General features: G+C 71.5%; 46 protein-coding genes (2 of these 46 cut by a window edge). 20 read left to right on the plus strand and 26 right to left on the minus strand.

The window, feature by feature from the left end; genetic code table 11:
- The 3 genes from N6H00_RS23650 to N6H00_RS23660 all read left to right on the plus strand — a co-directional run.
- Positions 1–1870 carry the 3' portion of an outer membrane protein assembly factor BamB family protein gene (locus N6H00_RS23650; RefSeq protein ID WP_268973833.1) on the plus strand. Its footprint begins 839 nt before the window's first position, so 1870 of the gene's 2709 nt are visible here — the last part of the coding sequence; the start codon falls outside the window, past its left edge; its stop codon occupies positions 1868–1870.
- A gap of 171 nt (positions 1871–2041) precedes the next feature.
- Complete coding sequence (locus N6H00_RS23655) at positions 2042–2605, plus strand: hypothetical protein (protein WP_268973834.1); 564 nt, start codon at positions 2042–2044, stop codon at positions 2603–2605.
- Between the two features lie 143 nt (positions 2606–2748).
- Complete coding sequence (locus N6H00_RS23660) at positions 2749–3279, plus strand: hypothetical protein (RefSeq protein ID WP_268973835.1); 531 nt, start codon at positions 2749–2751, stop codon at positions 3277–3279.
- Between the two features lie 28 nt (positions 3280–3307).
- On the opposite strand, the gene N6H00_RS23665 is transcribed toward N6H00_RS23660, so the two are convergent.
- From N6H00_RS23665 to N6H00_RS23675, 3 genes are read right to left on the minus strand one after another with little or no spacing between them, the layout of a single operon-like run.
- Positions 3308–4075 carry an enoyl-CoA hydratase/isomerase family protein gene (locus tag N6H00_RS23665; protein WP_268973836.1) on the minus strand — a complete coding sequence of 256 codons (768 nt, stop codon included), beginning with the start codon at positions 4073–4075 and terminating at the stop codon, positions 3308–3310.
- Complete coding sequence (locus N6H00_RS23670; protein ID WP_268973837.1) at positions 4072–4548, minus strand: Zn-ribbon domain-containing OB-fold protein; 477 nt, start codon at positions 4546–4548, stop codon at positions 4072–4074. Before N6H00_RS23670 ends, N6H00_RS23665 begins: the two co-directional genes overlap by 4 nt.
- Before the next feature lie 48 nt (positions 4549–4596).
- Positions 4597–5748 carry a lipid-transfer protein gene (locus N6H00_RS23675; RefSeq protein WP_268977085.1) on the minus strand — a complete coding sequence of 384 codons (1152 nt, stop codon included), beginning with the start codon at positions 5746–5748 and terminating at the stop codon, positions 4597–4599.
- Between the two features lie 161 nt (positions 5749–5909).
- Here N6H00_RS23675 and N6H00_RS23680 point away from each other — a divergent pair, with 161 nt between their 5' ends.
- On the plus strand, positions 5910–7505 hold the full coding sequence (locus N6H00_RS23680; protein ID WP_268973838.1) for a FadD3 family acyl-CoA ligase: 1596 nt from the start codon (positions 5910–5912) through the stop codon (positions 7503–7505).
- A gap of 130 nt (positions 7506–7635) precedes the next feature.
- On the opposite strand, the gene N6H00_RS23685 is transcribed toward N6H00_RS23680, so the two are convergent.
- The 5 genes from N6H00_RS23685 to N6H00_RS23705 all read right to left on the minus strand — a co-directional run bounded on the left by N6H00_RS23685 (position 7636) and on the right by N6H00_RS23705 (position 15080).
- Entirely contained in the window at positions 7636–8445 is an 810-nt protein-coding gene (locus N6H00_RS23685) for a TIGR03619 family F420-dependent LLM class oxidoreductase (RefSeq protein WP_268973840.1), read from the minus strand.
- A gap of 198 nt (positions 8446–8643) precedes the next feature.
- Positions 8644–8832, minus strand: coding sequence for a hypothetical protein (locus N6H00_RS23690; protein WP_268973841.1), 189 nt, complete (start codon positions 8830–8832; stop codon positions 8644–8646).
- A gap of 217 nt (positions 8833–9049) precedes the next feature.
- The gene (locus N6H00_RS23695; protein WP_268973842.1) at positions 9050–9397 is read right to left on the minus strand and encodes a hypothetical protein; all 348 of its coding nucleotides are present in this window, start codon (positions 9395–9397) and stop codon (positions 9050–9052) included.
- Positions 9398–9606: 209 nt separating this feature from the next.
- A complete protein-coding gene (locus tag N6H00_RS23700; protein ID WP_268973843.1) occupies positions 9607–12531 on the minus strand; it encodes an AfsR/SARP family transcriptional regulator in 2925 nt (974 codons plus the stop codon).
- A 110-nt stretch (positions 12532–12641) separates the two neighbouring features.
- A complete protein-coding gene (locus tag N6H00_RS23705; RefSeq protein WP_268973844.1) occupies positions 12642–15080 on the minus strand; it encodes an ATP-binding protein in 2439 nt (812 codons plus the stop codon).
- Between the two features lie 145 nt (positions 15081–15225).
- On the opposite strand from N6H00_RS23705, the gene N6H00_RS23710 reads away from it, so the two are divergent.
- The 5 genes from N6H00_RS23710 to N6H00_RS23730 all read left to right on the plus strand — a co-directional run bounded on the left by N6H00_RS23710 (position 15226) and on the right by N6H00_RS23730 (position 21550).
- The gene (locus N6H00_RS23710) at positions 15226–16458 is read left to right on the plus strand and encodes an amidohydrolase family protein (protein WP_268973845.1); all 1233 of its coding nucleotides are present in this window, start codon (positions 15226–15228) and stop codon (positions 16456–16458) included.
- A 246-nt stretch (positions 16459–16704) separates the two neighbouring features.
- The gene (locus N6H00_RS23715) at positions 16705–17652 is read left to right on the plus strand and encodes an LLM class F420-dependent oxidoreductase (RefSeq protein WP_268973846.1); all 948 of its coding nucleotides are present in this window, start codon (positions 16705–16707) and stop codon (positions 17650–17652) included.
- A gap of 47 nt (positions 17653–17699) precedes the next feature.
- Positions 17700–18482 carry an SDR family NAD(P)-dependent oxidoreductase gene (locus N6H00_RS23720; RefSeq protein ID WP_268973847.1) on the plus strand — a complete coding sequence of 261 codons (783 nt, stop codon included), beginning with the start codon at positions 17700–17702 and terminating at the stop codon, positions 18480–18482.
- Positions 18483–18633: 151 nt separating this feature from the next.
- On the plus strand, positions 18634–19761 hold the full coding sequence (locus tag N6H00_RS23725) for an LLM class flavin-dependent oxidoreductase (protein ID WP_268973848.1): 1128 nt from the start codon (positions 18634–18636) through the stop codon (positions 19759–19761).
- Between the two features lie 46 nt (positions 19762–19807).
- Positions 19808–21550 carry an N-acyl-D-amino-acid deacylase family protein gene (locus tag N6H00_RS23730; protein ID WP_268973849.1) on the plus strand — a complete coding sequence of 581 codons (1743 nt, stop codon included), beginning with the start codon at positions 19808–19810 and terminating at the stop codon, positions 21548–21550.
- A 61-nt stretch (positions 21551–21611) separates the two neighbouring features.
- On the opposite strand, the gene N6H00_RS23735 is transcribed toward N6H00_RS23730, so the two are convergent.
- Positions 21612–21812 carry a DUF397 domain-containing protein gene (locus N6H00_RS23735; protein WP_268973850.1) on the minus strand — a complete coding sequence of 67 codons (201 nt, stop codon included), beginning with the start codon at positions 21810–21812 and terminating at the stop codon, positions 21612–21614.
- Positions 21809–22675, minus strand: a complete 867-nt coding sequence (locus N6H00_RS23740) for a helix-turn-helix domain-containing protein (protein WP_268973851.1) — start codon at positions 22673–22675, stop codon at positions 21809–21811. The genes N6H00_RS23735 and N6H00_RS23740 overlap by 4 nt, the downstream gene beginning before the upstream one ends.
- 188 nt (positions 22676–22863) lie before the next feature.
- Here N6H00_RS23740 and N6H00_RS23745 point away from each other — a divergent pair, with 188 nt between their 5' ends.
- From N6H00_RS23745 to N6H00_RS23765, 5 genes are all read left to right on the plus strand, one after another.
- On the plus strand, positions 22864–23274 hold the full coding sequence (locus N6H00_RS23745; RefSeq protein WP_268973852.1) for an ATP-binding protein: 411 nt from the start codon (positions 22864–22866) through the stop codon (positions 23272–23274).
- 154 nt (positions 23275–23428) lie between these two features.
- Entirely contained in the window at positions 23429–24283 is an 855-nt protein-coding gene (locus tag N6H00_RS23750; RefSeq protein ID WP_268973853.1) for a hypothetical protein, read from the plus strand.
- Positions 24237–25742 carry a B12-binding domain-containing radical SAM protein gene (locus N6H00_RS23755; protein ID WP_268973854.1) on the plus strand — a complete coding sequence of 502 codons (1506 nt, stop codon included), beginning with the start codon at positions 24237–24239 and terminating at the stop codon, positions 25740–25742. The genes N6H00_RS23750 and N6H00_RS23755 overlap by 47 nt, the downstream gene beginning before the upstream one ends.
- Positions 25739–26374 carry a dTMP kinase gene (locus N6H00_RS23760; RefSeq protein WP_268973855.1) on the plus strand — a complete coding sequence of 212 codons (636 nt, stop codon included), beginning with the start codon at positions 25739–25741 and terminating at the stop codon, positions 26372–26374. Before N6H00_RS23755 ends, N6H00_RS23760 begins: the two co-directional genes overlap by 4 nt.
- A gap of 4 nt (positions 26375–26378) precedes the next feature.
- Positions 26379–26813 (plus strand): NUDIX hydrolase, encoded by a 435-nt coding sequence (locus tag N6H00_RS23765; RefSeq protein ID WP_268973856.1) that lies wholly within the window; start codon positions 26379–26381, stop codon positions 26811–26813.
- 115 nt (positions 26814–26928) lie between these two features.
- Here N6H00_RS23765 and N6H00_RS23770 read toward each other — a convergent pair whose 3' ends face one another.
- From N6H00_RS23770 to N6H00_RS23785, 4 genes are all read right to left on the minus strand, one after another.
- A complete protein-coding gene (locus tag N6H00_RS23770; RefSeq protein ID WP_268973857.1) occupies positions 26929–27657 on the minus strand; it encodes an SDR family oxidoreductase in 729 nt (242 codons plus the stop codon).
- Positions 27658–27792: 135 nt separating this feature from the next.
- Positions 27793–28458, minus strand: a complete 666-nt coding sequence (locus N6H00_RS23775; protein WP_268977086.1) for a nitroreductase — start codon at positions 28456–28458, stop codon at positions 27793–27795.
- A gap of 166 nt (positions 28459–28624) precedes the next feature.
- Positions 28625–29110: a MarR family winged helix-turn-helix transcriptional regulator gene (locus N6H00_RS23780; RefSeq protein ID WP_268973858.1), complete on the minus strand. Its 486-nt coding sequence runs from the start codon at positions 29108–29110 to the stop codon at positions 28625–28627.
- 60 nt (positions 29111–29170) lie between these two features.
- On the minus strand, positions 29171–30691 hold the full coding sequence (locus N6H00_RS23785; RefSeq protein ID WP_268973859.1) for a CehA/McbA family metallohydrolase: 1521 nt from the start codon (positions 30689–30691) through the stop codon (positions 29171–29173).
- Between the two features lie 348 nt (positions 30692–31039).
- On the opposite strand from N6H00_RS23785, the gene N6H00_RS23790 reads away from it, so the two are divergent.
- Together N6H00_RS23790 and N6H00_RS23795 are read left to right on the plus strand one after the other, a co-directional pair.
- On the plus strand, positions 31040–33652 hold the full coding sequence (locus tag N6H00_RS23790; RefSeq protein ID WP_268973860.1) for a bifunctional FO biosynthesis protein CofGH: 2613 nt from the start codon (positions 31040–31042) through the stop codon (positions 33650–33652).
- Between the two features lie 215 nt (positions 33653–33867).
- Positions 33868–34992 carry an ADP-ribosylglycohydrolase family protein gene (locus tag N6H00_RS23795; RefSeq protein WP_268973861.1) on the plus strand — a complete coding sequence of 375 codons (1125 nt, stop codon included), beginning with the start codon at positions 33868–33870 and terminating at the stop codon, positions 34990–34992.
- A gap of 27 nt (positions 34993–35019) precedes the next feature.
- Here the strand turns inward: N6H00_RS23795 and N6H00_RS23800 are convergent, their stop codons facing one another.
- Complete coding sequence (locus N6H00_RS23800) at positions 35020–36432, minus strand: glycosyltransferase 87 family protein (protein WP_268973862.1); 1413 nt, start codon at positions 36430–36432, stop codon at positions 35020–35022.
- A gap of 205 nt (positions 36433–36637) precedes the next feature.
- Between N6H00_RS23800 and N6H00_RS23805 the strand changes: the two genes are divergently transcribed.
- On the plus strand, positions 36638–37171 hold the full coding sequence (locus tag N6H00_RS23805; RefSeq protein ID WP_268973863.1) for a GNAT family N-acetyltransferase: 534 nt from the start codon (positions 36638–36640) through the stop codon (positions 37169–37171).
- A gap of 128 nt (positions 37172–37299) precedes the next feature.
- On the opposite strand, the gene N6H00_RS23810 is transcribed toward N6H00_RS23805, so the two are convergent.
- The 3 genes from N6H00_RS23810 to N6H00_RS23820 all read right to left on the minus strand — a co-directional run bounded on the left by N6H00_RS23810 (position 37300) and on the right by N6H00_RS23820 (position 41388).
- Entirely contained in the window at positions 37300–38871 is a 1572-nt protein-coding gene (locus N6H00_RS23810; RefSeq protein WP_268973864.1) for a sodium:solute symporter family protein, read from the minus strand.
- 311 nt (positions 38872–39182) lie between these two features.
- Complete coding sequence (locus N6H00_RS23815; RefSeq protein ID WP_268973865.1) at positions 39183–39965, minus strand: SDR family oxidoreductase; 783 nt, start codon at positions 39963–39965, stop codon at positions 39183–39185.
- 241 nt (positions 39966–40206) lie between these two features.
- Positions 40207–41388 (minus strand): aminotransferase-like domain-containing protein, encoded by a 1182-nt coding sequence (locus N6H00_RS23820; protein WP_268973866.1) that lies wholly within the window; start codon positions 41386–41388, stop codon positions 40207–40209.
- A 205-nt stretch (positions 41389–41593) separates the two neighbouring features.
- Here N6H00_RS23820 and N6H00_RS23825 point away from each other — a divergent pair, with 205 nt between their 5' ends.
- On the plus strand, positions 41594–42421 hold the full coding sequence (locus N6H00_RS23825; protein WP_268973867.1) for a hypothetical protein: 828 nt from the start codon (positions 41594–41596) through the stop codon (positions 42419–42421).
- A 105-nt stretch (positions 42422–42526) separates the two neighbouring features.
- Here N6H00_RS23825 and N6H00_RS23830 read toward each other — a convergent pair whose 3' ends face one another.
- From N6H00_RS23830 to N6H00_RS23840, 3 genes are all read right to left on the minus strand, one after another.
- Positions 42527–42736 (minus strand): DUF397 domain-containing protein, encoded by a 210-nt coding sequence (locus tag N6H00_RS23830; protein WP_268973868.1) that lies wholly within the window; start codon positions 42734–42736, stop codon positions 42527–42529.
- Positions 42737–42955: 219 nt separating this feature from the next.
- A complete protein-coding gene (locus N6H00_RS23835; RefSeq protein WP_268973869.1) occupies positions 42956–43846 on the minus strand; it encodes a helix-turn-helix domain-containing protein in 891 nt (296 codons plus the stop codon).
- Positions 43847–44226: 380 nt separating this feature from the next.
- Positions 44227–44976: a GOLPH3/VPS74 family protein gene (locus tag N6H00_RS23840; protein ID WP_060949392.1), complete on the minus strand. Its 750-nt coding sequence runs from the start codon at positions 44974–44976 to the stop codon at positions 44227–44229.
- Between the two features lie 255 nt (positions 44977–45231).
- Here N6H00_RS23840 and N6H00_RS23845 point away from each other — a divergent pair, with 255 nt between their 5' ends.
- Positions 45232–47643 carry a D-alanyl-D-alanine carboxypeptidase family protein gene (locus N6H00_RS23845; protein ID WP_268973870.1) on the plus strand — a complete coding sequence of 804 codons (2412 nt, stop codon included), beginning with the start codon at positions 45232–45234 and terminating at the stop codon, positions 47641–47643.
- A 201-nt stretch (positions 47644–47844) separates the two neighbouring features.
- Positions 47845–49746, plus strand: coding sequence for an MFS transporter (locus tag N6H00_RS23850; protein ID WP_268973871.1), 1902 nt, complete (start codon positions 47845–47847; stop codon positions 49744–49746).
- 90 nt (positions 49747–49836) lie between these two features.
- On the opposite strand, the gene N6H00_RS23855 is transcribed toward N6H00_RS23850, so the two are convergent.
- The 5 genes in view from N6H00_RS23855 to N6H00_RS23875 are tightly spaced (at most 12 nt apart) and all read right to left on the minus strand, a layout consistent with a single transcriptional unit that may run on beyond the window.
- Complete coding sequence (locus N6H00_RS23855; RefSeq protein WP_268973872.1) at positions 49837–51120, minus strand: ABC transporter substrate-binding protein; 1284 nt, start codon at positions 51118–51120, stop codon at positions 49837–49839.
- Positions 51117–52049, minus strand: coding sequence for a hypothetical protein (locus tag N6H00_RS23860; RefSeq protein ID WP_268973873.1), 933 nt, complete (start codon positions 52047–52049; stop codon positions 51117–51119). Before N6H00_RS23860 ends, N6H00_RS23855 begins: the two co-directional genes overlap by 4 nt.
- On the minus strand, positions 52046–53527 hold the full coding sequence (locus N6H00_RS23865; RefSeq protein ID WP_268973874.1) for a VWA domain-containing protein: 1482 nt from the start codon (positions 53525–53527) through the stop codon (positions 52046–52048). The genes N6H00_RS23860 and N6H00_RS23865 overlap by 4 nt, the downstream gene beginning before the upstream one ends.
- 12 nt (positions 53528–53539) lie before the next feature.
- Entirely contained in the window at positions 53540–56020 is a 2481-nt protein-coding gene (locus tag N6H00_RS23870; RefSeq protein ID WP_268973875.1) for a serine/threonine-protein kinase, read from the minus strand.
- Positions 56017–57671: the 3' portion of a S1 family peptidase gene (locus tag N6H00_RS23875; RefSeq protein WP_268973876.1), read on the minus strand. The gene runs 49 nt beyond the window's last position; only the last 1655 of its 1704 coding nucleotides appear in the window; the start codon falls outside the window, past its right edge — the gene reads right to left on this strand; the stop codon is at positions 56017–56019. Before N6H00_RS23875 ends, N6H00_RS23870 begins: the two co-directional genes overlap by 4 nt.

The raw sequence follows: 57671 nt of genomic DNA on the forward strand, positions 1-57671 counted from the left end.
CTCGGCCTGGCTGCCGGGTGGCGCCGTCGCGCTCATCGAGCGCAAGCGCAGCGGTCGCAACCAGGTGCGCTCATCCCGGCCCGCGGCCGACGGCGGCCGTCCGGCCGGGCACGGCGGAAGCGCCGGGCACGGCGGAAGCGGTGGGCACGGCGGGAGCGGTGGCGGCCGGTCGTCCGCGCCGCTGCCCCCGGAGCGTCCGCCCGCACCGCCCTCGTACGCCCCCGCCGCGGGCGCCTCCGCAGGCGGGCGTGGCGGTCGGCACGGCGCGGGTGGGCCCGCCGGAGCGGGCGGCTGGGAGCCCGTGGGCACGGGCGACCCGCGCGGAGGCCTGCGGACGCCGGAGGCCGCGAGCCCGCCGGGCGCGCTGGGCGCCATCGGACCCGGGCGGCACGCCGCCCCCGCCGGACGTCCCTCCGCCGCCCCGGCCGCACCCGCCCCGCCTCCGTCCGCCGGGCCTCCGTCCGCCGTGCCCGCCCCGGTGCCCGCCGGGGCCGACGGGGCGGTGCGGCTGCCCGGATCGCCGGTGCCGATCGGCCCCGGGCTCCGGGCCGCCGACGCGCGGGAGCCGCAGCCGCAGCACGGCACCGGACCCGCGACCGGCTGGGTGCGTCCGCCGGCCGGGGTCACGAGCGGAGGGCTGAGCGGAGGCGACGGCACGGCCGCCGTCCCGCCGCCGCACTCCCCGCCGGCCGAGCCGTCCGAACCGCCGGCCCAGGGAGCCGGGCAGGGCCGCTGGCGCCCGTGGCGGTTCCGTATGTCGAACGACGTCTGGGGCACCCCGGCGGTCGCCGGCGACCTGCTGTACGTGACCTCGTTCGAGGTGCACGCGCTGGATGTGGCCACTGGCCGGCGCCAGTTCAAGACGCGTGACGTGGCGTGGGCGATGGCCGTGGCGAACGGCCGGATCCACGCCTCCGACGGCCCCACGCTGTACGCGCTGGACGCGGAGGACGGCGCCGAGCGCTGGCGTCTGTCGACCGACGGCTGGGTCTACTCCCTCAAGGTCGATCGCGGCACGGTCGTCACCGGCACGCGCGGCGGTGGCGTCCAGGCGTGGGAGGCGGCCAACGGCGAGCTGCTGTGGGAGAGGCAGGGCCTCCAGACCGACTTCGAGACGCCCGAGTCCGGCCCGGTGATCCACGACGGGACGGTCTATGTGTGGGCGGACGCGCGGCTGCGCGCCCTGGAGGCGCGCACCGGCGCGGAGCGCTGGTCGTACCCGGTGGGCGACGCGGCGTCCTGCGGCGGTGTGCCGCTGCGTCTGCTGCCGGCGCCCGACGGGGTGGTCTACGTCTCGGCGGGGACACGGGTGCTCGCGCTCGACATCGCCCGCGGGGATGTGCGGTGGCGTTTCGAGGCGCCCGCCGTCTTCCTGTGCGCCCCCGCGTACGCGCCGGGGCCCGCGGTGACCGGCGGTGGTATCTACATCGCCGACTATCTGGGCACGGTCTACGCGCTGGACGCGGCGAACGGCCGCGACCGCTGGCGGATCGCGACCGAGGCCCGGCAGTCGATCGAACCGGTGCTGGTGGCCGAGGGCTCGGTCCATCTGGGCAGCGGTGGCGCGCTCTACACGCTCGACGCGGTCACCGGCACGCCCAAGTGGCGGTTCGCGGCGGGTGGCGAGGTCATCGGTTCGCCGGTGGTCGCCGACGGCCGGGTCCACTTCGGCTCGGCCGACCACTGCCTCTACACGGTGGACGCGGCGGGCGGACAGCTGCGCTGGAAGCTGGCGACCGGCGGTGAGATCACCGGCTCGCCGGTGGCCGCCAAGGGCGTGGTGTACGCGTGCAGCAAGGACCGCTGCGTCTACGCGCTGGACGCGGTCAAGGGCACGGGCCAGTCCCGTCCGTCGGGCGGCCGGGCCTGACCGAGCCCGTCCGACGGGCGCCCGGAGGCGGCCGGGCCGTGAGCCGTGTCCCTGTCAATTCCTGCTACGGTGGCGGGCGTTCATCGACCTCCTGGGAGCCGGGAGGTCGATGGGTATCTCCGCGCGGTTTTCGTGCGGTCTTCGTGCGGTCGTCGGGGGACGGGGTCTGTCATGCGGCGTGGTCTACGGCTGGCTGCCGTGCTCACCGTGGTGCTCGTGGCGCTGACCGGGTTCAAGGGGCGCGGGCATGGCCACGGGGGTGGTGGAGGCGGCTGTTCCAGCTCCTCCTCGCACCACTCGGGGTCCAGCTCCGGTTCCGGCTCAGGTGGCTACTCGGACTCCGACGACGAGAGCTCGACCACCGGCGTAGGCACGGGTGGGTCCCGCTACCGCGACTACGACGATGACGACTACGGCGACAGCGCGTCCAGCGGTTCCTCGGGCGGCTCGGCGTCGTCCTCCGAGCCCGAGGCGACCGTCGTCAGCTGTGCGGGCAAGGACGCGAAGGACGAGAGCGGCCGCCCGGCGGCGACCGTGAAGGTGCGCAACCGCTCGGGCGTGGCCGAGACCTACTCCGTCGACATGAACTTCAAGGACCGGGACGGTGTGACCCTGACGTCCGGCCGGGCCGATGTACGGGTCCCCGCGGGGCGGTCGAGGACCGTACGGGTGCCGCTCGACGATCCGTCGCCCTCGGGAACCGTGGTGACGTGTGAGGTCGTCTCCGTCCTCTGAAAGCCGGAAACCGGAAACCGGTGAGCCGGGTCAGGCGCGTCTGAAGGTGACTTTGGGGTAGCGGAACCTGCCGCTATGGTGGCGCGCACATGTCAACTGGCCTGCGGTTGGCTCGAATGTGTCTTTTCAACGGGGGTAATACCATGCAACGCCGCTCTGTCCGTATCGTCGCCGTCGCCCTGATCGGGCTCATGGCGCTGACCGGCTGCGGAAAGAAGAAGGGCGGAAGCCACAGCAGCGGCCTCGGGGGGTTCACCTCCGGGGGGAGCGGCGGCGACAGCCCGCTGTCCGACCCCAGCGGCCTGCCCACCGGCCTGCCGTCGTACGACTCCAGCACCCCCACCCCGTCGTACTCCCCGTCCGTGCCGCCCACCTACAACTCGGACGGCACGATCGACATCTCCGCCAGCGGCTGCGACTACAACGAGTCGACCAGTTCGTTCGAGTACACCCTCACCATCAGGAACCCCGAGACGCAGTCCATGCACTACTCGATCACCATCGAGTGGGAGAACCAGGCCGGCGGCGCCCTGCTGGGCTCCGATTACAAGTCCGTCACCGTGGCGCCCGGCAGCAGCCAGACCCTCAGCGCCACCTCCTACCGCTACCTCACCGAGCAGACGTCCTTCACCTGTGATGTCACCTCGGCGCTCAAGTACCCGAGCTCCACCTGAGGTCCGAGCCGATCCGAGACCGGCGGCCTCACCGGGTACGGAAGCCGGGCGTGCGGGCCGCGAAAAGCGCGGCCTGGCGTCCCGGCGGCAGATTGCCCAGCGCGATCAACTGCGGCGCTCGCGCGAGCGCCTGAGCCAGCGTCGTCTCCTTCGCCGCCCACAGCGCCCTTACGGTGCCCTGCACCGCCTCCGTCGGATACGACGCGATGACCGAGGCGGCGCGGATGGCCGCCGTAAGGGCTTCACCGACCGGGGTCACCTCGCTGACCAGGCCCGTCTCATACGCGCGCCGGGCCGTGAGCCGCTCCGCCGTCCCCATCAGCGCCATCCGCGCGACTTCGCCCATCGGCATGCGCTGCGCCATGTAGACGGCCTCGTAGGCGCTGACCATCCCGTAGCTGGTGTGCGGGTCGAAGAAGGTCGCCGTCTCGTCCGCGACGATGAACTCGGTCTCGCCCAGCAGATAGAACGCCCCGCCGCACGCCATCCCGGCCACCGCCGCGATCACCGGCTTCCACAGGTCGTTCGCCTTCGGTCCGACGGTGCGCAGCGGATCGTCCATCGCGTACGGCGACGGCGGCTGCGGGACCTCCACCGAGCGGTCGACACCGGTGCTGAAGGCCCGGCCGCCCGCGCCGGTGAGGACCACGGCCCGGACCGACGCGTCCTGGCGCAGCCGCCGCCATACGGCCGTCAGTTCGCCGGCCGTCTCCAGGTCGATGGCGTTGTGCCGCTCGGGCCGGTCGAGGGTGACGACGGCGACGCCGCCCTCGTCGGCCCGCACACGGACCGTCATGGCCGCTCCAGCAGCCAGCGGACCACCGTGAGACCGTCGTCCGTCTCGTGGAAGGCGGCCTTCACGGGCGCGCCGATGCGGAGGCGCTCCGGCGGGACCGAGTTCAGCGCCGCGTCGGCGGAGGCGACCAGATTGCCCACCAGCCGGATGCGCGGGGCGTCCGCGAGCTCCACGAGGATCACGTTGTAGGGCGCCTGGGCCGCGTAGCCGGGCAACAGCGGCGGATGGGGCAGAACGTACGACCAGATCCGGCCGCGGCCGCTCATCTTTGTCCACAGGCTGTCGAAGGACTGGCAGTGGGGGCAGCAGGGCCGGGGCGGAAAGCGCGGTTCGCCGCAGCCGGCGCAGCTTTGGACGCGCAGTTCGCCGCGCGCCGCGTAGCGGAAGAAGGGCGCCCCGTCCTCGTCGGGCACGGGGGCCAGCAGCCCGTCGGCCCGGCCGCTTCCGGCCGTCGTCGTATCCGTCTGTGTCATGGCGTCGGTCAACTCCTCAACTCCTCAATCCCGCAGCTCGTCAGCTCCTCAGCTCCGCAGCAGCAGGGCCGATGTGGGAACCCCCTCACCTGCTGTGACCAGGCAGGTCGTGGCGCCGGGGACTTGGGCGGTGCTGGTGCCGCGCAGCTGTCTGACCCCCTCGGTGATGAGGTTGAAGCCATGGACGTACGCCTCGCTGAGGCCGCCCCCGCCGGTGTTGAGCGGCAGCCGTCCGCCGATCTCCAGCGCGCCCCCTTCGGTGAAGGCGGCGCCCTCGCCGCGGGCGCAGAAGCCGTAGCCCTCCAGGGAGAGCGGGATCAGTGGGGTGAACGCGTCGTAGATCTGCGCGACATCGATGTCCGCGGGTCCGAAGTCGGCGGTTTTCCACAGCCGGCGGGCAGCGGTCCAGGAGGGGCCGGTGAGCGGGTCGTCGTTCCAGTAGTTGACCATCCCGTGGGCTTGCGCGGGCAGCCCCTGGGCGGCGGAGTGGACGTACACGGGCCGGTGCCGGCAGTCGCGCGCCCGCTCGGCCGACACCACCACGCAGGCCAGCGCGCCGTCGGTCTCCAGGCAGTTGTCGAAGAGGCAGAGCGGTTCGCTGATCCAGCGCGCGGTCATGTACATCTCGCGGGTCAGCGGACGGTCGTACATGATCGCGGCGGGGTTCTGATTGGCCCGGTTGCGGCAGGCCAGCGCCACATTGAAGAAGTGATCGCGGGTCGCGCCGTACTCATGCATATAGCGCCGGGCCAGCAGCCCGATCTCATCGGCCGGGCGCAGCAGCCCGTAGGGCCGGGTCCACTGGGCCGGGGTGGGCAGCTGGACCCGGGTGTTGGTCCAGGGGCGCGGACCGCTGCCGCGTTTGCGTGACCGCCAGGCCACCCCGACGCTCGCCTGCCCGGTGGCGATCGCGGCCGCCAGATGCGCGACGGTCGCACAGGAGCCGCCGCCCCCGTAGCCGACCTTGCTGAAGAAGGTCACATCGCCCGCGCCGATGGCCTTGGCCACCTCGACCTCGTCGGTGTCCTCCATGGTGTACGAGGCGAAGGCGTCCACCTCGGACGGGGCGATACCGGCGTCGTCGAGTGCGGCGAGGATCGCCCGGCAGGCCAGGGTCTTCTCGGACTCGGGGAGGCGTTTGGCGAAGGGGGTCTGCCCGATGCCGGCTATCGCGGTCGCGTCCTTCAAGGGCGCCGCCATCGCCGTCGCGTCCTCATGTCCCGCCGTCGCCCTCGTCGCCCCCATGGCCGCCTCCGTGGTCGCGTTCACCGGTGCTGACAGCGGGGAAGGCTACCGCTAATCTGACGGTCAGTCAGCTACTAGGGTCGTCCGTCCCGGATTCCGGGGAGGGGAGCGGTCCGATGCGCAACACCATTCCGGCCCTGATCCGGGCGGCGGTCGAGCGGTACGGCCCGGCCGAGGCCGTCGTCGAGGGCCGCGCCCGGATCTCCTACGCGGAGCTCGGCGCCCGGATCGAACGCGCGGCGGCCGCGTGCGTCGCCTCGGGTCTCGAACCGGGCGACCGCGCCGCGGTCTGGGCGCCCAACACCACCGACTGGATCGTGGCGGCGCTCGGCGTGGTCACCGCGGGCGGGGTGCTGGTCCCGGTCAACACCCGTTTCAAGGGCGCGGAGGCCGCGTATGTGCTGCGCCGCACCCGGGCCACGCATCTGTTCATCACCGGCACCTTCCTGGGCACCTCGTACGTGGCCTCGCTGCGCCGGGCGGTGGGGGAGGGGCCGGGCCGCGGCCCCCTGCCGGGGCTGCCCTATCTGCGGGAGGTGGTCGTCCTCGCCGACGACGGCCCGGAGGACTTCCGTACCTGGCGCGACTTCCTGGCGTCGGGCGAGGCCGTGCCGCCGGAGGAGGTCCGGTGCCGGGCGGAGGCGGTGCGGCCCCTGGACCCCTCCGACATCACCTTCACCTCCGGCACCACCGGTCGGCCCAAGGGCGTGGTGACCACGCACTCCCAGACCGTGCGCGTCTTCGACACATGGAGCGAGATCACGGGCCTGGCGGCGGACGACCGCTACCTCATCGTGAACCCGTTCTTCCACACCTTCGGCTACAAGGCGGGCATCATCGCCTGTCTGAGCCGGGGGGCGACGATGGTGCCGCAGCCGGTCTTCGGGGTGGAGACCGCCCTGGCCAATATCGCCGCCGAGCGCATCACCGTCCTCCCCGGCCCGCCCACCCTCCACCAGTCCCTCCTCGACCACCCGTCCCGCGCCGCCCATGACCTGTCCACCCTGCGGCTGGTCGTCACCGGCGCCGCCGTCGTCCCGCTGGAGCTGGTGGAGCGCCTGCGCTCGGAGCTCGGGGTCGCCACCGTCCTGACGGCGTACGGACTGACGGAGGCGTCCGGCATCGTCACCATGTGCCGTCGCGGCGACCCGCCCGAGGTCATCGCGGGGACGGCGGGCCGCGCGATCCCGCACACCGAGGTCAAGGTCGTCCACTCCACCGGAGGGGAGCTCCCCCCGGGCCGGCCGGGCGAGGTCTGGGTGCGCGGCTACCACATCACCCCCGGCTACTTCGAGGACCCGATCGCCACCTCCCGCACCATCACCCCCGACGGCTGGCTACGGACGGGCGATGTCGGGGTGCTGGACGAACGCGGCAATCTGCGCATCACCGACCGCATCAAGGACATGTTCATCGTCGGGGGCTTCAACGCCTACCCGGCCGAGATCGAGCAGCTCATCGCCCGCCACCCCGATGTGGCCGACGTGGCCGTGATCGGCATTCCGGATCCGCGGCTGGGCGAGGTCGCCAAGGCGTACGCGGTCCGCCGCCCGGACTCGACGCTGACGGCGGACGACCTGATCGCCTGGTCGCGGCGGGAGATGGCCAACTACAAGGTGCCGCGGCAGGTGGAGTTCCTCCCCGCACTGCCGCGCAACGCCAGCGGCAAGATCCTCAAGGCCGCGCTCCGGGCCGGCCGCCCAGTGCCGTAGCTCCGGGCCGGCCGCCCAGTGCCGTAGCTCCGGGCCGACCGTCCAGTGCCGTAGCTCCGGGCCGGCCGCCCGTCCCCGCAGGGCCCTCGCTCACCTTCGCGGGCCCTTGCTCACCTTCGCGGGCCCTCGCTCACCCCCGCAGGGCCCTCATCCGCCGTCCGAAGCCCTCGGCGTCGCCGAACCACACCGCGAGGTGGTCCGCTCCGGCGGCGGCCCACGCGTCGATCTCGGCCCGTACGTCCCGCACGTCCCGGTCGTCGTCGTCCCAGCCGATCCGGGCTCCGGCGTGGACGCGCCGGCCGCCGCTCAGCTCGCGCAGCCGGGCGAGGTGCCCGGCGAACTCCCCGGGGTCGAGGCCGAACCCCTGCCACCAGTCGCCGATCTCCGCGGTCCGGCGCAGCGCGGCGGGGGAGTTGCCGCCGATGAGGAAGGGCACGGGCCGCTCGGGCACGGGCTGGAAGACCGCGCGGTCGTCGAAGGAGTGGAACGCGTCCTGGTACGGGCCGCCGCCGCTCTCGTGCAGATGCCGGATGAGCCGCAGGGCGCTGGTCGTCCGGGCGCCCCGTTCCGCGAAGTCGGCCCCCGCGGCGTCGAATTCGTACCGTTCCCACCCCGTGCCCGCCCCCAGGACGAACCGGCCTCCGCTCATCCTGGCCAGCGTCGCCGTCTGCCGGGCGAGGATCAGCGGGTCGCGCAGGGGCAGCACCAGGACGGAGGTGCCCAGGGTGATCCGCCGGGTGACCGCGGCGATGGAGGCGAGCGCGATGAGCGGCTCGTAGACCCCGCCGTAGCGGTCCGGGCCGTACGGGCCCGGGGGCAGCACATGGTCGGGGAGCCACACTCCCTCGTATCCGAGCGCCTCGGCCTCCTGGGCCAGTGCGGTCAGTTCCCGTGGACCCATCCGCGGGGACTCGTCGGGGAGGACGACATGCAGCTCCATCGGGGCTCCTCTCACGGCCGGGGCGGGCCCGGCGGCTTCGATGAGCCCTTTCTAGACCCTGACATCAGTGCGAAGGTCAACGCCGGCGCCGGGGAAGCCAACGCCGACGTCCGAGGAGGTCAATGCCGGGAAAGTCGATGCCCGGGGGGACGAACCGGGTCTGCCGGCCCGTCCCCCCGGGCGATGAACGATCACGTCCTAAAAAGGAATGGGTGCGGGAAGGTGTTCGTCCATGGGGATGGCGACGACGGCCGTGTCTGTGTCCTGACCGGCGGCAGCGGAGGGGCCCGTCTGATGGTGGGTGGCCGCCAAGGCCGGAGTCACGGCACCGAACGCGGCGGCCGCTGCGATCGCCAACGTGGCGAACGCCTTCTGCGTGCGAGTCATTGCAGCTCCTCAAGCAGGGGGAATTTATCCATTTTGTATTGCAAATATGTGAGTAGAGGGATAAGCGTTCGGCCGTCTGGCTCGAAGTGGTCGAATCTTGGCGCGAAGCAGTCAGAAACTGGCGCAACACCTGGGGCCGATGCCGACGGCTTCCCCTCCCCGCCGCCGACATCGGCCCCTTGCGGTGTTACCTGGTTGGATTCTGGTTCGCTGCCCGCTACTCGGAGTCCGCCGAGGTCGACGCCGCATCGGTGTCGTCGGCGGAGGTGAGCCTGGGCGGGGTGGGCATCTGCTCGTCCATCGTGCGGACCGTGCTGGAGTCGGTGCTCGGCTGCTGCTTCTTCTTCGCGGCGTCAGCCGTGAGCGCCGCGGGTGGCGCCGGCATCTGCTCGTCCAGCGTGGTGAGGTTCGGGGACGGTGCGGGCATCTGCTCGTCGAGCGTGGTGATGCTCGGGGACGGTGCGGGCATCTGCTCGTCCATGGTGATGGCGGCCCTGGACGGGGACGGCATCTGCTCGTCCATGGGCCTATAGGCGTCGGACTCCGGCTTCTTGTCGTCACTCATCACGATCAACTTCCTCAAGCTGTGGTTGGCAGAGTGCGACGCCCGCCCGGCGACTCCCCCGTGGATCGCCGGACGGACGTCTCAGGGCCGTTCACCCTAGTGATGGGACCTGACAACCGACCCGCCTGCCCCCCGCGGGGACGGATCGACCGAGTAACAGCATGCCGGGGGGCGATAAACGATTGATGAACGGGCCGACGGGGCCTGTGTTATGCGGTGGCCGCGGGCATCAGCAGGCTCTGGACCTCGGTTGCCTCGGTCGCTCCCAGCCGTTCGTGAATGGCCAGCGCCTCGCGCCAGCATGCCTCGGCCCGTTCGCTCTGCCCGAGCTCCGTCAGCGCCTTCCCGAGGACCGTGAGGACGATGGCGCGCCGCCACTCTCCCCCATGGCCCCGGAGGGCGAGCGCCTGCTCCGCGTGCGCGGCGGCCTGAGCCGGGCTGTGCATCGTGAGATGAGCCTCTGCCAGGCGCTGGTGTGCCATCCCCTCCCACAGGGGCTGGCGGCTCTGGCGGAAGAGGGCCAACGCCTCCGTCAGTTGCTCGAGCGCCTCAACCGCTTTGCCGGTGCCGGTCAGGGCGATGCCGAGGGTGTACTTTCCGTTGGCCAGCCGCAGGATGTGGCCGAGGCTCTGGAAGATGCCGAGTGCCTGCTGGGCCAGCTCGACCGCGCTCTGCATGCGGTGCATCTCGAGATGGACGCGGGAGAGGCTGCACAGCGCACTCGCCTCCCCCGGGCGGTTGCCGTCCTCGCGGAAGGCGTCGATCGCCTGGAGGAAGCACGCCTCCGCTTCCTCGGGAAGCTTCCGGTGCAGCGTGAAGATGATGCCGCGTTGGTTCGGGACGCGGCTGGTGGGCACCGGGTCCTTGGTGGCCAGGCCCAGTGCCATGGCGCTCTGGGCCTGCGCCTCGGCGTCGTCGTACCTCCCCGCCAGGCTGTAGGCATGGGCCAGGAAGGTTCTGGCGCGCCCCTCGGCGAGGAGGTCGCCGGCCTCGTGCGCGGCCTGGCTGATGGCCGCGGCGACCGCCTCGTAGCGGCGCGCGTTGGCGCCGGACTCGGCGAGGTCGGTCGCGGCCCCGATCAGGTCCGCGGCCTTGCCCATCGTGGCGCCGCGGGCGGATTGCCGGGCGCAGGCCAGCAGGCAGTCGGCCTCGCTGAACAGCCAGTCCAGGGCGGCGTTCTGGTTCGGGAAGGTGAGCCCGGGGTGATCGGTGGGCGCCAAGTGGTCGACCAGCCGGTCACCCGGCCGCTCCACCGCGTACACCTGCGCGGTGGTGGCGAGGTAGAAGTCCAGCAGCCGGGCCAGGGCGGCGTCACGCTCGGCGCTCCGCTGGTCGCGCTCCGCGCAGTCACGTGCGTAGAGCCGCACGAGGTCGTGATAGCGGTAACGGCCGGGGGCGGCGGACTCCAGCAGAGACGTGTCCACGAGGGACTCCAGCAACTCCTCGGCCGCGAAGGTTTCCATATCGAGCAGGACGGCCGCCGCCGCCAGGGAGATGTCCGGGCCGTCGGCGAGGCCCAGCAGCCGGAAGGCCCGAGCCTGCTGGGGCTCGAGTTGTCCGTATCCCAGCTCGAAGGTGGCCTTGACCGCCAGGTCGCCGGCGCGCAGCTCGTCCAGCCGGCGGCGCTCGTTGCCGAGCCTGTGCGCCAAGGCGGCCACGGTCCAGGTGCGGCGGGCGGCGAGGCGCGAGGCGGCGATGCGGATGGCCAGCGGCAGGAAGCCGCAGGCGGCCACCACGTCCATGGCCGCCTCCCGTTCGGCGTCGACCCTTTCCGCGCCGACTATGCGGGTGAAGAGAACGAGTGCCTCGTCGGGGCTCATCACATCGAGGTCGACCAACTGGGCGCTCTCCAGGTCGACCATGCGGGTACGGCTGGTGACCAGCGCGGCGCAGCCCTCCGTGCCAGGGAGCAGCGGCCGTACCTGGGCCGCGTCGCGGGCGTTGTCGAGAAGCGCCAGTACGCGACGGCCGTCCAGGGTCGAGCGGTAGAGGGCGGCGCGCTCGTCGACGCCGTCGGGGATCGACGAGTCCGGGATGCCCAAGGCGCGCAGGAAGGCGCCCAGGACCGCCTCCGGTTCGGCCGGGACCGGGCCCGCTCCCTGGAGGTCCACGTACAGTTGCCCGTCCGGGAAGTGATGGCGGGCGGCGTGTGCCACGTGGACCGCGAGCGTCGTCTTCCCCACGCCGCCGATCCCGGCGACGGCTGACACGGCCATGACACGCCCCTCGGCCGTGGCGAGCTGGTCGCTCAGCTCATGGACGAACGCGGTGCGCCCGGTGAAGTCCGAGACGGTGGCGGGGAGTTGGGCGGGGCGTACGAAGGTGGGGCCGGCGTCGGCGCGGAACTCCACCGGAAGAGCCAGGCCGGCGTCGGCCCGCAGTATGCGCTGGTGCAGTTCGGACAGTGCCGCGCAGGGGTCCACGCCGAGCTCGTCGGCCAGGAGCCGACGGGTGTCGTTGTACACCGCCAGGGCCTCGGCCTGCCGGCCACTGCGGTACAGAGCCAGCATCAGCAGCTCCCGCAGCCGTTCCCGCAGCGGGTGCAGGGCGGTCAGCGCGGTCAGCTCGGAGACCGCTTCGGTGTGGAGGCCGACGCTCAGGTCCAGGTCGAGCCGGTTCTCGATGAGCACCAGATGGCGCTCCGCGAGCCGGGCGCGCTGGGTTTCCGCGTACTGCCCCGGTACGCCGGCGAGGGGCTCGCCCTGCCACAGGTCCAGCGCCTGGTTGATCAACTCACGTGCCCGTGCGCGGTCGCCCGAGTGCTGGGCCTTCTCCGCCTCGGCGGCCAGCTGTTCGGCCACGTCGATGTCCAGTGACCCGACCCCGGAGCGGATCGCGTAGCCCCCGGACTCGCTGACCAGCACATCGGAGTCGACTCCGAAGGCTTTGCGGAGCCGTGAGGCGTAGGTGCGCAGCGCGGCGATGGCGGCGTCGGGCGGGTCGTCGCCCCACAGGCCGTCGACCAGCTCCGGGGCGGTCGCGGTGCGTCCACCGCGCAGCAGCAGTGCCGCGAGCAGGGCCTTCTGCTGCGGTGAGCCGGTATTGAGCTGCTCCTCGCCTCGCCAGGCGCGGACCGGTCCGAGCACGGTGAAGCGCAAATGCTGGCCTTGCACCTGCTCCTTCTCGCCGGCCATGGTCTCCCCCTGCCTGTGCATCTCAGTCGCACGGGCCAGTTTGCCCTGTCAGGGGCCCCTACGTCAGTAGGGGACGAGTCTCTCCACAAGCCCTTCAGAGTTGTCCGACATCACGTAGGCGACGAACCGTCAGGTCGGGGCAGAGCATTCGGCCATGGGTCCATTTCCGCGAAGGGCGTCTGATGGCCGATAGTCCGCTCCGGGGTGGGGCATGAGTCCGCAGCGCACGCCGACAGCAGTTCCTGTACTTCCCGGCACTCCGGTGCCTGCGCATGGCGGCAAATGGCGAGCGCCTCGCGCAGGCATTCCCGGGCCCGATCCGTCTGGCCTAGGGCGATCAGCGCTTTGCCCAGAATGGTGAGGAAGGAGCCGCGCCGCCGCTCGCCGCCGAGCCCGCCCAGGGCGATGGCTCGCTCGGCGTGTTCGGCCGCCTGATCCGGACGGTGCGCGGCGAGTAGAGTTTCGGCCAGCCGGAAATGGGTCATGCCCTCCCAGAGGGATTGACGATTCTCGCGGAAAATGCCGAGCGCCTGGGTGAGGAGATCCTGCGCCTCGTCCAGACTTCCGGTGCGCGTCAGCGCGATGCCCAGGACGTACATGCCATTGGCGAGCCGGAGCGAGGTGCCGAGCCTGCGGTAGATGGACACCGCCTGTTCGGCGAGTTCCACACCGCTTCGTACGCGGCCCGTGTCGAGGTGGAGGCGCGCGAGGTTGGACAGCGCGCTCGCCTCACCGGCCTCGTTGTCATCGGCGCGGAAGGCTTGGAGCGCCTGGCCGAGGTGTATCTCCGCCTCGTCGTTCCGGCCCTGCTGGAGGGCGATGAGGCTGCGCTGGTTGGGGACGCGGCAGGCGAGCATGGGATCGCGGATGTGTGTCCCCAGCTCCAGGGACCGCCGTAGTTCGGCATCGGCCTGGTCGAGTCGTCCCGTGAGCTGATAAAGGTGGCCCAGCGTCAGCCTCGCATGGCCTTCCGCGCGCACATCGCCGGATTGCCGGGCCGCCTCGCTTATCGCCCTGGCCGCCGCCTCGTACTGGCGCGACTTGGCGCCGGACTCGGCGAGATCCACTGTGGCCATCAGAAGGTCCGCGGCACGGCGGCGGGTGGTTTCGCCGACGCACTGGCGGGCGCATGCGATCAGGCAGTCGGCCTCCGCGAAAAGCCAGTCCAGCGCGGCTGCCGAGGAGGGGAAGGACAGCCCCGGGTGGTCGGTGGGCGCCAGGTGTTCCACCGTCCGGTCACCCGGTCGCTCCATGGCGTACACCCGGGCCCCGGTGGCCAGGTAGAAGTCCAACAGCCTGGACAACGCCGCGCCCCGCTCCGCCTCCGGATGCTCGTCGCTGTGCGCGCACTCCCAGGCGTAGAGGCGCACCAGGTCATGGAAGCGGTACCGGCCCGGTGTGGCGGATTCCATGAGGGAGATGTCCACGAGCGATCCGAGAAGTCTCTCGGTCTGCCCGATGTCCAGGTCGAGCACCGCGGCGGCGGCCTCCGCGGAGATGTCCGGCCCGGCGGCCAGTCCGAGCAGCCGGAAGCCGCGTGCCTGCTGTGGCTCCAGTTGTCCGTAGCCGAGCTCGAAGGTGGCCTTCACGGCCAGGTCTCCGGCCCGTAGCTCGTCCAGTCTCCGCCGCTCGTCGGCGAGCTTTTCGGCGAGTGCGGACACGGTCCAGGTGCGGCGGGCGGCGAGGCGTGAGCCGGCGATGCGAATGGCCAGCGGCAGGAAGCCGCAGGAGGTGACCACGTCCATCACCGCGTCGTGCTCGACGCCGGCCCGCTCCTCGCCGACGATGTGGGCGAAGAGGGCGAACGCTTCGGACGGGGTCATCACGGCGAGGTCGACGAGATGGGACTCCGGCAGGTCCGCCATCCGGGTGCGGCTGGTGACCAGGGCGGCACACGAGGGGGAACCGGGCAGGAGCTGCCGCACCTGGGCGGCGTCGCGGGCGTTGTCGAGCAGGACCAGCACCCGGCGCCGGGCCAGGAGCGAGCGGTAGAGCGTGGCGCGCTCCACGGTGCCGTCGGGAATGACCGAGTCCGGAGTCCCGAGGGCGCGCAGGAACGCGCCCAGCACGGCTTCCGGATCGGCGGGGGAGGCGCCCGCGCCCTGGAGGTCGACATAGAGCTGGCCATCGGGGAAGCGGCTGCGGGCCGTGTGCGAGACGTGGATGGCGAGAGCGGTCTTCCCGATGCCTCCGGTGCCCGATATGGCCAGGACGGGGGCGCGGTCACGATCGAGAACGGCGGCGAGCCGATCGCTCAGCTCATTGACGAAGACGGACCGGCCGGTGAAGTCGGCCACGGCCGCGGGCAGCTGCGCGGGGCGTACGACGGTGGTCCGGCCATGTGCGGAACGCGACGCCGCGGCCGCGGACAGCTCCGAGACGACATCGGAGGGGCGCCCGCGCTCCAACTCCAGTTCGATCCGCGTCCGGCCGAGTCCGAGGCCGGGACCCCCGCCAAGGGATACGTCCGCCTCCTCGCCATGCCGGGACCGGTTCGGTACGGACCCGGTGGAACCTTCCTGCCGCCCCAGCCGCTTGTCGCCGACCATGGTGCCCCCCGCACGTGCTCACTCGCTGTACGGCCAGTTTGCCGTGCCAGTGGCCCGTACGTCAGTAAAGAGTGCGATGTGTCTGGCGACGCGTCCCTCGCCGCCGTGAGCTGACGAACCGTCAGATCGGCGCTACCGTGCAGTCATGGAGAGCTTCCCGAAGATCATCTCGGTGGACGACCACACGGTTGAGCCCCCTCACGTCTGGCGGGACCGTCTCCCGTCGAAGTACCGCGACACCGGACCGCGTATCGTCCGGGCGCCGCTGAAGGAGATGACGTTCGTCGGCGGCCGGTTCGCCCCGAAGATGGGCGCTCCCGGGGACGACGGGCCCCTCGCGGACTGGTGGGTGTACGAGGAGCTGCACCGGCCGCTGACCCGGCTGGACACCGCCGTCGGATACGACCGGGACGAGGTGCGGCTGGAGGCCATCACCTACGAGCAGATGCGGCCCGGCTCCTTCTCGGTGCCGGACCGGCTCGCGGACATGGACGTCAACCACGTCCAGTCGGCGCTCTGCTTCCCCACCTTCCCCCGCTTCTGCGGGCAGACCTTCACCGAGGCCGCCGACCGCGAGCTGGGGCTGCTCGGGGTCCGGGCGTACAACGACTGGATGGTGGAGGAGTGGTGCGGCCCCGAGGCCCGGGGCAGGCTGATCCCGCTGATCATCGTCCCGCTGTGGGACGCCGAACTGGCCGCCGCCGAGGTGCGGCGGAACGCGGCGCGCGGGGTGCGTGCCGTCTGCTTCTCGGAGATCCCGCCGAACCTGGGGCTGCCGTCGATCCACACCGACGACTGGGACCCCTTCCTCGCCGCGTGCGACGAGACCGGCACGGTCGTCGCGATGCACATCGGCTCCTCCTCCCGGATGCCCTCGACCTCCGCCGACGCACCCCCGGCGGTCGGCTCCACGATCACCTTCGCCAACTGCTGCTTCTCGATGGTGGACTGGCTGATGAGCGGCAAGTTCGAGCGCTTCCCCCATCTGAAGGTGATGTACGCGGAGGGCCAGATCGGCTGGATTCCCTACATCCTCGAGCGCGCCGACGTGGTGTGGGAGGAGAACCGGGGCTGGGGCGGAGTGGCGGACAAGGTGCTGCGACCGCCGTCCGAGCTGTTCGCGGAGCATGTCTACGGATGCTTCTTCGACGACGCGTTCGGGCTGCGCAATCTCGACGCGATCGGGGTCGGCAACGTGCTGTACGAGACGGACTATCCGCACTCCGACTCCACCTGGCCCGCGTCCCGGGAGGTCGGCGAGGCGCAGATGGGGCATCTGGCGCCGGATGTCGTGGAGCGGATCGTCCGCGGCAACGCGATCGAGCTGCTGGGGCTCACGGCGGAGGGGCTCTGGGCGGGGGCGCCGGGGGTTGGCTGACGTGGGCGCGGCGGTACGGAGGGCCGGGTGTCCGGGTGTCCGGGCGTCCGGGTGTCCGCGTGTGCCGGGCGTTACGGGGGAGCGCCCGGCGCGCCGGACGCGAGTGCCCCGGACGCGGTCACGCCGACGGGGTGTTTCGCGGCCGGGACGAGACCCCGGCGCAGGCCCTTGTCTGATGGGCCGTCAGATACGACGATGGCCGACATCCGTCACGACGATGGCGGTTCACCGACGAGGAGGCCCGGCATGCGCGTCCTGCCCCGGGGCCGGTTGAGCTACGGCATGCAGCTGCCCGTCCAGTCGCAGTCCACCCTCTACGCCGAGGCGTGGGAGGCCGAGGCCGGTCCGGCCGAGCTCCTCGCGGTCGCCCGCGCCGCCGACCGGCTCGGCTTCGCGTACCTCGCCGTCTGCGACCACGTCGCGATCCCGCGGCGGCTGGCCGCCGCGATGGGCACCGTCTGGTACGACCCGGTGGCCACCCTGGGCTGGCTCGCCGCGGCCACCGAGCGGGTGCGGCTGCTCAGCCATGTGGCGGTCGCCGCGCTACGGCATCCGCTGCTGGCCGCCAAGCAGTACGCGACGCTGGACCACCTCTCCGGCGGCCGGCTGATCCTCGGGGTCGGGGCCGGGCATGTGCGGGAGGAGTTCGAGGCGCTCGGGGTGGACTTCGCCCGGCGCGGGGCGCTGCTGGACGAGACGGTCGACGCGCTGAAGGCGGCGCTGGGGCCGGAGGAGTTCCCCGGCTTCCGCGGGGAGCGGTTCGCGTTCAGCGGTCTGGGGCAGGCCCCGCGCCCCGTCCAGACGCCGCGGCCCCCGCTGTGGGTCGGCGGCTCCTCGCCCGCGGCGGTGCGCAGGGCGGCCGTCCGGGGTGACGGCTGGCTGCCGCAGGGCGACCCCCGGGACCGGCTGCCCGGCCAGATCGCCCGGCTGCGCGCGCTGCGGGAAGCGGCCGGGATCGACGAGCCCGCCGAGATCGGCGCGATCACCGAACCGCTGTACGTGGGGGAGCCCGGCTGGGACGTGGGGCGCCGGACCCTGACCGGCGCGCCGGAGCGGCTGGCCGACAGCCTGCGCGCGTACGCCGCGATGGGGGTGGACCAGATCCAGGTGCGGTTCCGCTGCCGGGACCACGCCGAGCTCACCGACCAGATGGCGGCCTTCGCCACCGATGTCGCCCCGCACCTCGATGACTAGCTCGATGACCTGGCTCGACGACTGGCTCGATGATGAGGGAGAACGCGATGGGCAAGCTGGACGGGCGGGTCGTCCTCATCACCGGGGCGGCGCGCGGGCAGGGGGAACAGGAAGCGCGGCTGTTCGCGGCGGAGGGCGCCCGGGTGGTCCTCGGCGACGTACTGGACGGGCCGGGCGAGGCGCTGGCCGAGGAGCTGGGGGAGCGTGCCCGCTTCGTGCACCTGGACGTGGGCCGGGAGGACGACTGGGCCGCCGCCGTCGCGGCCGCCAAGGACGCCTTCGGTGCGGTGGACGGCCTGGTCAACAACGCCGGCATCCTCCGCTTCAACGAGCTGACCAGCACCCCGCTGGCGGAGTACCTGGAGGTGGTCCAGGTCAACCAGGTCGGGACGTTCCTCGGGATGCGGACGGTGGCGCCGGAGCTGGCGGCGGCGGGCGGCGGGACGATCGTGAACACCGCCTCGTACGTCGCCCTGTCCGGCATGGCCTTCCTCACCTCCTACGCCGCGACGAAGGCGGCGGTGGTGGGGATGACGCGGGTGGCCGCGATGGAGCTCGCGGACAAGGGCATCCGGGTCAACGCGATGTGCCCGGGGGCGATCGACACCCCCATGACCAACCCGGCCCAGCTCGACCCCGCCGCCGACAGCGCGGAGGCGTCGGCGGCGGTCGACGAGCTCTACCGCAAGCTGGTGCCGCTGGGCCGGATCGGCCGCCCGGAGGAGGTGGCGCGGCTGGCGCTCTTCCTGTCCTCGGAGGACTCGTCGTACGTGACGGGCCAGCCGTTCGTCGTCGACGGCGGCTGGCTGACCGGCGTCTCGGTCTTCTAGCCGACCACGAGTCGGTCACCCGGCCGACCCCGAGAACTGCGACGGTCCCCCGGCTCCCCCGGCGGCCCTTGACGGTCCATGTCCGCGGTGCCAGAGTCAATCAAAATCTGACGAGGCGTCAGATAGACGTCGTCTGAGGCGGTGAACCTCCATGGAATTCGGACTCTTCGTGCAGGGCTACGTCCCCGAAAGCCGACGCCGAACCGACCCCGAGGCCGAGCACCACGCGCTTGTCGAGGAGACCGAGTACGTCATCCAGGCCGACCGGTCCGGCTTCAAGTACGCATGGGCCTCCGAGCACCACTTCCTGGACGAGTACTCCCACCTCTCCGCGAACGATGTCTTCCTCGGCTACCTCGCCCACGCCACCGAGCGCATCCACCTCGGCTCCGGCATCTTCAACCCGCTGCCGCAGGTCAACCACCCCGTCAAGGTCGCCGAGAAGGTCGCGATGCTGGACCACCTCTCGGGCGGCCGGATCGAGTTCGGCTCGGGCCGGGGCGCGGGCAGCCACGAGATCCTCGGTTTCCTCCCGGGCGTGACCGACATGAACGCCACCAAGGAGATCTGGGAGGAGACGATCGCCGAGTTCCCCAAGATGTGGCTCCAGGACGAGTACCAGGGCTTCACGGGCAAGCACTGGTCGCTGCCGCCGCGCAAGGTGCTGCCCAAGCCGTACGGGGCCGCCCACCCGGCGATGTGGTACGCGGCCGGGTCGCCGCCCTCGTACGCCATGGCCGGCCGGAAGGGGCTCGGTGTGCTCGGCTTCTCCATCCAGAAGGTCTCCGACATGGAGTGGGTCCTGGACTCCTACAAGAGCGCCATCGAGGAGGCCGAGCCGGTCGGCGGCTTCGTCAACGACAACGTGATGGTCACCTCCACCGCGATCTGCGCCGAGACCCACGCCAAGGCCGTCGAGATCGCGGTCGGCGGCGGGCTGAACTACCTCCAGTCGCTGCTCTTCCGCTACCACGACACCTTCCCCCGCCCGGAGGGCATCCCGGAGTGGCCCGAGCTGCTGCCGGAGTACACCGAGGAGATCATCGAACTGCTCATCGCCGAGGAGCTGATGATCTGCGGCGACCCGGACGAGGTCTTCCGCCAGTGCAAGCGGTGGGAACAGGCCGGGGCCGACCAGCTGTCGTTCGGGCTGCCGATCGGGATCGGCTACGAGGACACGATGAACACGATCAAGCTCATCGGCGAGCACGTCATCCCGAAGATCGACACCGACCCGGTGCACCGTACGAGCCGTTTCCGCGACGCCACGGCGGGCTGACACGACAGACGTCACGGCGGGCTGACACCAGAAGGGACCTGAACCCGTGCTCGACCACCTGATCAAGGGCGCCACCGTGGCGGACGGCACCGGCGCGCCCTCGTACGTCGCCGACGTCGGCATCCGGGACGGCCGGATCGTGGCCATCGCCGAGCCCGGGACCGTCACCGAACCGGCCCGGTCCGCCGAGGACGCCACCGGGCTCGTCCTCGCGCCCGGGTTCGTCGACCCGCACACCCACTACGACGCCCAGCTGTTCTGGGACCCGTACGCCACGCCCTCCATGAACCACGGCGTGACCACCATCGCCGGCGGCAACTGCGGTTTCACCCTCGCCCCGCTCCACCCCGACCGCCCCGCCGACGCCGACTACACCCGGCGGATGATGAGCCGCGTCGAGGGCATGTCGCTGGTGGCGCTGGAGCGGGGCGCGTCCTGGACCTGGCACGGCTTCGGCGAGTACCTGGACGCGCTGGAGGGCCGGATCGCCGTCAACGCGGGCTTCATGGTGGGGCACTGCGCGCTGCGCCGCCACGCCATGGGCGAGGACGCGATCGGCGGGCAGCCCACCCCCGCGCAGCTGGCGGAGATGGAGCGGCTGCTGCACGAGGCGATGGACGCGGGGGCGTGGGGGCTGTCCACCACCCAGTCCTCGACCCACTCCGACGGGGACGGACAGCCGGTCGCCTCCCGGCACGCGCGGCCCGAGGAACTGCTGGCGCTCTCCCGGACCGTCGGCGAGCACGAGGGGACGCAGATCGAGGCGATCGTGGCCGGCTGCCTCGACCAGTTCTCCGACGAGGAGATCGACCTGCTGGTGGAGATGAGCGCGGCCGCCGGCCGCCCGCTCAACTGGAACGTGCTGACCATCGACGCGGCCGTCCCCGAGCGGATACCGCGCCAGCTCCAGGCCAGTGAACGGGCCCGTAAGGAGGGCGGCAGGATCGTCGCGCTCACCATGCCGATCCTCACCCCCATGAACATGTCGCTCGGCACCTTCTGCGCGCTGAACCTCATCCCGGGCTGGGGCGACATCCTGGGACTGCCGATACCGGAACGGATCGCCAAGCTCCGTGACCCGGCCGTACGGGCGGAGCTGCTGCGCCGCGCGAACAGCCCCGAGGCCGGGGTCTTCCGGCGGCTCACCACCTTCGAGCGCTACGTCATCGGCGACACCTACAGCGCGGCCAACGCCGGGCTGACCGGCCGGGTCGTCCGCGACATCGCCGCCGAGCGCGGTCAGGAGGCATTCCACTGCCTGGTGGAAATCTGCGCCGCCGACGGGATGCGTACGGTGCTGTGGCCCATGCCGACCGACAACGATCCGGCCAGCTGGGAACTGCGCCGGCAGACCTGGGAGCACCAGGACGTCCTGCTCGGCGGCTCGGACGCGGGCGCCCACCTGGACCGCATGTGCGGCGCCCCGTACACCACCCGCTTCATCGGCGACTGTCTGCGCGGCCGGAAACTGGTCGGCCTGGAACGGGCGGTGCGGATGCTGACGGACGACCCGGCCCGGCTGCTGGGGCTCCGCGAACGCGGCCGGATCACCGAGGGCTACCACGCCGACCTGGTCCTCTTCGACCCCGACCGGATCGACGCGGGCCGGGCCCGACTGGTCCACGACCTCCCCGGCGACAGCCCCCGCCTGGACTCGCGGGCGACCGGGATCGTGAGCGTCCGGGTGGGCGGCACCGAGACCATCCGCGACGACGAGATCACCGGCGCGATACCGGGACGGGTCCTGCGGTCGGGGCGCGACACGGAGACGGTGAGCACGAGGGGCTGACCGACCGGGCGGGGGCCCCGGCGGATGCCGGGGCCCCTGTCATGCGTCTGCGCTGCCCCGGCTAGTCGTCGAACACCCCGCGCTCGACGCCCCGGAGGAATGCGTGCCATTCCGTACCGGTGAAGCGGAGGGAGGGGCCGTCGGGGTTCTTGCTGTCCCGCACGGCGCGGCCGCCGTCGGATGTGGCCGCGATTTCCAGGCAGTTGTTGTTCTGGCCCGAGTACGACGACTTGATGTAGGGACCTATAACCTCAGGGGTCACGATGTGGCTTCCTTTTTGCTCCGCAGTACGCGCCGGATCAGCCGTGCGCTTGCATCCGGTGCCAGTGCGGCAGATCGTAGCTGTTCGAAAGCGCGGGTGTAAGCCGCGAGATCCTCGGCGCCTTCGAGGATGGACGCGCCTCTGAGGTTATCGATGGCGACGGCCTCAACGGTCGGCTGATCCTCGAAGCAGAACGAAGAAAAGGGGTACGTCATTCCGGCCTTCACCCCTGCTGACAGGGGCAGGACCTGAAGGGAAACGTTCTGCCGCTTCCCCACCTCGAGAAGGTGCTCCAGCTGTCCGAGGTAGATGTCGTCGGGGACCAGCGAGTTGATGACCACCGGCTCCCAGATAACGGCCGCATACCTGGTCCCGCCTTCGCCGATCTTCGCTTGTCTCCCTTCGCGCACCTTCACCAACTGAGCCACGACATCGGGCGCCACATAGTCGGGTCCGGCCATGGTTACGCACTCCGCGTACCTCGCTGTTTGCAGGAGGCCCGGCACCAGTACCGTCTGCCATTCGCAAATGGCCGTGGCGTCGTCTTCAAGCGAAATGTGGTTTCGGTAACCCTCTGAAAGCTCCGGGAAGTTCAGCCACCATCCGCGATGGTTGCTGTTCTTGGCGAGCCACACGAGGTGGTCGCGCTCTTTCTCGTCGCTGACGCCGTACCGGTCGAGGAGCAGTAGAACCTCAGCAGGTTTGGCCGTGGTGATCCCGTCTTCCATGCGGCTGATCTTGGAGCGCGATCCGTAGATGAACTCCGCAGCCTGTGCCTGGTCGAAGCCAGCCTTGATCCTGTGGCGCTGCATCTTGCGGCCGAACCGCCTGCTACGCACAGTCGGCTTCCCACCTGCGGGCATGTCGTTGTCTCCCTCTCTCAAGCCCAAGTCTGCCCCCAAGAACGAACGTCGGGTGACGATTCGCGTCGAGCGGTTCGTGCACATGTGCACTCTAGGGGAGTTGCGTGAGTGAGAGTCGCCAGCCTAGCCTCTGTGCATGCGCCGCTACGGAGCGCAATCTTGACGCACAGTCAGGGGGTAGGTCTGCCATGCCCAAGGCCGTTACGGACGACTCGCGACGGGACACCTTCCGGATCGCCAAGCACATAAGGAACGTGCCGGGAGCGCGGGCCCGGGTGGGCAAGAGCCTCGCGGACTGGGGCGTGAGCGGCGGCCTCGCCGACGACGTGATCCTGTCGGCGGGCGAACTGGTCTCGAACGCCATCAAGCACTGCCGCGTGACCTTCGCCCAGATCGAGATCAGCGTCTCGGTGCAGGGTCAGGACATCGTGCTCGAGGTGACGGACCCGGATGGTGACAGACTCCCCCGGCTCCGCGTCGTCGACATCGACGCGGAAGGCGGCCGCGGCCTCTACGTCATCGAGCAACTGGCGAACGCGTGGGGCCACACCCCCCGCCGGTGCGGCAAGTGCGTCTGGGCGCGGTTCCGCGGGCTGTAGCGGTCTGGCGAACGTCTCCCGAAGTCGTATGGCGGACGGTCCCAGACTCCGGCCATACAGCCTTTCGGTGGAGCGAGCCGCAAACACGTGTCACGCGGCACGGGAGCCTGCCATCATCCAGCGCAGACCTCATGTCCCAGCCGGAATCGAGCACATGACGACTATCACAGTGATCACCGAACACCCTGCCTGGCACGAGGCGCCCGGAGGCGCCGCACTGCGCGTCGTTCAACACCAGGAGGGCAGGTGGCTGGTCCACTGGCAGGAGGGCGTCGGCCTGACCCTTCGCCGCACCGACGTGGCGGATCCGGAGGCAAAGGCGGAGGCGCCGCCAATCGCCCGCACGGCCGCAGCCGGTCTGCCTCCTCACCCCGAGGCCGTCGTCCTGGTCGATGAACTGGCGCGTCTGGGCACGGTGACACGGCTGACCAATCCGTCTCTGTGGGACGCGATTACGACGGCTATCCTCCGCCAAGTCGTGCGGGCCCAGCAGGCGCGGTCGGTGTACCGGCGCTGGTGCGCGGCATATGGCAGCACCATGGAGACATCCGCCGGGACTGTGGCCCTGACGCCCGGTCCGGATGTAGTTCTCGGTCTGGACGACGAGCAGTTCGCTGCGGCCGGCGTCTTGTTCCACCGCACTGCCCTGCGGGCCGCTGCTCGTGCCTACCTCAAGCATGGCGAGACCTGGCGTCGGCTTGACCCCGATGATCTGGTCAAAGCGCTTGACGAGGTACCCCGTATTGGCCCGTGGACCGCTTCGGCGGCGGCAGCTGACTACACGGGTGACCACGCCGTCTATCCGTACAGCGACCTTGCCGTGCGCACCTGGGCGCGCCGCGCCGCGCCTGGCCTTGACTGGCCAGGCTCAGAGCGTGAGTTCGGTGCCCTGTGGCGCCGCTGGGCGCCCAACCGCGCGGAGCTCCACACCCTGACCCTCTTCACACTCGCTTGGGGGAGCCATGCCCGCATTACCCGGCAACCCGGAGGCAGCACGCACCGCACCTGACCTCATCGCCGGAGCTGATCCGACCCGCGCGCTCGACGCGGTGTTCGTCAACGCGCCGCTGCGCGACTACGCCATGCGGCCGCGGGTGAACAACTACACCTTGCCGGTTCTCGGCCTGGGCTACATCGCCACGTACGCCCGTGAGGTCGGCGGCTTCAACGTCGGAGTACTGGACGGCGAGGCGCACGGTCTCGGCGTCGAGGAGACCGCCCGGATCGTCAACGCGGCCGGCCCGCGGTGGGTCGGAATGAATCTGCTGGCGCCCACCTATGAGATGTCGGCACGGATCGCCGCCGCCCTGGATCCCGGCATCGCCCTGATGGTGGGCGGACACCACGCGCGGGCCATGCCCGGACGCATCCTCGATGACCCCCGCATGAGCCGTCTGTGGGCCCTGGTCATCGGCGAAGGTGAGACCCGCGTCGCCGCCCTGCTGGGCGACCATCGACGTCGCGCCGAACTCCCGGGCGTCATGTGGCGAGATCCGCTGCTCAGCACCCACGCCACCGGTTTGTGCCCGCCGGGGCAAGTCGCGCGGTGGCTGTCTCCCGATATCGACGGCTTACCGGTGGTCGACCGCGTCTTTCTGACTCAGGACCCGTACATGGCCAACGACGGCCTGTGCGAGGCGAACATGGTCGGGAGCCGGGGATGCCCTTACGACTGCGGCTTCTGCGGGGCAGCCGTTTCCGCCAACCCGGAGGTGAAGATTCGTTCACGAGCGCCGGAGGGCATCGTCGCCGAGCTACAGGCCTTGCACGCAGCCTACGGAGTAAGCGCGTTCCGGTTCGTCGATGACCTGTTCCTCGGTGCTGCTCGGGTCATCCGGCCACAGATGGCCGCTTTTGCCCGCCACGGCGTCGGTGACCGTTTCGTATGGGATGCCACGGGGCGGATCAATGTCCTGCACCGCGCCGACGACGACATGCTCGACACCCTCAAGCGCTGCGGGCTCCGAGAAGTCGCACTCGGCATCGAGTCCGGCAGTGACCGCGTCCTCATGGCCATGGACAAACGCATCACAGCGACGATGACCGAAGACGTCACCCGTCGGCTTCTCGCGCGAGGTATCCATGTAAAGGGTTACTTCATCTTCGGCTACCCCGGAGAGGAACGCGACGACCTCCGAGCGACGATGCGGCACATCCGCAACTTATGGAAGCTTGCCGACCGACAGCCCGGCAACTTCCGGGCCTCCGCGTTCGAGTTTCGCCCCTACCCAGGTACACCGATCTGGGCGGCGCTCGTCGCCTCCGGTCACGACCCGGACAAGCTGCTCGCCTACTCCGACGTTGACCTGACCCGTGACGGCATCGACGAGGGCATGCTCGCGCGTGACGAGTTCAACTTCTCCGTCGGCATCCAGTTCGGAGCCGTCCCGCTTGCGGAGCTGCGCACCGCGCTCGCCGAGGTCACTCGCGAGCAGCACGCCCGCACAACGAACGGAGCCGCGGCGTGATCCCGAAGCGAGGCACCTTTGTCACCCTCGACGGACCCGGCGCCGTCGGGAAGTCGACCACGCTCGGCGTTCTCGCCGACCGGATGCGCGTCCGAGGGACGGATGTCCTGGCCACGGCGGAACCCTCCACCAGCCCGCTGGGAGCTTTCACCCGCGCTCACGCCAACGAGCTTGGCGGCCGGGCCCTCGCATGCCTCGTCGCCGCCAACCGCTGGGAGCACATCGACGCCGAGATCCAGCCGTCTCTGGACGCCGGCAAGACCGTGCTCTGTGACCGCTACCTCGCTTCCACCCTTGTTCTGCAGCGCCTCGACGGGGTGCCGGAGCCGTATCTGCTCGCGGTGAATACCGGCGTCCTTCTGCCTGACCTGGCCGTCATCCTCACGGCCGAGCCGAGTGTCATCACCAGTCGTTTGGCCGCCCGCGGAGCCCGGCACCGCTTCCACGCGCCCACTCGCGAGGTGCAGTTGTACGCCGAAGCGGCCGAGACCCTACGCGGCATGGGCGTCCACGTGCTGGAAGTGGACACCACCCACCTGCAACCCCCGGCGGTGGCCGACCGGATCACCCACGCTCTCCCTCATCACACCGGTAGCCTCACACTCCACCCCATACCCGACGATCCCTGGTGACCCGATGAACCCAGCGGCCCCTGTCATCGACACACATGTCATCCTGCGTGCCGGCGAGAAAATCCTTCTGTCTCAGCGCGGCGGCCCCTATGGATACGGCCGATGGCATGCTCCCTCCGGAAAGCTCGAACATGGCGAGAGTGTGAGGGAGGGGGCCGCCCGGGAGATGCTGGAGGAAACCGGCGTGACGGTTGACCCGGATCACCTGCGTCTGGTGCACACGGTGCACCACAGGCAGTCGGAAGAGGTGACCCGGCTGGGACTGTTTTTCGAGGCGACGCAGTGGATGGGTGAGCCGGAGAACCGGGAACCGGCGAAGTGCCTCGCGCTGCGGTGGTTCCCGGTGCACGACCTGCCCGAGGACATCATCGAGTACCCGGCCGCCGGACTGCACGGCTACCTGGAAGGCGCGACGAGCTTCACCGAGCACGGCTGGTAGGCGCGCTCCCGGGCCACCGTTCGCGCTCGAAGCCGGTACAGGTTGAGACCGCAAACCGCCCATGGCCCGGTTCCGTGTCGAGGGGCGGGTGGGCGGTTTCGTGGTCGGCGGTGCGTTACGCGAGCCAGTCGGCGTAGCGGGTGGGGGCGAGGTGGGCGCCCGTGTCGGTGAGGACGCCGCCCTTGACGGCGGCGAACATGCCGGCGGTGGGGTCGGTGACGACGGTGCGGTTGTCGCCCTTGTGGGACAGGGTGATCCGACCCAGCTCGTCCAGGGTGAAGACCTCGGGTCCCGCGATGTTGCGGATGCCCCTCAGTGGGGCGCCCGCGGCGACGTCGGCCACCGCGGCGGCCACGTCCTTGGCGGCGATCGGCTGGATCGGTGTGGCGGGCAGCCGGACGGTGTCGCCGTCGGAGGTCCAGGACAGGACGGCGTCCATGAACTCCATGAACTGCGTCGCCCGGACGATCGAGTAGGGGATCGGACCGGCCGCGAGGATCTCCTCCTGGAGCGCCTTGGCCCGGTAGTAGTCCAGCTCCGGCACCTGGTCCACGCCGACGATGGAGAGGATGACGAAGTGGCCGACGCCGCCCTTCTGAGCCGCGGCCAGAAGGTTGTCCATCGAGGTCCGGAAGAAGGCCAGGGAGGCTTCGTCGAAGGTCGGGGAGTTCGTCAGGTTGACGACGACGTCGGCGCCCGCCACCGCCTCCGCCACGCCCTGGCCGCTGATGACGTCGACTCCGGTGGACTGCGAGTGCGGGACCGCCTCGTGCCCGGCGGCGTTCAGATTCTTGACGACCTGCGACCCGATCAGCCCGGTGCCGCCGATGACCGCGAACTTCATGACATCCCTTTCGTCGGGGTTGGACTCATGAAGTATGTCCGTAATGCGGTATATGAACCGCCGGCTGAGTGGGCCGTGCGCGGCGGACGCGGCTTGGCGCGAGGGGATCGGCCGCGGGTGATCGGGGGGCGGGCGCTAGCTGTCGACGAACGTGACCGTCTCGTCGAGCGGCGCCCGGCCGGTGCGGGCGTCCTTCACCGTGGCGTCCTCGAATCCGATCGACATACCGCAGAAGAGGATCAGGTCGTCCGGCGGTGACAGGACCTCCGCGACGGTCGTCCGATACACCGACCATGCCATCTGTGCGCAGCTGTGCAGTCCTTCGGCGCGGAGCAGCAGCATGACGGTCTGTAGATACATGCCGACGTCGGCCCATTGGGGTGAGCCCATGTCGCGGTGGATGTAGCAGAACAGGGCGGCGGGCGCGCCGAAGCAGTCCCAGTTCGCGGCGGTGGCCCTCTGGCGTGCCTCCCAGTCCTCACGCGCGATGCCGAGGGCTCCGTAGCGCTGATCGCCGAAGGCGGAGCGGCGCTCGCGGTACGGGGACTTCAGCACGGGCGGGTACATCTCGTACTCCCGCTCGTCCCAGGGGTCGCCCGCGGTCACGCGCTCACCGGCGCGCTTCTTGAGTTCGGCCAGTGGCTCACCGGTCAGCACGTAGGTGTGCCACGGCTGGAGGTTCGATCCGGACGGCGACCACGCCGCGGCGGACAGGACGCGCTCCAGTACCTGCCTCGGGACGGGATGGTCCGTAAATCCGCGCACCGCTCGTCGGCTCGTGACCGCCTCGTAGACGTCCATGTCCGCCTGCCTCTCCATCCGCTTTCGCGTTATCCGTCCAATCCGTTCGTGCGCCTTTCTTTGTTGCGAGTGATACAGTATCACTCGATACTACTTTTCGCGACACGTGGGCCGCGAGCAGGGCGAGGCGGGGAGAGGTGCGGCCGTGCGGATGCCGCGGGCGTGCTTACGCCTCGCTGTCCGAGGGGTGCGCCACTCGGGTCAGCAGATCCGTCAGCTGCTCGGGCTCGCCGGGTCCCAGGCCGGCGACCAGGCGCTCGGCCAGCGGCTCCGCCGCCGCGTGGGCCGCGTCGAACAGCTCTAGCCCCTGTGGCGTGATCTCCACCGCCCGCGCCCGGCGGTCCCCCGGAACGGCCTTGCGCACGGCCAGCCCCTTGCGCTCCAGGTCGTCCACGACGCGCATGATGCCCGCCTTGTCCGACCCGGTCGCCGTCGCCAAGTCCCGCTGCACCGTGGGTCCGTGGTTGACCAGCTCGATCAGCACGGCGAAATGCCGCAGCTCGACGCCGAGCGGCCGGAGCGCCTCCGTCAGTATCGCGGCCGCGCGCCAGTGCGCCCGGCGCAGCAGCAGGCCGAGGGCGAAGGGCGACGCGTCCCCGGGGCGGTCGGTCGCGCGCGGGGTGGTGGTGCGGTGCGGGAGCTCGGCGGCCATGGGGTCACATTACAGCCACCCGTTCACTCGATATGGTCGCGTTTGATACTAAAACTGGTGTCAGCGCTCGCCCAGCCAGATCGGGTTCGTCATCGCCGCCATCGGGCCCGGTATGCCCGAGGCGCCGCCGTCCGCCGGGGCGTGGCGCACCTCGGCGCGGACGTACGCCGCGTAGGACGCCGTCGTGCGCCATTCGGCCGTGACCGTCCCGGAGTCGGGGACCGCCGTGCCGTACAGCTGGCCCTGGTCGGTGAGGAACCGCACCGAGCAGGATGGGCCCACCCCGGAGACCTTCAGCCGGACCGTCACCTCCTCCGTGCGGCCGACCTGGAGGCGCTCACCGATGCCCGCGTGCTTGCCGCGGCCGCCGACCGCCTCAAAGGTGAGGTCGATCTTCGAGGACTCCGCGATCCAGCACCGGCCGGCCCGGATGCCCTCCTGGAGGGCGGTGCGGGAGAGGTCGTCGGCGAGCACCACCGTCTGCGGCAGGCCCACGACCTGGGGTTCGCGGTGGGCGTCGCTGTGGCCCACGGCGGGGAGCCAGCGGCCCTCGCCGCGGGAGGCGGCGACCAGGGTGTTGTCCCACTCGGAGACCGTGATCTCGTCGTCCGGGGTGAAGTCCGCGTTCCACACCTCGACCGCGTCGGCCTCGTTGAAACCGAACTTCCAGTTGCAGCCGACACAGGTGCCGTGCGGATGCGCCGGGATCACCAGACCGCCGGCCTGCCGGATCTTGCGGGCGAACTGGCCGAAGCGGTTGTCCCGGGCGCGGTAGCGCCAGTCGATGAAGACGCCGGGGTCGGTGCCGAGGGCGACCACGTGGCCATTGCGCGTGGTGATCTCCTCGCCGGTGAGGATCAGCAGGTCATCGCCCCACAGGCCGTCGAACGCGCCATGCGAGGAGGTGGTGTTGTGCTCGGTGGTGGTGATGAAGTCCAGCCCCGCGGCGCGGGCGGCGGCGACCAGCTCGGCCGGGGTGCGCTTGCCGTCGGAGTGCACGGTGTGCAGATGTGAGTCGCCCCGGTACCAGGCGCGGCCCCGGCCCTTGGCCCGCTGCGGCGGGTGGACCGGCTTCGGGGTGGTGCCGGGCTCCCCGTACCGCAGCGTGACGGTGACCTCGTAGTCCAGGCCCTGCGGGGCGACCGTGTACGGCCCCAGCACCACATGCCAGGTGCCCGCGTGCACCGGCCCCGCCAGATAGCCGGGCGTCGCCTCCTCGGCGCTGATGGCGAACTCCGTGCGGGCGCCGCCGGACCAGCCGCGGAAGCCGCGCCCGCCCAGCTCCGTGCCGCGCTCGTCGAAGATGCCGATATCGCATGCGTTTCCCTGCGTGCCGGCCGGGACGCTCGGCTTGTCGTAGGTGTACGACACGGCGATCTCGCGGACCCCGCCCGGCACCTCGACCGGCACGTAGACGAAGTCCGGCGCGCCGGTGGGCAGATGACCGCTGAGGGTCTTCGTCTGCTCACGGGCGTCTCCCGCGCCGGCCGCGTCGGCCTGGGTGAAGGTCATGGGATCGAGTGTCAGCACACCGGCCGCGCCCGCAAGCGCGGAGAGCCTGAGTACATCGCGTCGCTGCATGAGGTGCCCCCCAGAGTCGAGAGTGCCGTCCGACACCCGCGTGACACCGTTGTACGCGTGAGTGACACGCGCGGAAAGCCCTGTGGATAACTCCATGGCGGCGAGGGAACGTACGGGTCCGCACCGCTCCCGTCACCCCCGCGCCCCCGTGGCGTGCACTCGTCCGTGTCCCCGCCAAGTCCCGTCCACGTGCCGTCCGGACAGCGGCCGACGACGCCCGGTGCGCGCGCCCCGCGCACGTCACCGTTCCGTATTCCCGGACCCGGCCCCGACCCGCCGTGATCAGACCCACAAAACCGCAGGCCCAGGCCGTCTGGCGGTGTCCCGCACCGCTCGTATGCTCGGAGGATGACCACGAGCGCGCAGGGAAACGAACCGGACGCCCCGACTGGCTCCGCCGCCCCCACAGCCAACGCGATGCGCCGTGCGCTCAAGCGCGCCCGCGAGGGCGTGGCGCTGGACACCGCCGAGGCGGCGGTGCTGCTCCAGGCGCGCGGTGACGATCTGAAGGATCTGATGGCCTCCGCCGCCCGGGTCCGCGACGCGGGCCTGGAGGCCGCCGGCCGCCCCGGGGTCATCACCTACTCGCGCAGTGTCTTCATCCCGCTCACCCGGCTGTGCCGGGACAAGTGCCACTACTGCACCTTCGCGACCGTCCCCGGCAAGCTGCGCCGCGCGGGCCACGGGATGTTCATGTCGCCCGACGAGGTCCTCGCCATCGCCCGCCGGGGCGCCGAAATGGGCTGCAAGGAAGCGCTGATCACGCTCGGCGACCGCCCCGAGGACCGCTGGCCCGAGGCGCGCGCCTGGCTGGAGGCCGAGGGGTACGACGACACCATCGCGTACGTACGGGCCATGGCGATCCGCATTTTGGAGGAGACCGGCCTGCTGCCCCACCTCAACCCCGGCGCCCTGACCTGGACCGACTTCCAGCGGCTGAAGCCGGTCGCGCCGTCCATGGGCATGATGCTGGAGACCACCGCCGAGCGGCTGTGGAGCGAGCCCGGCGGCCCCCACTACGGCTCGCCCGACAAGGAGCCGGCGGTGCGGCTGCGCGTGCTGGAGGACGCCGGGCGCAGCTCGGTCCCCTTCACCAGCGGGCTGCTGATCGGGATCGGCGAGACGCATGAGGAGCGGGCGGATTCGCTGTTCGCGCTGCGCCGTGTCGCCCGCTCGTACCACGGCATCCAGGAAGTGATCATCCAGAACTTCCGCGCCAAGCCGGACACCGCCATGCGGGGGATGCCGGACGCGGAGCTGGACGACCTGGTCGCCACCGTCGCCGTCGCCCGCCACATCCTGGGCCCGTCCGCCTGCATCCAGGCGCCGCCCAACCTGGTCGACGCGGAGTACGAGCAGCTGATCGGCGCCGGGATCGACGACTGGGGCGGCGTCTCACCGCTGACCCCGGACCACGTCAACCCCGAGCGCCCCTGGCCCCAGGTGGACGAGCTGGCCGAGCGCTCCGCCGCCGCCGGCTTCCGGCTGCGCGAACGGCTCGCGGTCTACCCCGAGTACATCCGGCGCGGCGAGCCCTGGCTGGACCCCCGGCTGCTGCCGCATGTGACCGCCCTGGCCGACCCGGAGACCGGTCTGGCCCGCGAGGACGCGATCCCCGCGGGACTGCCCTGGCAGGAGCCGGATGAGGCGTTCGGCGCCTTTGGCCGCACCGATCTGCACCGCACCATCGACACCGAGGGCCGCACCGGCGACCGCCGTAAGGACTTCGACGAGGTCTACGGGGACTGGGAGGCGCTGCGCGAGGCCGCGGCCCCGGGGATGGCGCCGTCCCGGATCGACGCCGACGTCAAGGCCGCCCTCTCACGGGCCGCGGACGATCCCACCCGGCTGACCGACCCCGAGGCGCTGGCCCTGCTGCACGCCGACGGCCCGGCGCTGGACGCCCTGTGCCGCGTCGCCGACGACCTGCGCCGGGCGACGGTCGGCGACGACGTCACCTACATCGTCACCCGGAACATCAACTTCACCAACGTCTGCTACACCGGCTGCCGCTTCTGCGCCTTCGCCCAGCGCCGTACGGACGCCGACGCCTACACCCTCTCCCTGGAGCAGGTCGCCGACCGCGCCCAGCAGGCGTGGGACGTGGGCGCGGTGGAGGTCTGCATGCAGGGCGGCATCCACCCCGATCTGCCCGGCACCGCGTACTTCGACATCGCCCGCGCGGTCAAGGAGCGCGTACCCGGGATGCACGTCCACGCCTTCTCCCCGATGGAGGTCGTCAACGGCGCGAGCCGCACCGGGATGTCCATCCGCGAATGGCTGGCGGCGGCGCGCGAGGCGGGCCTCGACACCATCCCCGGCACGGCGGCCGAGATCCTGGACGACGAGGTGCGCTGGGTCCTCACCAAGGGCAAGCTGCCGACGGCCACCTGGGTGGAGGTCATCAAAACGGCGCACGAGCTGGGCATCCGGTCCTCGTCCACGATGATGTACGGCCATGTGGACCAGCCCCGCCACTGGCTGGCCCATCTGCGGCTGCTGGCCGAGATCCAGCAGGAGACGGGCGGTTTCACCGAATTCGTCACCCTTCCCTTCATCCACACCAACGCCCCCGTCTACCTCGCCGGAATCGCCCGCCCCGGCCCCACCGTCCGCGACAACCGCGCCGTCACGGCCATGGCGAGGATCCTGCTCCACCCGCATATCCCCAATATCCAGACGAGCTGGGTGAAGCTGGGCACGGAGGGCGCGGCGGAGATGCTCCGCTCCGGCGCCAATGACCTGGGCGGCACCCTGATGGAGGAGACCATCTCCCGCATGGCGGGCTCCTCCTACGGCTCCTACCGCTCCATCCAGGACCTCGTGGGCATCGCCGAGCTGGCCGGCCGTCCTGCCCGCCCCCGCACCACCACCTACGGCCCCGTCGCCGAGGACCGCCAGGCCGCCGCCCTCGCCTCGGACGGCCATCTGCCGGAGCTGCTCCCGGTGCTGGAGGACTGACCGCGGCGGGCCGCGCCCCGGCCCGGACAACGCCCAGGACGCCGTCGGCATCCGGTGCGGGGATTCCGCACGCCCGGAATGCGACACTCCGCCGTCTTCCCCGTGATGACGCCTTCACAATCGGCGGCGATCCCAGAGGCGATCTTTGTGTGTCCATTACAGTCTCCAGGGCAGTCCAGGGCCAATCACAGCAGCGGAGAAAAGGGGCATAGGTCGTGACCGCAACCGCCAGCGCAGCGACCGGCGTATGGGGCCGCGCCGAACAGCAGGACTTCCGCAGCCGGGTGCGCGGCTGTCTGCTCGGCGGAGCCATCGGGGACGCGCTGGGGGCGGCCGTGGAGTTCGCCTCGCTGGACGAGATCAGGGCGGCGCACGGACCCGAGGGCGTGACGGACTTCCTGCCCGCCTATGGCGGACGCGGACGGGTCACCGACGACACCCAGATGACGCTGTTCACCGTGGACGGACTGATCCGGGCGCAGGTGCGCCGCGACACCGGGGCCTGGCATCCGCCCACCGACATCCACTCCGCGCACCGCCGCTGGTACTCCACCCAGCGCGACTGGGGCCCCGATGAGCGCCGTAAGGACGCCGGCTGGCTGGCCCGCGAGGAGTGGCTGTACGCCCAGCGCTCCCCGGGCCGGGCCTGTATCACCGGGCTCGCCGACGAGACCATGGGCACCCTGGAGGCGCCCAAGAACCCCGACTCCAAGGGATGCGGCGCCGTGATGCGCTCCGCGCCCTTCGGCCTGCTGGTGGGCTGGGAGCCGCAGCTGGTCTTCCAACTGGCCATCGAGTGCGCGGCCCAGACCCACGGCCACCCCACCGGCTACCTCTCGGCCGGCGCCTTCGCCCTCATCGTGCACGGCCTGGCGCGCGGCGAGGCGCTGGACGGGGCCGTCCAGCGCGCCCTCGCCCATCTGGCCACCCGCCCCGGCCACGAGGAGACCACGAACGCGCTCCGGCACGCCCTCGGCGCCGTACGGCAGGGTCTGCCGACCCCCGAGCGCATCGCGTCCCTGGGCGAGGGCTGGACCGGCGAGGAGGCCCTGGCGGTGGGCCTGTACTGCGCCCTGGTCGCCGAGGACGTCCGCCATGGGCTGCTGCTCGCGGTCAACCACGGCGGGGACAGCGACTCCACGGCGGCCATCTGCGGCAATCTGCTGGGCGCGCTGCACGGCGAGACGGCGCTGCCGCCCGCCTGGCTGGCGGAGGTGGAGGGGCGCGGCACCATCCTGGAGCTGGCCGACGACTTCGCCATGGAGATGACCCAGGGCCCCGCCCTCCACGGCCCCGGCGGCTCCTCCCCGGCCTGGCTCACCCGCTACCCGCGCGCGTAGCTCCGCCTGCCCGCGTACGCACTCCGCCTATCCGCGCACGTAGCTCCGCTCCGGCGTGCCCGCACCGGTGGTGACCACCTGTCGTACGGGCCCGGCCTCCTCCCGTGGCCGCCTTACGGCGCGCAGGGTCAGATACCCGGCCACGCTCAGGAAGGCGATGGCGATCAGCGGATAGACGGCGGTGAGGAGCATCTGGCCGGCGTTCTGGTGGAGCTCCACCCGGGCCGGCCGGCTGTGGGGCGCGTACCAGACCATGAAGGAGCAGAACAGCAGCCCGGTCACCACCGTCCACGCCGTCCACCCCGCCGTCCGCCGCCGCACCGCCTCCACCGCGAGCAGCGACACCATCGGGACGGCCCAGACCCAGTGGTGCGACCAGGAGATCGGGCTCACCATAAGGGCGGTCACGGCGCAGGTCAGGGCGGCCCAGGCGCGGGCGTGCGGAAGGCGGCTGTCGTCGGTCAGCTGGGCGGCGACCGCCGTGGCGAGCCCCACACAGCCGACCAGCGCGGCCGCCACGAGCCACCACATGCCCGGGTCGGGGGTGTGCAGCAGGCGGGCGAGAGCGCCTTTGAGGTTCTGGTTGCCCGCGCCCTCGACATCGCCGGGTCGGTCGGTCGCGAAGACGATCTCGGTCCAGAAGCGCCGGGAGTCATGCGGCAGCGCCAGCGCCGAGAACGCGACCGTAAGGACGAAGGCGGTGGTCGCGACGGTCGCGCGCCGCAGGTGGTCGTTCCCCACACCGCGCCCCGGCGGGCCGGCCTTCTGGGGGCCGCCTCGGCTCCGGGACGCCCTGGCCGCCCGCAGCCGCCCAAGGCCGAGGATCACCCCGGCGAGCCCCAGGAAGACCACGAACAGCCCCGGGGTCAGCTTGATCCCGGTGGCGACACCCGTGCCGACGCCCGCCCAGCGGTGCCCCGTCCGGCGGGTCAGATCCCACAGCACCAGCGCCGCGACCAGCAGGTTGATCTGCCCGTAGCGCAGGGTCGTCCACACCGGCTCGCACCACACCCCGACGCCGGCCAGGACCAGCACGGCGGCCGGTCGCGGCACCCGGGCCGGCAGACCGGTCAGCCGCAGCGACAGATGGGCCACGGCGACCATCAGGACGAGGTTGACGGCCGTCCCGAGGGTCAGCAGGACGCCCGTGCCCATCAGGGTCAGCGGGGTGAAGACCAGGGCCGCGAACGGCGGATAGGTATTGGGGAGATGGTGCTGCGTCGCCCGCATGTCGTACAGATCCGCCGCATGGCGTACGGTCCATCCCTCGGCGCGGTAGACCAGCAGATCGACCATCGACACCTGGGCGGCGCGCTGGGCGATCCAGAACCCGGTGAAGGAGAGCAGACAGAACACCGCCGCCATGAGGGTCGGTCGGCGCAGCACGAAGGCGCGGGCCCGGTGGATCGGGGAGTCGGTGATCGTCGGGGTGGCGGTCACGGGAGCTCCAGAGGGTCCCTGGGGACGGGCCCGCAGGGACGGTGGTTTTTGTCGGTCGGGGCGGACGGCCGACGATAGTACGTTCCGGATGATGGCTTTGAGCGGGGGAGGCGTGTGCTGTGACGAGCCGGAAGTCTCCGACCGCCGTCCCGTTGCCCGATTCCGCTTCGCTATCGCCCAAGGAGGCCGACCGTAAGGTGGGTCCGTGAACGCCTCCGCAGCCGTCATACGTGACGCCACTCACGCCGACCTGGGCGCCGTCGCCGCGATCTACACCCACTACGTCACCGAGACCGTCGCCACCTTCGAGGAGATCCCGCCCACCGACGACGACTGGGCGCGGCGGCTGACGGAGCTGACCGGCCGGGGGCTGCCGTTCCTGGTCGCCGAGGTCCCCGAGGACACCGGCCTTACGGTCGCCGGATACGCCTACGCCGGCCCCTGGCGCCCCAAACCCGCGTACCGCCACACCGTCGAGGACAGCATCTACCTCGCCCCCGGGCGGACCGGCGCGGGACTCGGCGCCGCACTGCTCGACGCCCTGCTCGCACGGTGCGCCACGGCGGGCGTACGGCAGGTCGTCGCGGTCATCGCCGACACCGGCAGCGACGCCTCGGCCGCCCTGCACCGGCGCTTCGGCTTCACCCCGGCGGGCCGGCTGGCCGGTGTCGGGCACAAGCACGGACGCTGGATCGACACCCACCTCATGCAGCGTGACCTGACGACGGGCGCGCCCTGACGACGGGCGCGCTCTGCCCCAAGGCGCGCCCTGCCCCAAGGCACCATCCGACGTGGTACGGCCCGGCCGCCGGCCCCCGCCGTGGGCGGTGACCGGCGGCCCGGGTCATGACCGTGGCGCGGAAGCCGTCACTCCGTGGCGCCCGCGACCGGCTTGCGGTCGGCCGGGCCCTGCCCCGGCACCGACAGCGCGGCACCCGCCGTACCCGGCCCGTCGTCGTCCGAGTTGAGCGAGTCCAGGATGGCGTCGCGCTCCGGGGTGTCCTCCGGCTTGAGGTAGCCGACCACGATGAAGAGCACGAGCGAGACCGCGAGCGGGATGGAGACCTGGTACTCCAGGTTCACGCCACCGTCGATCGCGTCGTTGATCGGGTAGTTGACCAGGTAGAAGGCGATCAGACCGAGCCCCCAGCTGACCAGCGCCGCCGTCGGCCCCGACGTGCGGAAGGCGCGCAGCATGCCCAGGATCATCGGGATCGCGATCGGCCCCATCAGCCCGGCGACCCACTTGATCACCACGGTGATGATGTCGCCGAAGAAGGGCGAGTTGACCTGGGTGGCGATGGCCATGGACAGGGCCAGGAACAGCAGGGTGGTGTAGCGGGCGGCGAGCAGCCCGGTGCGGGTGGACCATTCCCGGACGGACCTGAAGAGCGCGGGCATGATGTCCCGGGTCACCACGGCCGCGATCGCGTTGGCGTCCGAGGAGCACATCGCCATGGTGTGTGAGAAGAAGCCCACGATGACCAGGCCCAGCAGACCGTGCGGCAGCAGATGCTCGGCCATGGCGGCGTAGGAGTCGTCGGGCTTGTCCGTCTTGATGATCAGCGGCGCGACCCACATGGGGAAGAACAGGACCAGCGGCCAGACGAACCACAGGACGGCCGAGAGCCGGGCCGAGCGCTTGGCGGAGTGGGCGCTGTCGGTCGCCATGTAGCGCTGCGCCTGGTTCCACATGCCCCCGTTGTACTCGAAGGTCTTGATGAACAGGTAGGCGAGCAGGAAGGTCATGGTGTACGGGCCGACGGTCGGCTCGTGATGGCTGCTGGGGAGGTCGTCCCAGACGCTCCAGAAGGTGCTGAAGCCGTCCAGTTCATGGAGCACGGCGATCAGCATCGAGATGCCCGCCACGAACTGGATGATGAACTGGCCGAGTTCGGTGAGCGCGTCGGCCCACAGACCGCCGACCGTGCAGTAGACGGCGGTGACCGCACCGGTGATCAGGATGCCCTGGTTGAGCGAGACGCCGGTGAAGACGGACAGCAGGGTGGAGATGGCGGCCCATTTGGCACCCACGTCGACGATCTTCAACAGCACCCCGGACCAGGCCAGCGCCTGCTGGGTGGGGACGTTGTAGCGGCTCTTCAGGTATTCGAGCGGTGAGGCCACCTTGAGTTTGCTGCGCACCCGGTTGAGCCGGGGTGCGAAGAGGCTCGCGCCGATCGCGATGCCGATGGCGATCGGGAAGGACCAGGTGACATAGGAGGTGATGCCGTATTGGTAGGAGATGGCCGCGTATCCCGTGAACATCACCGCGCTGTATCCGGACATGTGGTGCGAGATCCCGGACAGCCACCAGGGCATCTTGCCGCCGGCGGTGAAGAAGTCGCTGACGTTGTCCACGCGCTTGTGGGACCAGAGGCCGATGATGACCATGACACCGAAGTAGCTGATCAGTACGACCCAGTCGAGACTGTTCATGTCCCCTCCAGGGGTCCGCCATATGAACGGGAGCGCACTTCGTCGGTGACGTGTCCAGGGGCGGTTCCCCCGAGCGGGAGCGGGGTACTTCCGGGATTGAACCGCTCCCACGGGTGACCGGTCAAGGGTTCGATGGTCATGAATGTGAACGCAAGTCAGAGCGTAGAACCATTTTACGATTTCTTGACCTGATGCATCGTTGTCGTGAACGAGTCCGACAACCCACGATGAGCGGGCACTTCGTCAGACGCACACCCACCGATCGATGGGTCGTCGGGAGCGGGATCCCGAAAGGCCGGACAGGAGTCGCGCTAACGCATCAGTTCACCGGCGTTCACCAGCAGCGACTGCCCGGTGATCGCCCGAGCCCGGTCGGAGGCCAGAAACACCGCGGCCTCCGCCACATCGCCGTCCGTCGCCAACTCGGGCAGGGCCATCCGGTCCGTGAGCCGGTTCAGCACCTCGGCCTCGGTCACGCCCTCCGTCCGCGCGGTGAAGGCCACATACGCCCGCACCGGCGGCCCCCACATCCAGCCGGGCTGCACGGTGTTGACCCGTATCCGGTGCGGCCCCAGCTCCCGCGCGAGCGCGTACATGGTGGAGGTCAGCGCGCCCTTGGAGGCGGCGTACGCGGTCTGGCGCACCTCGGTGGGGGCGGCGGACGACGACTGGGTGCCGATCAGCACGACCGAGCCGCCGTTCCGCTTGAGCGCGGGCAGACAGGCGCGGGTCATCCGGAGCGTCCCGAACAGGTTGATGTCCACGACCTGGGCCCAGGAGACGAAGTCCGCGTCCTCCAGCCCGCCGAAGTGGCTGTCCAGCGCGGCCACATGGACAACGGCGTCGATCCCGCCGAAGCGGTCGAGGGTCAGGGCGGCGAGCGCCTCGCACTGCGCCTCGTCCGCGATGTCGGTGGCCCGCCAGGCGGTGTGCGCACCGCCCGGATCGGCCTCCTCCGCCACCTTCGGCAGCCGCTCCTCGGTCCGCGCCCCCATCACCACGCGGGCCCCGTCCCGGACGCACGCGGCCACGACCCGGGCCCCCAGTCCGGGCCCGACCCCGGAGACGACGACGGTCTTGCCCCGCAACGGCATGGCGGCACCTCCCGTTCCTGGCGTCGCGTCAGGTTAGGCGGACTGCCACCAGAAGGCCAGAGCCTCCGGGCGGTTACCCGCAAGACGTCCTTACGGAAGGACCGACACGGAAGGACCGACACGGAAGGACCGACACGGAAGGACCGACACGGAAGGACCGTCACGGAAGGACCGACACGGGAGGACCGTCACGGAAGGACCGACACGGAAGGACCGCCGTGGGGACCGTCACGGGAGGTTCCTACCGGAAGGTCTTCGCCAGACGGCGCAGCCCCTCGGCTATCTCCTCCGGCGTGTGGGTGACGAACGACAGTCGCAGCGTCGCCGGGTCCGGCCGGTCCGCGTAGAAGGGCGCGCCGGGCACGTAGGCCACATCGTGCCGCACCGCCTCCCGCAGCCGCTCCGTGGCGTCGTACCCCTGCGGCAGCGAGGCCCAGACGAACATGCCGCCCTCCGGCTCGTTCCACCGCGAACCGACCGGAAGGGCCTCGGGCAGCCCCGCCAGCAGCGCGTCGCGGCGCTCCCGGTAGGCATGGCGCACCCGGGACAGATGGGCGTCGAGGTCCGCCTCGGTCAGATAGCGGGCGATCACCGCCTGGGTGATCGTCGGGCTGTGCAGATCCGCGGCCTGCTTGGCGACCGCGCAGGCGCGGCGCAGTGCCGCCGGGGCGCGCAACCACCCCAGCCGCAGCCCCGGAGACATGATCTTGGAGAAACTGCCGATCAGCACCGTACGGTCGGCGGCCCGCTCATCCGCCGCGATCCACGGCTGTGCCTCGCCCGCGAACCGCAGCTCCCCGTACGGGTCGTCCTCCAGGATCCACAGCCCGTGCCGCTCGGCGATCTCGGCCACGGCCCCGCGGCGCGCGGCCGGCAGGGTGCGGCCGGTGGGGTTCTGGAAGGTGGGGATGGTGTAGAGCAGCTTGGGCCGCTCCCGCGCGACGATCGTCTCGAGCGCCGCCGGGTCGAGCCCTTGGTCGTCGCAGGGCACCGGCACGACCCGGGCCCCCGCGAAGGCGAAGCACTGGAGGGCGGCGAGGTAGGTGGGGTCCTCGACCAGTACCACGTCGCCCGGCTCCAGCAGCGCCGTGGCCAGCAGACTCAGACCCTGCTGCGAGCCGCTGGTGATGAGCATGTCGTCGGCGTCGGTCGGCAGCCCGCGGGCGGTCAGCCGGGCGGCGGTGGCGGCGCGCAGCACGGGGAGGCCCTCGGTGGTCGAGTACTGGAGGACCTCTTGCGGTGCCTCGGCCAGCGCGCGTTCGAAGGCGGCGGTGATGGGCGCGATGTCGAAGAGGGCGGGGGCGGGCAGCCCGCCCGCGAAGGAGATCACTTCCGGGCGCGCGGTGACCGCGAGGATGTCACGTACCGGGGAGCCCCCGATGGAGGCGGCTCGGGCGGCAAGGGGCGGCACATCGGCACGCATGGGACGACTCCTCGGCTCGACGGATCTGACCAGCACCCTACGGGGAAGCGTGCGGTGTGCAATTAATTTGTCCACGATCCGGTCTGCGGTCCGCTTCGCGGCCCGGTCCGCGATCCGGTCCCTGGTCCGGCCGGCGCCCGATTCCGCTCGTTCTCTCCGTCCACCCCTTCCCGAACTGACGTGGCGTCAGCTAAACCTGAGGGACATGACGAGCGACGCGTACGCGGAACTGGCCTCCGTCGGTCCGTACGGGGTGCGCCCGGGGCACGCCCTGATCACGATGGTCGAGCCGCATCCGGGCCATGAGTACGCCTACAACCGCTGGTACGAGGACGACCACTTCATCGCGGGCGCGATGGCCATGCCGTGGATCTACGCGGGCCGCCGCTGGGTCGCCACCCGTGAGCTGCAACTGCTGCGCTATCCGGAGAAGTCGGCGATCGCCCGGCCGGTGACCGCCGGCTGCTATCTGTCCGTCTACTGGCTCACCGAAGGGCGCTACGCGGACCATATGCGGTGGACGGTCGCGATCAACCGGCGGCTGGGCCGGGACGGGCGGGTCTATCAGGAGCGCACGCACGTCTTCACGGCCTTCCAGGACCACGAGGCCACCGTCTACCGGGACGGGGCGGCCGGTCCGCGCGACCACCACGCGCTGGACCACCCCTACGCCGGACTGGTGCTGGAGGTGATCGAGAGCGAGCGCCCGGAGCGGCGGGGAGAGCTGCTCGAATGGCTCAGATCCCGACATCTGCCGCGTCGGCTCGCGGGCTCGCCCGCCGCGCTGGTCACGGTCTTCCGGCCGACCCCGCTTCCCTCGGACCGGATGTCGTATGTGAAGCAGGTCGAGGGCGTCGACACCCGGCTGACCCTGCTCTGGTTCCTCCAGTCCGATCCCCGGGAATGCTGGGACCGCTGTTTCACCGGTCTCGATGACGAGGTGGCCGATGCCGGTCTCGGCCGGGTGGAATTCATGGCGCCGTTCATTCCGACGATTCCCGGTACGGACCAATACGTGGATGAACTCCGCTGAAGCGGAAGCGCCGGGAAATCCCGAACGCGAAGGAAAGCGCCGGAAACGCCATGAGCCCTCTCGGCGGGGACGGCGGCCGGTCGAGAGGGCTCGTATGCGGGCTGGTCAGTCGAGGTCGAAGGCGCCACGGCTGACGTCGGCGACAAAGGCCGACCACGATGCGGGGGCGAAGCTGAGCGTCGGTCCCTGCGGGTCCTTGGAGTCGCGCACGGCGATCTCGCTGGTGACCGGGGAAGAGATCTCCACGCAAGCGCCGTTTCCGGCCGAGTACGAGGATTTCACCCACATGCTCGTCTTTCCCTGCTGAATGGACACGATTGCTCCGATGCTTTTTGTTGATGAGACGCACCCCCGATTGGAGGCGTCATCGACGTTACTCGGCAACATCGTCTGGAAAGCGGGCCATTCACTCGACCGGATGGCATATTCCTACGGCCCCTTCCTCAGCGCGGTGTGGAGGTGTAGCCTCCGCCCCTCGTCGTTCGCGTCGTTCGCGTCCTTCTGTCGTTCGCGCCGGAGCGTTTCCGTGTCCCCTCAGTCCGTCTGGTTCGCCTCGCTCTCCGCGTGCCGGCGGGCGTGCTCCTGGGCCACCTCGGTGATGAACTGGCGGCTCTGATCCGCGTTCAGCGCCTGGGCCCGCAGATGTTCGTACATCATGCTGTAGCTCTGCACATCGCTGAGCTTCTCCAGATACAGATCACTGGTGACGCCCTCGAGATAGACCACGCTGGTGTCCGACTCATCCGAGAACTCCAGGATGGTGAACTGGCCGCTCATTCCCGGATGCGACCCCATGTCGAACGGCAGCGCCTGCACCGTCACATGGGGCTCATGGCTCATCCGGACCAGATAGTCCAGCTGATCGCTCATGATCTTCGAATTGCCGACCACCCGCCGCATCGCCGCCTCGTCCACGACCGCCCACAGCCGCAGCGGGGACAGCGGGTCGGTGATCCGCTCCTGGCGCCTGAGCCGGACCTGGACCCGCTGGGCGATCTGGTCCTGCGGGGCCTCCGGCAGGGCGCCGCTGATCACCGCCTCCGCGTACTCGGGGGTCTGCAAGAGGCCGGGGAGCACCTGGGGTTCATAGACCCGCAGGGACGCCGCGTCCGTCTCGAAGCCGATGTAGACGCTGTACGGCACGTCGCCGAACGCGTTCCACCACCCCTGCTGGCGCGACTCCTTCGCCATTTGCATCAGGGAATCGACCAGCGCCTTGTCCTCCACCTTGTAGGTGCGGCACAGGTCGCGCACATCGCGCTGGCTGATGCTGCGGCGCCCGTTCTCCAGTCGGCTGATCTTCGACTGGGAGACCATCAGCTCCTCCGCCACCTCCTCCGCCGTCATGCCCTTCTCCTGGCGGAGCCTGCGCAGTTCCTGGCCCAACCGGCGTCGCCGGACAGTGGGACCGACGTTCGATGTCACAGGACGTGCACCTCCGGCTTCGTACTGCTGATTTCTGCTGTTCAGCAGCCTGCCACTACCGGACGGGGCCGCGCTGGGAAATGGCCGCACAAAGGCGGCCGCACCACGGTGGACGAACGCGCGCGCGGGGCGGTGGAACGGCCGGTCGTCCAAATCGGCCGATCCACCACCCCGCGCGCTTCAGCGGCTCCCGAACCGGGTCGATGGGGACTGCGGTGCGGTTGGTGGAGCGTCAGTGGTGCTGGGTGCTGCTCGGAGCCGGACGGTGGCGATCCGCCCCGGGCGGTGCCGGGAACGGGGTCCGCCGCCCCGCTGACGGGCTGCTGGTGCGTTCGACGGGCTGGTGGTGCGTGGTGGTGCGGTGGTGCCCCGAAGGGGCCTCAGCGCGCTCCGACGCGGGCCATGCCCCCGCGGCGGGACGGCTGGGCCGGAACGCCGGCCGCGGGCTCCGCCGCGGCGCGTGTCCCCGCCTGTCGGCCTCCGGCCGGCGTGCGCCGTGGCTGCGCCGCGACACCGTTCTGCACGTCCATCACGGCGTGCGCCACGAGACCGCCCATCGGGTCGTGCCGGATCAGATCCCGGAGCCTGGAGCGCGAGGAACGCCCCTCGTTCCCGGGATACAGGTGCTTGCCGAGCCCGACCGCGTGGGCCAGGGCGGCGAGCGCGGCGGTCCGCGGGTCCGGCGGTACGCCGGTGCGGATCGCGCTGTCCAGCCGGGCCCTGATCTCCCGGCTGATCGCCGTATCCGTCGCCTGGTAGCGCGTCGTCGGCAGTACGCCACACATCTGGCCCTCCACGGCATGCACCATGCCGCAGCGCTCCAGGTGCGTGAGGTACGTCTGGCGCAGCCCCAGCCGGGGCCCGCCGATCCAGTGGACCGCGCGCACCGGGCTGCCGCGACGGCGCAGCAGTTCGAGCGCGGAGTCCAGAGTCGGATCTCCGGTCGGCCGTGGCAGCACCACGGCGATACGATCCCCGTCAGGGGCTATCCGTCCGGCCAGAGCCAGCTCTACTAGCTGCGCTCCGGCGAGACCGAGGTCGAGCGACTGCGGCTGCGCCGTGGTACCCGTGGTCGGGTCCAAAGCGAGCAGCAGAAGCTCCTCCGGAATTGTTCTGCGGCTCCTGCCCATCCATGCCTCCCCGCGTGGATGAATGACAGGGTGACCCCTGCCACATTGGTCTGTCGAGAGTGCCTGGGGGGTTTGGATGGGAACCTGTAGGTATGTCGTTCTCGTCTAGCGGGTTGACGGGCACCTGAGGACGCCCTCCGGCTGTGGCGATGCGCGAGCGCATGCCGGACACACAGGACACTGGTAGAGGTTGGGCTGCGGGACGTGACGCCATGGGGCGTAAGGCGTCCCGCGACACATATCGAGGAGGCATCGGTGGCGGGCGAGTCCCCCGGCAGGTCGGATCAGCAGAAGTCGTCGGGGGAGACGGCTAGGGGAGAGCGCGATCCGCGGCTCGCGGTCTCGCGTGACGCGGAGGCGGCCCAGGGTTCGACGGCGGTCGCCGTCGTGTCCGGCGACCTCCGCTCGGGGTCCGGCGGGTCCGGGGCGAAGGCCGAAACGGAGGCCGAAGCGGAACCGGAGGCACCGGCGGCCGACGAGGGTGACGCGAATGTTTCAGGTGTTCGCGATGGTGAACCGGGCGAAGATTCCGGGACGTCGGGGGCGGCGCCTGAGTCTGAGGGCGAGGTGAAGAAGGGCTCCGGCGTATCCGGCGGATCGCCCAAGGGGGGCGTGTCCGAGCCCGACGCGGAGGCGGAAGCGGACGCCGACGAGGCGAAGACCGACAAGGCGAAGCCCGACAAGGCTGACGGCGCGTCCGAGGACGGGAAGAACGTCGGGAAGAACGACCGGAAGAACGACGGGCGGAACGGGGACGGTGACGAGCCGTCCGAGCCGTCGGTCGATCAGCGGACGGCCGTCTTCCGTACGGTGCAGCCGAGGGCGTCCGAAGAGGGCGGGTCCGGGAAGGCCGAGGCGTCCGATGCGGGCGGTGGCGTTTCCGGTGAGCCGGTCGACCGTCCGACGGCCGCCTTCGGCGCGCTTCCCGAGAAGAGCGGCGAGGGGGAGCCCAAGAAGAAGGAGGACGCGGCCGGGAAGGGCGAGGCGTCGGATGCGGGCGGTGGCGTTTCCGGTGAGCCGGTCGACCGTCCGACGGCCGCCTTCGGCGCGCTTCCCGAGAAGAGCGGCAAGAGCGGTAAGGAGGGCGTCGACCAGCCGACCACCGCCTTCAAGGCGGTCAGCACCCCGCCCGGCAAGACCGACAAGGCCACGCCCGACGCGAAGGCAGCCGACGCGAAGGCGTCGGGCAAGAAGTCCGTCGGCGAGTCGGACAACGAGCGGACCAGCAAGTTCGTACCGCTGCGGTCGCCCGAGGACCCGGCGCCGCCGCGGCGCCCGGCCGCGCCCGCCGCGCCGTCGGGGACCGCAGCCTCGGCGGCGGTCCCCGAGGCCGAGCGGACCAAGCAGCAGCCGCTGCCGCCGCTGTCGCCGGACGGCAAGCAGCCCGCACCGCTCGATCTGCTGGCGCAGCTGACCAACACGCCGCCCAAGCCCGAGACGCCGGTGCGGACGGCGATCCGCCGGATCAAGATCTGGACGCCGCTGGTCGTGCTGTTGGTGATCATCCTGGGCGTCGTCCAGGCGCTGCGGCCGCTGCCGGACCCGGAGCTGAAGCTCACCGCCGACGCCACCTACCGCTTCGGCGGTGACGGGTTCGCCATGCCCTGGCCCGACCAGGGGCAGTCCGCCGCCGAGGTCGAGGGCGTGGGCAGCCTGGGCACCTCCGGGGAGCAGAAGCCGGTGCCGATCGCCAGTGTCACCAAGGTCATGACGGCCTATGTGGTGCTCAAGGACCATCCGCTGAAGGCCGGCGAAGAGGGCCCGAAGATCAAGATCGACGCGCAGGCGGCCAAGGAGGCGAAGTCCGCCGACGAGTCGCGGGCGGCGGTCAAGGAGGGGCAGACCTTCACCCAGCACCAGCTGCTCCAGCTGCTGCTGATCAACTCCAGTAACAACATCGCCCGGCTGCTGGCCCGCTGGGACGCGGGGTCGCTGGACGCGTTCATCGAGAAGATGAACGACGCGGCCAAGAGCCTGGGGATGAAGCAGACCACCTACACCGACCCCAGCGGTCTGAAGGAGTCCACCAAGTCCACCGCGGCCGACCAGCTGAAGCTGGCGAGGGCGGCGATGCAGTCCGAGGCGTTCCGGGCGGTCGTGGCCACGCCCAACACCGAGGTCCCGGGTCTCGACGACCGGATCTACAACAACAACAATCTGCTGGTGAAGCCGGGCGTGATCGGTATCAAGACGGGTTCGTCCACCCCGGCCGGCGGTGCGCTGATGTGGGCCGCCGTGCGGACGATCGACGGCAAGAAGCAGCGCATCCTCGGTGTCGTCCTCGAACAGCGCGCGACCACCACGCTGGACGCCAGCCTCCAGCTCGCGCAGACCAACAGCTACAAGCTCATCACCGCCGTGCAGGACGCCCTCACCTCGGCCACCGTCATCAAGAAGGGCGATGTCGTGGGTCAGGTCGACGACGGGCTCGGCGGTACCACGCCGGTCGTCGCCACCAAGGATCTGAAGGCGGTCGGCTGGTCCGGGCTGACGGTCGACATCAAGATCGGCGACGGCGGCGAGAAGGTGCCGCACTCCGCCAAGGCGGGCACGGTCATCGGCGAGGTGACCGTGGGCACGGGTCCCGGACAGCTCACGGCGCCGGTGGCCCTTCAGGAGGATCTGTCCGAGCCGTCGTTCGGCGCGAAACTGACCCGTATCAGCTGACCCGCGAGGGAATCCGGGTATAGGGGACGGGCGAAGCGGTCCCGGTGCGAAACGCCGCCGGGGCCCGACACGGCTGGGGGCCGCCCGCGCGTGCTAGCGTCGCGTGCGTCCCCGGCCTGGACCCGCCGCATGAACCGGAGCGACCCGGTGCGGGGTTGAGGACGATGGGGCAGACCTCGGGGGAAGACGGGGAGAGCCGCAGTGACCACCGTGGATCCGACACGGTCCGAAGAAAGCGGGGGCTCGGAGGAGAGCACCGCCGCACGAATACGCGTACCCGCGCAGCGCTGGCCGGCCGAGCCGCCGGGCTCGGCGGAGGCGGAGCGGGAGGGGGAGCGGGCCACTTCCGGTGGGCTGCTCCGGCGCGCCTGGCAGACGCTGCGCCATCCGGTTCCGGCCGCCCTGGCCGCCGCCGCGGTGCTGCACCTGCTGTGGGTGGCGCTGCTCGCGAACAGCGGCGGGGACCTCGCCGCGCAGGACGCCTGGGCGGAGTTCGCCCTCCAGCACCCGGACTCGGCGTACAACCTGGCCTGGTACGGCGGGATGCACCCGGTCTCGTACAGCGTCATCTCGCCCTATCTGATGGCGGTCCTCGGGGTCCGCTCGACGATGATGATCGCGGGGACGCTGTCCGCCGGGCTGCTCGCGCTGCTGCTGGTGCGCAGCCGTGCCGTGCGGCGGCCGATGTGGCCCGCCCTCTACGGCGCGTTCGCGCTGACCTGCAACGCCATCTCGGGGCGGGTGACCTTCGGGCTCGGCGCGATGTTCGGGCTCGCGGCGGTGGCCGTGATCTTCGCCTGGCCCCGGCGGTGGCGGTCCCGGCACTGGCACCACAAGACCGGACGGTTCCTGCTGGCCGCCTTGCTGGCGGCGCTGTCGACCATGTCCAGCCCGGTGGCCGGTCTGTTCGTGGGCATAGTGGCCGCCGGTCTGTGGCTGACCAAGCGGCGCCCCGCCGCGTACGCGCTCGGGGTCACGCCCGCGCTGGTGGTCGGCCTGTCGGCGTGGCTGTTCCCGTTCTCCGGTGAGCAGCCGATGTCCATCGGGTCGGTGATCCTGCCGTTCATCACCGGCGCCGCCACGCTGCTGTGCGTGCCGCGCGAGTGGACGACGGTGCGCGTCGGGGCGGGGCTCTACTGCCTCGGGGTGGTGCTCACCTGGCTGATCCCCTCGCAGATCGGCACCAACATCTCCCGGCTCGGCATGATCTTCGGCGGAGTGGTGCTGCTCGCCGTGCTGCCCGGGGTGCGCAAGCCCCCGCGCGACCAGCTGCGCTCGACGACGGCCGGCCGCCGCTGGACCGTCCTGGTGCTGGCGCTGGCGACGGTCACGGTGTGGCAGGGCGTCAAGACCGCCGACGACGTCATCCACACCACGCCCTCGGCGTCCTGGGCCCGTGAGCTGGCGCCGCTGGTCGACCGGCTCAAGCGGGAGAAGGCCGACCGGGGCCGGGTCGAGGTGGTCCCGGTGCGCAGCCACCGCGAGTCCTCCGCGCTCGCCCCGTACGTCAATCTGGCGCGCGGCTGGAACCGCCAGCGCGACCTGGACCGGAACCCGATCTTCTACGGCGAGGACACCCTCACCCCGGCCACCTACCTCGAATGGCTCAGGCGCTGGGCGGTGCACTTCGTGGTGCTGCCCGCGGACAACCCGGACACCGCGGCCGAGCAGGAGGCCAAGCTGCTCGGCACCGGCCTGCCGTATCTGCGCCAGGTGTGGGCGGACGCCAACTGGAAGCTGTACGAGGTCAAGAACCCGACGCAGATCGCCGACCCGCCGGCCACGGTGCAGCGCGCGGGCGCCGATCAGCTGGTGCTGAAGGTCCGCTCCAAGGGTCCGGTGCTCATCCGCATCCCGTACTCGCCGTGGCTGGGCCTGATGGACGCGGACGGGCACAGCGTCCGGGCCCCGAAGGCGGAGCACGACGACGGACTGCCGGTCAACCGCCACGGCTGCCTCACCAAGCAGATCGAGGGCGGCGAGGAGGGCCAGCCGGAGGACGAGTGGACGGTGCTGCACGCCCCCCGCGCCGGCGTCTACCGGATAACGGGCAAGTACCAGCTGCCGCGCGGTACGCCCTGCCCGGACGAGATGGCTCCCTGAGCCGCTCTCGGCCGGGACCGCCGACGGGCCCGTATCGGTCGCGGACCGTCGGCGGGCCCGTACCGGCGGGGAACCGCCGGCGGGCCCCGCTCAGCCGCAGACCGTCGACAGCCAGGGCTGGTCGGGGTCGCCGCGCAGGCTCTGACGGACCTTCTCCAGACTGCGCAGCAGCCCGTCCGGCCGCTGGGTGGTGTCGCTGAGGTAGGTCAGCGCGGCCCGCTGGAAGGCGAGCCGCATCCGTGTGGGCATGGCGTCGGAGGCGTCCAGGCACAGCGACGCCGAGTCCCGGAGGGTCGTCGCGATCCTCCGGTCCACGGCGTCGTCGCCCTGGGCGTCGAGCGGCACGTCGCGGTTGGCGAAGAACGGGTGGGTTCTGTCGCCGGCGGTCTTGCTGCCCCAGGCCCGCTGGGCGTCGGCCGAGGCCAGGTAGCGCATCAGCTCCCGCGCCTGCGGGGTGCCGCGGAACATCGCGGCGAAGTCCGCCGACACCTCCCGGGCGGTGGACCGCCGGTCGGCCCGCGGCAGCAGTCCGGCGGAGAAGACGAAGTCCGCGTCGGCGGGGCGGGCGTAGCCACCGCGGATGAACGACCCCTGGTGCTCCAGCGCACACGGTGGGTCCGGGGCGAACAGCCGGGCGCCCGCCGCGCGGAAGTCGGTGATCAGCGCGGTCCGCGCGGTGTCCATGCCGAAGAGCGACCCCCAACTCCGCCACGCCCGCTCGACCCGGGGGTCGGTCCACGGCAGCCCGCCGGTCGCCCAGTCCTGGTAGACGGACCGGCCCTGCTGCTGGAGCAGCAGATCCTCGATCCAGTCGGTGCCCGGCCACCCGGAGGTCGCGTCACCGCCCATGCCGACGCACCACTGGCGCCCGTCGGCGGCGAGGGCGGGCAGCGTGCTCCGGCGGCGGTCCCGGTCGAACCACACGATGCTCTTCAGATCGGCCTTGACCGCGATGCCGTAGACCGGCCCGCCGGCGGTCAGCCGGGGCGTCCACAGCGCGCCGTAGGCCGTGCGCCCGGCCGGGAGCACCCCGTCCAGCGGGGCCAGCAGGTTCTGCTGGGCGTAGGACGCCAGCTCGCCCGAGCTGGGCAGTACGGCGATATCGGGCGGGGTGCCGGCGTCCACCTCCGAGGACAGCACCTCGCGCAGCGCGGTGGTGCCCTGGTAGTCGACGTGGATGCCGTGGTCGCGGGTGAAGGTGTCCAGCAGCTCGCGGAACGCACGCCCCTCGGCGCCGGTCCAGGTGGCCAGCACGGTGACGCCGCCGCGCGACTGCCGTCCGCCCGTGTCGCCCGCGGTGAGCGCGCACAGCACCACCAGCCACAGCCCGAGGACGGCGGCGGTCACCTGCCGGGGGCGGTTCGCGGCGCTCATCGGGGCTGGAACCTGTACTCGTCGATACGCGGCTGGAGACCGGCCACGATCAGCGCCGCGAGCACCGCGCCGCCCAGCGGTATCCAGCCGACCGCACCGGCCCGCCAGTGGGTGTCCCGCAGGGTATCCGTCACCCTCTTGGCCGTTCCGCCGCTGGCGGAGCCGATGTCGTCCTGGCTCAGGCTGATCCGGGCCGACTCCAGCCGGTCCTGGGTCTGGTACGTGAAGACGGCCAGCGGGACCACGGCGATCAGCAGCCCGGTCGCCGCCGCCAGCCAGGGGTTGACCAGCCGGCGGAAGCGGTGCCGCAGGAAGCGCTGGGTGTGCACGAGCAGCGCCGCCAGCGTGAGGAACAGCACCGGCACCAGCACCCACCAGGCACATGACAACAGCCAGCCGAAGGAGGTCTGCTGGTTCAGGACCCGGAGCTGCCGCCTCTGCACCGCCCCCAGCCGCTCCAGGATGTCGCCGTCGCCGCGCTCCAGCATGGTGCGGGCGTAGGAGAGATAGGCGGCGCGCAGATTCGCGTTGCCCCGGTGCACATACGCCTGCTCGATGATGTCGCTGTAGGAGGAGACCAGGCCCGCGATGGTGAGCAGCGACTGGCGGGCCGGCTCGCCCCCGGTGGTGCTCTTCACCGCCTGGGCGAGGCTCTGGTTGGCCGTGGACAGCCTGGTGCGGTAGTTCTCGCCGAGGCCCTCCACATCGCCGGTGGCGCCGGTAAGGGCGCCCTCGGCCTCGCGGTAGGAGCCCCTGAGGGCCTCCGTCGCGGCGGCGACCTGGAGTATCGCCGGAGTGGACCGGTCGGTCACCGCCGCCGAATTGCGGCTGACGCCGTAGTACGCGGCCAGCAGCGTGGCCACGGCCGCCGCCGTGACCACCAGCAGGGCGACCAGCCGGCGCACCAGGAAGGCACGGGTGCCGCTCATCCCGCGCCGCCCGGCCCGGCACGCAACGGAGCGTCGCACTGCTGGCAGAACCCGGCGGTGGCGGGCGACCGGCGCCGGCAGACCGGGCAGCTGACATCGGCGGCGGGCGGCGCGGCGGGCTCCGGGGGCGCCAGGCCCGCGAACCGGACGCTCTCCTCCGACACGATGATCGCCGAGTTGAGGTCCAGCGGCCGGAGGGGTTCGCGGATCCGCACCTCGCCGGCGGCGGCGTCGTCGATGTGGACCAGCCCGCCCAGCCGGGCCAGCATCTTCTCACCGCCCAGCTGATGGGCGAGCTGGACGGCGCGCCCCCACTGGCGGCGGGCCGTCTCCCGGTCACCCGCCTCGTACGCGTCGCAGCCCGCCGTGATGGCGTGGCCCAGCTCGGAGTCGGCGTCGTAATGGGCCAGCCGGGGATCGATGCGGGACGAGAGCACCGGATCGTCCGTCCACTGGACCAGCACCGACTCCGGCTCGGGCGGCGGCAGTGCGGTGTCGCCCTCCACCGCCAGGTCCACGGCGGCCAGCTCCACGTCCTCGCCCGTCGGATCGCCGCGCGGATCGGCGACCACGCACACCTGGTACTCCCGGACCTCGTCGCCCCACGCCGTGGCCCGCCACTCCCAGGTGCGCTCATCGGGGCGGACGCCCTCGTCGGTGACGTCCACCCGGGACGGATGCACCTGCTTGACGAAGCCGACCCGGCCACCCGACCGGGTGCGGATCCGGATGCGCACCCCGGCCAGCGCCTTCGCCATCGACGCGGAGACCATCCGCTCGAACTCGGCGGTCAGCGCGGAGTCCTCGAGGACCGCGTCGGCCCTGCCGTGCAGCCGGCGCGCGATCCGCTTCAGCTCGGCGGCGTCCCAGCCCTCGCCGATACCGCGCGCGTCACACGTGAAATGCGGTGCGCAGGCGTCCAGCACCTGATCCAGATAGCCGGGCGGATCGTGTTCGTTACGGCCGTCGGTGAGCAGCAGCGTGTGCCGGAGCGCGGCGGGCTGCCGCAGATGGAGCCGCCGGGCGAGATCCAGCCAGGAGCCCATCGCGGTGCCGCCCACCGCGGGCAGCCGGGCCGCGACCCGCGCGGCGGCGGCCTTGGTGTCGGGCCCCGCCACCGCCATACCACCGGTGAACGGATAGACCACCTGGGCCTGTTCGGTGCCCTCGACGATGGCGAAGCGGGTGCCGTCGCGGAGCACGCCGACCGCCGTGGCGGTGGCCCGCCGCGCCGCCGCGATCTTCGTCGGCGGCCAGCTCATTGACGTCGAGCAGTCGATGACGATGACCTCGGACGCGGCGGTACGGGCCGCCGCCGGGCCCAGCCCCTGGGCCCGCACGCTGACGATGGCGTGCATCTCGGTGCGGCCCGCGGAGGCGGGGAGGTACTTGTTCTGGTGCACCCGCAGGGTGAGGGCCGGGGCCTGCGCCGCGCCCGCCGGGCCGTGGTGTCCGTGCCTTCCGTGGTCCTCGCTCATCCGATCCCCCTGTCAGAAGCGAGTCATGGGCCTGACGGCGTTCGCCCGGTCGACCAGCACTCCGAGTGCCTCGGGACTGTCCGCCTGCCGGGCCAGCCGCCGAAGGGTCCCCTCCAACTCTTCGCGCAGCGCGTGCTCGCTCGCCCACTCGCCGAAGACCAGCTCCTGGGGTGAGGGCTCGCCGCTCTCCCTTTCGGCAGCGACGTGCCGCCTTTCGACAGCGACGCGCCCCTTCGGCTCGCCCCCGGCTCCCGCCGGGAGGCGGCCCCCGGGCCCGGCGGGCCGGCCGGGCGGTCCGAACGGCCCGCCGGGCCCCGGCTGCCGCTCCGCCCAGTCCAGCGTCACCTCCAGCGTCTCCGCGGTCAGCCGGTCGCGGGCCGGGCCGGACGGCCGGCCCTCGTCCAGGTACAGCCGGGGCAGCCGGGTGCGCACCTCCGCCAGGTCCTCGGCGGCCGGCAGGGCGTCGGGGTGTCCCAGCCGCCCCGACAGCACCCGCACGATGGCGATCCGCGCGGCGTCGTAGTGGCGGGAGACCTTCGGCACCCCGCCCAGCACGTCCACGGCCCCGCCCCGGTCGCCCGCGGCGAGCCGGAGCCGGGCCAGCCCGAAGGCGGCGCTGCCCTGGGAGCGGTTGCGCTGCCACACCGCCTCGTAGAACCGCTCGGCGGACTCGTGGTCGCCCAGGTACTCGGCGCAGTAGCCCAGCGCCAGCTTGGGCGCGTACTCGCCGGGCAGGGCGCTGTAGACCTCGTCGAACTCCCGCCGGGCGTCGGCCACCGCGCCGTCCGCGAGCCGCAGCAGGGCGCGGTGCCAGGACAGCCGCCAGTCGTACCGGGCGGCGGCGCCGATCAGCCGCACGGCGATCGCCAGCTCCTCGGCGGCCGCGTCCCGTTCGCCCAGCTCCAGATAGGCGCGGCAGGTACGCAGCCGGATCTCGGCGGAGGGGCGGGGGAAGGCGTGCAGCTGCTCGATCAGCCGCCGCGGACCGCTGTCGGTCGGGATGCCCAGCAGTGCCGTTCCCGGATCGGCCGGGTCCGGGAAGGGCACCGGCAGCCCCAGCGGCACCCGCTCGGGGCGGGGCAGCCCGGACGCCAGCAGCGGGCGCGGGTTACCGGCCAGCCAGCGCTCCAGGCCCGGGATGCGGCCCAGGGAGGCGTCCAGCAGCGCCGAGGCCGGGGCGAAGAGCGTGGACGGCTCGGGCTGCTCCCGGCGCAGCCGCAGCGCGTGGATCTCCCGCAGTACGCCCCACAGCTGCTCGGACATCTCCGCCGCCGACCCGAACCGCCGCTCGGGGTCGGCCGCGGTGGCGCGGGCCAGCACCCGGCGGTAGGACTCGGCACCCAGGCCCGGCGGCCGCTGGGCCTGCCGGGTGGCCTGGTCCGACAGCTCTTCGAGGGTCCTGCCGACGCCGAAGAGGTCATGGCGCTCGGTGAGGGCCGAGGCGCCCCGGGCCAGCACCTCCGGCGCGGCGAACGCCTCGGTGATCACGGGCGGCTCGCCGTCCCGCTGGTCCAGCCGCCGCACCGCGCCGAGGTCGATCACCTTGACCCGGTCCTCGTGGTGCATCACGTTGCTCGGCTTGAGATCGCAGTAGAGCAGCTTCTCGCCGTGCAGATAGCCCACCGCGCGCAGCACCAGACAGCCGTAGGCCAGGATGTGCTCGTACAGCCGCGGCCCGTCGTACGGCCTCACCGCGTCCGCGATGTGGTCCTTGATCTGGTCGAGCGTCATCCCGTCGACGAACTCCATCACGATGTAGCCCGTCAGCGCGCCGGTGTCCCGGGGGTCGGGCCGGCTGACGTAGTTGATGATCCGGACGATGCCGGGGTGGTCGAGCATGGTCAGATAGCGGCGCTCCTCGACCGCCGCCCGCAGCGCCGCCTCGTCCTCGTTGTTGATCAGGCCCTTGATGGCGACGGGCTGGTCGTCCAGCTGGGTGTCCTCGGCGAGATAGACCCAGCCGAGCCCGCCGTATCCCACACAGCCGATCACCCGGTACTGATCGCCCAGCAGATCCCCGGGGCGCAGCTGGGGGGTGAAGTCGAACGGATGGCGGCAGCGCGGGCAGTAGCCCCGGGAGAGCGCGGGCTGTCCGGCGTAGGGCGCGCCCACGATCTCGTCGCACCCCTCCCGGCCACAGGTCTGGCCGCGCGAGGGGGGCCGCGGATCGTCCATCACCAGGTCGCGCAGCGAGGGCAGTTCGACACGAGGCAGGTCCAGCGGGTCCTCGCCGGCCGGCCGCACGGTGAACTTCCGGGCCACGGCGCGGCGACGGGCGCGGGCCGTGGCCGCGGTGGACTCGGAGACCAGACCGCCGGGAGCCGGGGCCACCGGGGGCGCGGACGCGGACGCGGGCGTGGCCGCGGGAGCCGGGGCGGTGGGCCGGGGTCTGCGGCCGCACTCCGAGCAGAACCCCCGGGCGTTGATCCGGCCCAGGCCCTCGCCGCGGCAGTCCGGGCGGTCGCAGACCGTCGGGTCCGTCATGGCCGTCATGGCGCCTCCCCCTCCGGCGGTGTGTGCACGGCGGCCACGAACCGGTCCACGGCGCGGCACGCCTCCGGCAGATCGCACGGCACCTCGGCCAGCAGCCGCACCGCGGCGCGGTGCAGCGGGATCAGCTCCGCCCGCTCGGATTCCGCCTTGGCCCCGAGCATCGCGGTGTACGACGCCAGCTGCCACTTCAGCTCCTGGACCCGCGGCTGCTGCGCGTCGATCACCCGCAGCGTCTCCTCGGCCCGCTCGGTGACCCTCCGGACCGAGTGCTCGAACGCGGCGAGCTTGGCCACGACGCGGTGGGAGCCCAGATCCGGGTCGGAGCGCAGCCGGGTCAGGTTGATCCGTAAGGCCGTGGCGTCCTCGGCGTGCGATGTCGACAAGGACGAGCGGCGTGCCCCGCGCTCGGCCGCCTCGTGCTCGCGGTCGGCGGCCAGCGCCACCCGCCCGGCGAGCTCGTCCAGCCAGGTGCCGATCCGGTCGGCCTCCGGACGGAACAGCCGCTCGGCCAGCCGCAGCCCCCGGGAGTGGGGGTCGCGGAAGACCAGCATCAGCCGGCTGCCCCGGTCGGCGAGCAGCTTCATGAAGCGGACCAGCGCCTCCGGGTCGTGGGCGCGGTCCACTCCGACGGCCACGATGGTGAGCGGCACGGCGTTGGCCCGGACCCGGCTGAGCGGGGAGGTGTCGCCGGGCGAGCGCAGATCCATCCGGTCCGCGACCCGCAGCGCGACCTCGGTGTCGGTGCGCCCGGTGACGTCGATGGCCAGGTCCACACTGCCCAGCGGCGGTACGGTGCCGTGCGGCGCGGCGGAGACCGCCTCGTCCGGGCCGCCGCCCGACAGCTCGCGGTCGGCGAGCGTGACGGCGCGGCTGAGCGCCTCGTACCGCACGCGGTCGTCGTCCTCGATGACCACGGTCTCCACGTCCGCGATGCCCGCGCGCCCGGTCAGCGGCTCCCGGCGCAGCCATACGGCGAGCCGCTGGGCGAAGCCGACGTCCTGGACGCCGGCGGTCAGCCGGGAGACCAGCGGCCGGTCCACCCCGCGGGCACCCCGCACCCAGCGGTGGACCACCGGCAGATGGCGCAGGATCGTCTCGACCGGGATCATGTACGACACGCTGAGGCGCTCGGCGGAGGGGACGTCCACCGGGTCGTCGTACCGGCTGACGACCATGCCGATGACATGCCGGGTCGCCTCGTCCTCCACCCCGGCGCCGCTGAAGCCCTTACGGACCACGTCCCTGGGCGACTTGGGGTCCAGCCCCACCCACTCCGCCCGGGGGCCGACCCGCCCGGCGGTCTTCGCGCGCAGGTAGTGGCCGTTGTCCAGGCCCTCGGGGAAGCCGCCCATCCACACCGGGCGGCCGAGCACCGGCGGCAGCCGGTAGAGCGGCGCGGCGTGCTCGGCGGGCTGCGGCCGGCTCAGCCGCAGCAGCGCCACATCGCCGCAGCCGTCGGAGCGCTGGGGCACCCAGCAGCCGTCGGCGACGCGCGCGGGCACCGGCTCGGCGTCGGCCACCTCGACCAGGTCGACCAGGACCTCGGTGGCGGGCACCGGGAGCCCGTCGTCGGGGATCACATGGGCGCAGGTGAGCACCGTCTCGCTGCCCAGCAGGACCCCGGCGCCCAGGACGTCGCCGGCCGCACTGC

This window comes from Streptomyces sp. S465 (assembly GCF_026898115.1).
In the GTDB taxonomy this organism is placed as follows: domain Bacteria; phylum Actinomycetota; class Actinomycetes; order Streptomycetales; family Streptomycetaceae; genus Streptomyces; species Streptomyces luomodiensis.

Excerpts from the sequence above, each read along its gene's own strand:
- N6H00_RS23840 (WP_060949392.1), bottom strand. The coding sequence starts at position 44,976 with ATGGGCAGGAGCCGCAGAACAATTCCGGAGGAGCTTCTGCTGCTCGCT.
- N6H00_RS23705 (WP_268973844.1), bottom strand. The coding sequence starts at position 15,080 with ATGGTCGGCGACAAGCGGCTGGGGCGGCAGGAAGGTTCCACCGGGTCC.
- N6H00_RS23720 (WP_268973847.1), top strand. The coding sequence starts at position 17,700 with ATGGGCAAGCTGGACGGGCGGGTCGTCCTCATCACCGGGGCGGCGCGC.
- N6H00_RS23690 (WP_268973841.1), bottom strand. The coding sequence starts at position 8,832 with ATGACTCGCACGCAGAAGGCGTTCGCCACGTTGGCGATCGCAGCGGCC.
- N6H00_RS23660 (WP_268973835.1), top strand. The coding sequence starts at position 2,749 with ATGCAACGCCGCTCTGTCCGTATCGTCGCCGTCGCCCTGATCGGGCTC.
- N6H00_RS23810 (WP_268973864.1), bottom strand. The coding sequence starts at position 38,871 with ATGAACAGTCTCGACTGGGTCGTACTGATCAGCTACTTCGGTGTCATG.
- N6H00_RS23740 (WP_268973851.1), bottom strand. The coding sequence starts at position 22,675 with ATGCCCGCAGGTGGGAAGCCGACTGTGCGTAGCAGGCGGTTCGGCCGC.
- N6H00_RS23665 (WP_268973836.1), bottom strand. The coding sequence starts at position 4,075 with ATGACGGTCCGTGTGCGGGCCGACGAGGGCGGCGTCGCCGTCGTCACC.
- N6H00_RS23695 (WP_268973842.1), bottom strand. The coding sequence starts at position 9,397 with ATGAGTGACGACAAGAAGCCGGAGTCCGACGCCTATAGGCCCATGGAC.
- N6H00_RS23765 (WP_268973856.1), top strand. The coding sequence starts at position 26,379 with ATGAACCCAGCGGCCCCTGTCATCGACACACATGTCATCCTGCGTGCC.
- N6H00_RS23670 (WP_268973837.1), bottom strand. The coding sequence starts at position 4,548 with ATGACACAGACGGATACGACGACGGCCGGAAGCGGCCGGGCCGACGGG.
- N6H00_RS23855 (WP_268973872.1), bottom strand. The coding sequence starts at position 51,120 with ATGAGCGCCGCGAACCGCCCCCGGCAGGTGACCGCCGCCGTCCTCGGG.
- N6H00_RS23750 (WP_268973853.1), top strand. The coding sequence starts at position 23,429 with ATGACGACTATCACAGTGATCACCGAACACCCTGCCTGGCACGAGGCG.
- N6H00_RS23680 (WP_268973838.1), top strand. The coding sequence starts at position 5,910 with ATGCGCAACACCATTCCGGCCCTGATCCGGGCGGCGGTCGAGCGGTAC.
- N6H00_RS23655 (WP_268973834.1), top strand. The coding sequence starts at position 2,042 with ATGCGGCGTGGTCTACGGCTGGCTGCCGTGCTCACCGTGGTGCTCGTG.
- N6H00_RS23820 (WP_268973866.1), bottom strand. The coding sequence starts at position 41,388 with ATGCGTGCCGATGTGCCGCCCCTTGCCGCCCGAGCCGCCTCCATCGGG.
- N6H00_RS23700 (WP_268973843.1), bottom strand. The coding sequence starts at position 12,531 with ATGGCCGGCGAGAAGGAGCAGGTGCAAGGCCAGCATTTGCGCTTCACC.
- N6H00_RS23870 (WP_268973875.1), bottom strand. The coding sequence starts at position 56,020 with ATGACGGCCATGACGGACCCGACGGTCTGCGACCGCCCGGACTGCCGC.
- N6H00_RS23685 (WP_268973840.1), bottom strand. The coding sequence starts at position 8,445 with ATGGAGCTGCATGTCGTCCTCCCCGACGAGTCCCCGCGGATGGGTCCA.
- N6H00_RS23710 (WP_268973845.1), top strand. The coding sequence starts at position 15,226 with ATGGAGAGCTTCCCGAAGATCATCTCGGTGGACGACCACACGGTTGAG.
- N6H00_RS23745 (WP_268973852.1), top strand. The coding sequence starts at position 22,864 with ATGCCCAAGGCCGTTACGGACGACTCGCGACGGGACACCTTCCGGATC.
- N6H00_RS23675 (WP_268977085.1), bottom strand. The coding sequence starts at position 5,748 with ATGGCGGCGCCCTTGAAGGACGCGACCGCGATAGCCGGCATCGGGCAG.
- N6H00_RS23785 (WP_268973859.1), bottom strand. The coding sequence starts at position 30,691 with ATGCAGCGACGCGATGTACTCAGGCTCTCCGCGCTTGCGGGCGCGGCC.
- N6H00_RS23725 (WP_268973848.1), top strand. The coding sequence starts at position 18,634 with ATGGAATTCGGACTCTTCGTGCAGGGCTACGTCCCCGAAAGCCGACGC.
- N6H00_RS23860 (WP_268973873.1), bottom strand. The coding sequence starts at position 52,049 with ATGAGCGGCACCCGTGCCTTCCTGGTGCGCCGGCTGGTCGCCCTGCTG.
- N6H00_RS23755 (WP_268973854.1), top strand. The coding sequence starts at position 24,237 with ATGCCCGCATTACCCGGCAACCCGGAGGCAGCACGCACCGCACCTGAC.
- N6H00_RS23715 (WP_268973846.1), top strand. The coding sequence starts at position 16,705 with ATGCGCGTCCTGCCCCGGGGCCGGTTGAGCTACGGCATGCAGCTGCCC.
- N6H00_RS23790 (WP_268973860.1), top strand. The coding sequence starts at position 31,040 with ATGACCACGAGCGCGCAGGGAAACGAACCGGACGCCCCGACTGGCTCC.
- N6H00_RS23770 (WP_268973857.1), bottom strand. The coding sequence starts at position 27,657 with ATGAAGTTCGCGGTCATCGGCGGCACCGGGCTGATCGGGTCGCAGGTC.
- N6H00_RS23775 (WP_268977086.1), bottom strand. The coding sequence starts at position 28,458 with ATGGACGTCTACGAGGCGGTCACGAGCCGACGAGCGGTGCGCGGATTT.
- N6H00_RS23825 (WP_268973867.1), top strand. The coding sequence starts at position 41,594 with ATGACGAGCGACGCGTACGCGGAACTGGCCTCCGTCGGTCCGTACGGG.
- N6H00_RS23865 (WP_268973874.1), bottom strand. The coding sequence starts at position 53,527 with ATGAGCGAGGACCACGGAAGGCACGGACACCACGGCCCGGCGGGCGCG.
- N6H00_RS23815 (WP_268973865.1), bottom strand. The coding sequence starts at position 39,965 with ATGCCGTTGCGGGGCAAGACCGTCGTCGTCTCCGGGGTCGGGCCCGGA.
- N6H00_RS23780 (WP_268973858.1), bottom strand. The coding sequence starts at position 29,110 with ATGGCCGCCGAGCTCCCGCACCGCACCACCACCCCGCGCGCGACCGAC.